54 protein-coding genes and 2 pseudogenes (1 of these 56 cut by a window edge) are annotated in these 54,931 nt (G+C 72.0%); 36 read left to right on the top strand and 20 right to left on the bottom strand.

Annotation, left to right across the window (positions count from 1 at the left end):
* From ACZ52J_RS04160 to ACZ52J_RS04085, 16 genes are all read left to right on the top strand, one after another.
* A protein-coding gene (locus tag ACZ52J_RS04160) for a phosphotransferase enzyme family protein (RefSeq protein WP_465615672.1) crosses the window boundary here: on the top strand, positions 1-331 show its final stretch. Its footprint begins 554 nt before the window's first position; 331 of the gene's 885 nt are visible here — the last part of the coding sequence; the start codon falls outside the window, past its left edge; the stop codon is at positions 329-331.
* A gap of 542 nt (positions 332-873) precedes the next feature.
* Entirely contained in the window at positions 874-1,893 is a 1,020-nt protein-coding gene (locus ACZ52J_RS04155) for an ABC transporter ATP-binding protein (RefSeq protein WP_465615670.1), read from the top strand.
* 94 nt (positions 1,894-1,987) lie between these two features.
* On the top strand, positions 1,988-2,920 hold the full coding sequence (locus ACZ52J_RS04150; RefSeq protein ID WP_465615668.1) for an ABC transporter permease: 933 nt from the start codon (positions 1,988-1,990) through the stop codon (positions 2,918-2,920).
* On the top strand, positions 2,917-4,251 hold the full coding sequence (locus tag ACZ52J_RS04145) for a YcaO-like family protein (RefSeq protein ID WP_465615666.1): 1,335 nt from the start codon (positions 2,917-2,919) through the stop codon (positions 4,249-4,251). The genes ACZ52J_RS04150 and ACZ52J_RS04145 overlap by 4 nt, the downstream gene beginning before the upstream one ends.
* 359 nt (positions 4,252-4,610) lie before the next feature.
* Positions 4,611-5,189, top strand: coding sequence for a TOMM precursor leader peptide-binding protein (locus ACZ52J_RS04140; RefSeq protein WP_465615664.1), 579 nt, complete (start codon positions 4,611-4,613; stop codon positions 5,187-5,189).
* Entirely contained in the window at positions 5,189-6,886 is a 1,698-nt protein-coding gene (locus tag ACZ52J_RS04135) for a nitroreductase family protein (RefSeq protein WP_465615662.1), read from the top strand. The genes ACZ52J_RS04140 and ACZ52J_RS04135 overlap by 1 nt, the downstream gene beginning before the upstream one ends.
* Positions 6,887-6,888: 2 nt before the next feature.
* Positions 6,889-7,674, top strand: coding sequence for a nitroreductase family protein (locus tag ACZ52J_RS04130; protein WP_465615660.1), 786 nt, complete (start codon positions 6,889-6,891; stop codon positions 7,672-7,674).
* 87 nt (positions 7,675-7,761) lie between these two features.
* A complete protein-coding gene (locus ACZ52J_RS04125; RefSeq protein WP_465615658.1) occupies positions 7,762-7,932 on the top strand; it encodes a thiocillin family RiPP in 171 nt (56 codons plus the stop codon).
* A gap of 38 nt (positions 7,933-7,970) precedes the next feature.
* Positions 7,971-8,150, top strand: coding sequence for a thiocillin family RiPP (locus tag ACZ52J_RS04120; protein ID WP_465615656.1), 180 nt, complete (start codon positions 7,971-7,973; stop codon positions 8,148-8,150).
* Between the two features lie 28 nt (positions 8,151-8,178).
* Positions 8,179-8,352 carry a thiocillin family RiPP gene (locus ACZ52J_RS04115; RefSeq protein ID WP_465615654.1) on the top strand — a complete coding sequence of 58 codons (174 nt, stop codon included), beginning with the start codon at positions 8,179-8,181 and terminating at the stop codon, positions 8,350-8,352.
* A gap of 43 nt (positions 8,353-8,395) precedes the next feature.
* Complete coding sequence (locus tag ACZ52J_RS04110) at positions 8,396-8,581, top strand: thiocillin family RiPP (RefSeq protein WP_465615652.1); 186 nt, start codon at positions 8,396-8,398, stop codon at positions 8,579-8,581.
* A 152-nt stretch (positions 8,582-8,733) separates the two neighbouring features.
* Entirely contained in the window at positions 8,734-9,891 is a 1,158-nt protein-coding gene (locus ACZ52J_RS04105) for a PqqD family peptide modification chaperone (protein WP_465615650.1), read from the top strand.
* The gene (locus ACZ52J_RS04100; protein ID WP_465615648.1) at positions 9,888-12,302 is read left to right on the top strand and encodes a hypothetical protein; all 2,415 of its coding nucleotides are present in this window, start codon (positions 9,888-9,890) and stop codon (positions 12,300-12,302) included. Before ACZ52J_RS04105 ends, ACZ52J_RS04100 begins: the two co-directional genes overlap by 4 nt.
* A complete protein-coding gene (locus ACZ52J_RS04095; RefSeq protein WP_465615646.1) occupies positions 12,299-13,225 on the top strand; it encodes a thiopeptide-type bacteriocin biosynthesis protein in 927 nt (308 codons plus the stop codon). The genes ACZ52J_RS04100 and ACZ52J_RS04095 overlap by 4 nt, the downstream gene beginning before the upstream one ends.
* Positions 13,222-13,410 (top strand): hypothetical protein, encoded by a 189-nt coding sequence (locus tag ACZ52J_RS04090; protein WP_465615644.1) that lies wholly within the window; start codon positions 13,222-13,224, stop codon positions 13,408-13,410. Before ACZ52J_RS04095 ends, ACZ52J_RS04090 begins: the two co-directional genes overlap by 4 nt.
* A 214-nt stretch (positions 13,411-13,624) precedes the next feature.
* Complete coding sequence (locus tag ACZ52J_RS04085) at positions 13,625-13,753, top strand: hypothetical protein (RefSeq protein WP_465615642.1); 129 nt, start codon at positions 13,625-13,627, stop codon at positions 13,751-13,753.
* A 93-nt stretch (positions 13,754-13,846) separates the two neighbouring features.
* Here the strand turns inward: ACZ52J_RS04085 and ACZ52J_RS04080 are convergent, their stop codons facing one another.
* The 6 genes from ACZ52J_RS04080 to ACZ52J_RS04055 form a co-directional block, all read right to left on the bottom strand.
* The gene (locus ACZ52J_RS04080) at positions 13,847-14,182 is read right to left on the bottom strand and encodes a hypothetical protein (protein WP_465615640.1); all 336 of its coding nucleotides are present in this window, start codon (positions 14,180-14,182) and stop codon (positions 13,847-13,849) included.
* 192 nt (positions 14,183-14,374) lie between these two features.
* The gene (locus ACZ52J_RS04075; protein WP_465615638.1) at positions 14,375-16,129 is read right to left on the bottom strand and encodes a relaxase/mobilization nuclease domain-containing protein; all 1,755 of its coding nucleotides are present in this window, start codon (positions 16,127-16,129) and stop codon (positions 14,375-14,377) included.
* Positions 16,126-16,674 carry a plasmid mobilization protein gene (locus ACZ52J_RS04070; protein WP_465615636.1) on the bottom strand — a complete coding sequence of 183 codons (549 nt, stop codon included), beginning with the start codon at positions 16,672-16,674 and terminating at the stop codon, positions 16,126-16,128. Before ACZ52J_RS04070 ends, ACZ52J_RS04075 begins: the two co-directional genes overlap by 4 nt.
* A gap of 449 nt (positions 16,675-17,123) precedes the next feature.
* Entirely contained in the window at positions 17,124-18,053 is a 930-nt protein-coding gene (locus ACZ52J_RS04065) for a DUF2637 domain-containing protein (RefSeq protein ID WP_465615634.1), read from the bottom strand.
* A 118-nt stretch (positions 18,054-18,171) separates the two neighbouring features.
* Entirely contained in the window at positions 18,172-18,801 is a 630-nt protein-coding gene (locus ACZ52J_RS04060; protein WP_465615871.1) for an ATP-binding protein, read from the bottom strand.
* A gap of 80 nt (positions 18,802-18,881) precedes the next feature.
* Positions 18,882-19,928, bottom strand: a complete 1,047-nt coding sequence (locus ACZ52J_RS04055) for a hypothetical protein (RefSeq protein WP_465615632.1) — start codon at positions 19,926-19,928, stop codon at positions 18,882-18,884.
* A 419-nt stretch (positions 19,929-20,347) separates the two neighbouring features.
* On the opposite strand from ACZ52J_RS04055, the gene ACZ52J_RS04050 reads away from it, so the two are divergent.
* Both ACZ52J_RS04050 and ACZ52J_RS04045 read left to right on the top strand, forming a co-directional pair.
* Entirely contained in the window at positions 20,348-20,842 is a 495-nt protein-coding gene (locus ACZ52J_RS04050; protein ID WP_465615630.1) for a hypothetical protein, read from the top strand.
* A gap of 592 nt (positions 20,843-21,434) precedes the next feature.
* Positions 21,435-22,274, top strand: a complete 840-nt coding sequence (locus ACZ52J_RS04045; protein ID WP_465615628.1) for a recombination directionality factor — start codon at positions 21,435-21,437, stop codon at positions 22,272-22,274.
* A gap of 66 nt (positions 22,275-22,340) precedes the next feature.
* Here the strand turns inward: ACZ52J_RS04045 and ACZ52J_RS04040 are convergent, their stop codons facing one another.
* The gene (locus tag ACZ52J_RS04040; protein WP_465615626.1) at positions 22,341-24,089 is read right to left on the bottom strand and encodes a recombinase family protein; all 1,749 of its coding nucleotides are present in this window, start codon (positions 24,087-24,089) and stop codon (positions 22,341-22,343) included.
* A 35-nt stretch (positions 24,090-24,124) separates the two neighbouring features.
* Here ACZ52J_RS04040 and ACZ52J_RS04035 point away from each other — a divergent pair.
* A pseudogene (locus ACZ52J_RS04035) lies at positions 24,125-24,859 on the top strand (pirin family protein); the annotation flags it as partial.
* 149 nt (positions 24,860-25,008) lie between these two features.
* On the opposite strand, the gene ACZ52J_RS04030 reads toward ACZ52J_RS04035, so the two are convergent.
* Positions 25,009-25,830: a protein phosphatase 2C domain-containing protein gene (locus ACZ52J_RS04030; RefSeq protein WP_465615624.1), complete on the bottom strand. Its 822-nt coding sequence runs from the start codon at positions 25,828-25,830 to the stop codon at positions 25,009-25,011.
* A gap of 203 nt (positions 25,831-26,033) precedes the next feature.
* On the opposite strand from ACZ52J_RS04030, the gene ACZ52J_RS04025 reads away from it, so the two are divergent.
* The gene (locus ACZ52J_RS04025) at positions 26,034-26,180 is read left to right on the top strand and encodes a hypothetical protein (RefSeq protein ID WP_465615622.1); all 147 of its coding nucleotides are present in this window, start codon (positions 26,034-26,036) and stop codon (positions 26,178-26,180) included.
* A 61-nt stretch (positions 26,181-26,241) separates the two neighbouring features.
* Here the strand turns inward: ACZ52J_RS04025 and ACZ52J_RS04020 are convergent, their stop codons facing one another.
* From ACZ52J_RS04020 to ACZ52J_RS04010, 3 genes are all read right to left on the bottom strand, one after another.
* Positions 26,242-26,865, bottom strand: coding sequence for a TIGR03086 family metal-binding protein (locus ACZ52J_RS04020; protein ID WP_465615620.1), 624 nt, complete (start codon positions 26,863-26,865; stop codon positions 26,242-26,244).
* A 190-nt stretch (positions 26,866-27,055) separates the two neighbouring features.
* On the bottom strand, positions 27,056-28,369 hold the full coding sequence (locus tag ACZ52J_RS04015; RefSeq protein WP_465615618.1) for an amidase: 1,314 nt from the start codon (positions 28,367-28,369) through the stop codon (positions 27,056-27,058).
* 21 nt (positions 28,370-28,390) lie between these two features.
* A complete protein-coding gene (locus ACZ52J_RS04010; RefSeq protein ID WP_360497947.1) occupies positions 28,391-28,621 on the bottom strand; it encodes a hypothetical protein in 231 nt (76 codons plus the stop codon).
* Positions 28,622-28,862: 241 nt separating this feature from the next.
* On the opposite strand from ACZ52J_RS04010, the gene ACZ52J_RS04005 reads away from it, so the two are divergent.
* Entirely contained in the window at positions 28,863-29,786 is a 924-nt protein-coding gene (locus ACZ52J_RS04005) for an LAETG motif-containing sortase-dependent surface protein (RefSeq protein WP_465615616.1), read from the top strand.
* A 73-nt stretch (positions 29,787-29,859) separates the two neighbouring features.
* Here ACZ52J_RS04005 and ACZ52J_RS04000 read toward each other — a convergent pair whose 3' ends face one another.
* Positions 29,860-30,495 (bottom strand): ATP-binding protein, encoded by a 636-nt coding sequence (locus ACZ52J_RS04000; RefSeq protein WP_465615614.1) that lies wholly within the window; start codon positions 30,493-30,495, stop codon positions 29,860-29,862.
* Positions 30,496-30,725: 230 nt separating this feature from the next.
* Here ACZ52J_RS04000 and ACZ52J_RS03995 point away from each other — a divergent pair, with 230 nt between their 5' ends.
* From ACZ52J_RS03995 to ACZ52J_RS03945, 11 genes are all read left to right on the top strand, one after another.
* Positions 30,726-31,562, top strand: coding sequence for a hypothetical protein (locus ACZ52J_RS03995; protein WP_465615612.1), 837 nt, complete (start codon positions 30,726-30,728; stop codon positions 31,560-31,562).
* A 200-nt stretch (positions 31,563-31,762) separates the two neighbouring features.
* The gene (locus tag ACZ52J_RS03990; protein WP_465615610.1) at positions 31,763-32,518 is read left to right on the top strand and encodes a YcnI family copper-binding membrane protein; all 756 of its coding nucleotides are present in this window, start codon (positions 31,763-31,765) and stop codon (positions 32,516-32,518) included.
* A 111-nt stretch (positions 32,519-32,629) separates the two neighbouring features.
* Entirely contained in the window at positions 32,630-33,307 is a 678-nt protein-coding gene (locus tag ACZ52J_RS03985) for an SCO family protein (protein ID WP_465615608.1), read from the top strand.
* On the top strand, positions 33,304-33,798 hold the full coding sequence (locus ACZ52J_RS03980; RefSeq protein WP_360497958.1) for a copper chaperone PCu(A)C: 495 nt from the start codon (positions 33,304-33,306) through the stop codon (positions 33,796-33,798). The genes ACZ52J_RS03985 and ACZ52J_RS03980 overlap by 4 nt, the downstream gene beginning before the upstream one ends.
* A 13-nt stretch (positions 33,799-33,811) precedes the next feature.
* Positions 33,812-35,818, top strand: coding sequence for a copper resistance CopC/CopD family protein (locus ACZ52J_RS03975; RefSeq protein ID WP_465615606.1), 2,007 nt, complete (start codon positions 33,812-33,814; stop codon positions 35,816-35,818).
* A 5-nt stretch (positions 35,819-35,823) separates the two neighbouring features.
* Positions 35,824-37,152 (top strand): iron uptake transporter deferrochelatase/peroxidase subunit, encoded by a 1,329-nt coding sequence (gene efeB / locus ACZ52J_RS03970; RefSeq protein WP_465615604.1) that lies wholly within the window; start codon positions 35,824-35,826, stop codon positions 37,150-37,152.
* Positions 37,153-37,305: 153 nt separating this feature from the next.
* Positions 37,306-38,241 (top strand): prephenate dehydratase, encoded by a 936-nt coding sequence (pheA, locus tag ACZ52J_RS03965; RefSeq protein WP_360497964.1) that lies wholly within the window; start codon positions 37,306-37,308, stop codon positions 38,239-38,241.
* 517 nt (positions 38,242-38,758) lie between these two features.
* Positions 38,759-40,033 carry a serine--tRNA ligase gene (gene serS, locus ACZ52J_RS03960; RefSeq protein WP_360497966.1) on the top strand — a complete coding sequence of 425 codons (1,275 nt, stop codon included), beginning with the start codon at positions 38,759-38,761 and terminating at the stop codon, positions 40,031-40,033.
* 77 nt (positions 40,034-40,110) lie between these two features.
* Positions 40,111-40,968, top strand: a complete 858-nt coding sequence (locus tag ACZ52J_RS03955) for an HAD family hydrolase (protein WP_465615601.1) — start codon at positions 40,111-40,113, stop codon at positions 40,966-40,968.
* A gap of 198 nt (positions 40,969-41,166) precedes the next feature.
* Complete coding sequence (locus ACZ52J_RS03950) at positions 41,167-41,898, top strand: FadR/GntR family transcriptional regulator (RefSeq protein WP_360497970.1); 732 nt, start codon at positions 41,167-41,169, stop codon at positions 41,896-41,898.
* A 66-nt stretch (positions 41,899-41,964) separates the two neighbouring features.
* Positions 41,965-43,203, top strand: coding sequence for a CynX/NimT family MFS transporter (locus tag ACZ52J_RS03945; RefSeq protein ID WP_465615598.1), 1,239 nt, complete (start codon positions 41,965-41,967; stop codon positions 43,201-43,203).
* Positions 43,204-43,369: 166 nt separating this feature from the next.
* Here the strand turns inward: ACZ52J_RS03945 and ACZ52J_RS03940 are convergent, their stop codons facing one another.
* From ACZ52J_RS03940 to ACZ52J_RS03910, 7 genes are all read right to left on the bottom strand, one after another.
* Positions 43,370-44,086, bottom strand: a complete 717-nt coding sequence (locus ACZ52J_RS03940) for an ABC transporter permease (RefSeq protein WP_465615596.1) — start codon at positions 44,084-44,086, stop codon at positions 43,370-43,372.
* 94 nt (positions 44,087-44,180) lie between these two features.
* On the bottom strand, positions 44,181-45,098 hold the full coding sequence (locus ACZ52J_RS03935) for an ABC transporter ATP-binding protein (protein WP_360497976.1): 918 nt from the start codon (positions 45,096-45,098) through the stop codon (positions 44,181-44,183).
* Positions 45,099-45,107: 9 nt separating this feature from the next.
* Positions 45,108-46,007 carry an ABC transporter permease gene (locus ACZ52J_RS03930; RefSeq protein ID WP_465615594.1) on the bottom strand — a complete coding sequence of 300 codons (900 nt, stop codon included), beginning with the start codon at positions 46,005-46,007 and terminating at the stop codon, positions 45,108-45,110.
* Complete coding sequence (locus tag ACZ52J_RS03925; protein WP_465615592.1) at positions 45,991-47,046, bottom strand: ABC transporter ATP-binding protein; 1,056 nt, start codon at positions 47,044-47,046, stop codon at positions 45,991-45,993. The genes ACZ52J_RS03930 and ACZ52J_RS03925 overlap by 17 nt, the downstream gene beginning before the upstream one ends.
* Positions 47,047-47,212: 166 nt before the next feature.
* Complete coding sequence (locus ACZ52J_RS03920) at positions 47,213-47,818, bottom strand: hypothetical protein (protein WP_465615590.1); 606 nt, start codon at positions 47,816-47,818, stop codon at positions 47,213-47,215.
* A 161-nt stretch (positions 47,819-47,979) separates the two neighbouring features.
* Positions 47,980-48,867: an LLM class flavin-dependent oxidoreductase gene (locus ACZ52J_RS03915; protein WP_360497984.1), complete on the bottom strand. Its 888-nt coding sequence runs from the start codon at positions 48,865-48,867 to the stop codon at positions 47,980-47,982.
* Positions 48,868-48,991: 124 nt separating this feature from the next.
* Complete coding sequence (locus tag ACZ52J_RS03910; protein WP_465615588.1) at positions 48,992-49,903, bottom strand: serine/threonine-protein kinase; 912 nt, start codon at positions 49,901-49,903, stop codon at positions 48,992-48,994.
* 87 nt (positions 49,904-49,990) lie between these two features.
* On the opposite strand from ACZ52J_RS03910, the gene ACZ52J_RS03905 reads away from it, so the two are divergent.
* The 3 genes from ACZ52J_RS03905 (at position 49,991) to ACZ52J_RS03895 (ending at position 52,204) form a co-directional block, all read left to right on the top strand.
* Complete coding sequence (locus ACZ52J_RS03905) at positions 49,991-50,536, top strand: RNA polymerase sigma factor (protein ID WP_465615586.1); 546 nt, start codon at positions 49,991-49,993, stop codon at positions 50,534-50,536.
* Positions 50,533-51,411: a hypothetical protein gene (locus tag ACZ52J_RS03900; protein WP_465615584.1), complete on the top strand. Its 879-nt coding sequence runs from the start codon at positions 50,533-50,535 to the stop codon at positions 51,409-51,411. Before ACZ52J_RS03905 ends, ACZ52J_RS03900 begins: the two co-directional genes overlap by 4 nt.
* 94 nt (positions 51,412-51,505) lie before the next feature.
* Positions 51,506-52,204 carry a hypothetical protein gene (locus ACZ52J_RS03895; protein ID WP_465615582.1) on the top strand — a complete coding sequence of 233 codons (699 nt, stop codon included), beginning with the start codon at positions 51,506-51,508 and terminating at the stop codon, positions 52,202-52,204.
* Positions 52,205-52,251: 47 nt separating this feature from the next.
* On the opposite strand, the pseudogene ACZ52J_RS03890 reads toward ACZ52J_RS03895, so the two are convergent.
* Positions 52,252-52,557: pseudogene (locus ACZ52J_RS03890) on the bottom strand (hypothetical protein); the annotation flags it as partial.
* A 27-nt stretch (positions 52,558-52,584) separates the two neighbouring features.
* Between ACZ52J_RS03890 and ACZ52J_RS03885 the strand changes: the two are divergent.
* Positions 52,585-54,931: S53 family peptidase (locus ACZ52J_RS03885; RefSeq protein ID WP_465615580.1), on the top strand; the 2,347-nt coding region annotated here is incomplete at its 3' end.

Below are 54,931 nucleotides of genomic sequence, written 5' to 3'. Positions count from 1 at the left end.
CACCCCAACCACCACGTACCTGCTCGACTTCGAGCGGACCTCTCTGGGGCCTCCCGACTGGGACCTCACCGCCACTGCTGTCGGCTACGACAGCTTCGGCTCGGTTTCGGACAGCGAGTACGCCGCCTTCTGCGAGGCGTACGGGACCGACGTGATGACCTGGGCCGGCTACCCGGTGCTCCGGAGCATCCGCGAACTCCGTGTTACCTGCTTCGCTCTCCAGCACGCGGCAGCCGATCCTGCCCGCCATCGGACGGAAGCCCACTACCGCCTCGGCTGCCTGCAAGGAGTGGCCGGTCCGCGCCCGTGGGGCTGGACCGTCGTCAGCTGACACTGTGAGCAGGCGCCACACCCGCCAACGACCACTGCGCCGCCGCCCCGGCACCGAACGCTCGACCAGCTGGAGCACCAGAAGGGTCGCGTGAGCGACGTGCGAAGCTGCCGCTCACGCGTGTGGCGCCTGGTGCGCCTGCGCCGTGGCACAGGGTCAGGCGATCTCCATCAGCCACCCACCACAGCCAACCGCCAGTCGACGACTGGTCGGCCAACGCCGGTGATCAAATTAAGGGGATTCAAGGATTCCGATCGCCGATAATCACAAAATGGACAGAGTGCGACTCTCCATCAGTAACATGGCACAGGTGGACGATTCTTCAACTGCACCACGACTCAAAGTTCGAAAAACTTGCACCACGTTCGCATCCTATGCAAGCATCAGTGCGGACACGGCCGGTCGGGCGAGCGCGCATCGGGCGCCAAACGAGCAGCCAAGGTTCCGCTTAAAGATATACAGAGAATGATCTAGGGATCAGTCGCACGGCAACTCCAAGACCCAAGCCCTAGATGATCTTCAGGAATTCCGGGGGGAATTCGATGTCGTCGAACAGCGTGACGTCCGCCGATCGTTCGGGCGCGTCCGATCAGCCGACTGAGGCTCGACCGACCGTGCGCATCGACGGGTTGCGGAAGAGCTACGACGGCAAGGAAGCGGTCCGTGGAATCTCGCTGGAGATCGGTGTCAACGAGGTCTTCGGGCTGATCGGACCGAACGGCGCTGGCAAGACGACCACCCTGGAGTGCCTGGTGGGGCTTCGCAGGCCGACTGCCGGGCTGATCCGCGTCCTCGGACTCGACCCGGCCGACCGGAGCCTGGATCTGCGGACCCAGGTCGCGGTGCAGCCCCAGGAGGGCACCCTGTTCCCGCAACTCAAAGTGCGGGAGACCGTCGAGCTGTGGGCCTCCTTCTATTCCCAGCCGATGGACGTCGACGAGGTTCTCAACGATGTCGGACTGGTGGAGCAGGCGGATCAAAAGGTCAAAGCGCTGTCCGGCGGGCAGCGACGCAGGCTGCTGTTGGCGGTCAGCATCGTCGGGCGACCGAAGCTGCTCGTCCTGGACGAGCCCGCCGCCGGCCTCGACCCGCAGGCACGTGAGCTCCTGTGGGACGTGATCCGGACACACCGGCGAGCCGGCGGGTCCGTCCTGCTGACGACCCACGACATGAACGAAGCCGCCCAGCTCTGTGACCGGGTGGCCGTGCTGGTGGCAGGCAAGGTGGTCGCCTCAGGCTCCCCCGCGGAACTCGTCCGCGAACTCGGCGGCCTCAGCACGATCTCGTTCGCCACAGACTCACCCACCTCGCTGGCTGCCGTCCGCAGACTTCCGGGCGTTTCCTCCGTGCAGACAGAGTCCCGCGGTGGGCGTCTCGCGGTGCAGGTGAGCACCAGACAGGGCGATATCGTCCTCAAGCATGTCGCTTCCACTCCCGAACTGAATGCGACCGACCTTTCTGTTGCACACGGGGGGCTGGACGAGGTATTCAGGAACCTGGTTGCCTCGGCTTCCAAGGACACCGGAAGCAATCACACGGGCGGAGCGGATGAATCCTCGTAAGTCAACGTTCTCCCATTTGGTCAGGACGAACTCCAGGGAGCTTTTCCGCGACGGGAAAACCGCATTCTTCGTCCTTGCTTTCCCACTGTTCTTCATGGCGATGTTCCTCGGCATGGGATTCGTCACGAGCGGCGGTTCCTACCACGTCGCGGTGGCTCCGGGACCGGGCCAGCATCAGGTGGCCGACCGGCTCAACCATGTCAAGGGCCTCACCGTGAAGGAGCTGGATCAAGCGCTGCCGGGCCAGCCCCGCGCGCTCGGCGGCTACGATGCGGTCGTCCAGCCTGAGGAGAGCCGACCGGTCGTCACGGTCGACGCCGGCAAGTTCGGAGTGGTGCGCGGGATGCGCAACGCGCTCGACAAGGACGCCAGTGCGGCAGCCCGTTCGGTCTTCCGCACGCCGGATGGGGGAGTGCCGTTCGATCCGGTGAAGGCGTCCCTGCCCACCGTGCTATTCATCGCGCTGATGTCGGCCGCCTTCTTCGGCACGGCCACGCCGCTGATCGGTCTCCGCCAGCGCGGTACTCTGCGGATGCTCGGCACCACCCCCCTGGAGCGACGGACCTTCATCCTCGCCCAGGCTCCGGTTCGCCTCGGGCTCGTCATGGCCCAGGTCGTCGTGGTCGGGGTGATCGCGGCGATCTGCGGGTACCTCGCGCCGGGGGACGCGCTTCCCGTACTCGTCAGCGGCCTGCTGGGCGCCCTGATGCTGTTCGGCTTCGGCTACCTGGTCGCCGCCAGGATGCGCAACGCGGAAGTGGCCAACGGTCTGCTGGCCCTGCTGATGCCGGTGACCATGCTGCTCAGCGGACTGTTCCTGCCGATGGAACTGATGCCCGGCCCGCTGCGCGCGGTGTCCCAGGCGTTCCCGACGACCTACCTGGTGGACGCGCTGAGCCACGCCTTCACGGGCGCGCCGTCACTGCACGGCATCGCCGTGGACTGGCTGGTACTGGCGGGCTCGGCCGTTCTCCTCGCACTACTCGCTGCTCGACTCTTCAGCTGGGACCAGGGGGAAGAAAGATGACCGCGATACCGTCGCCCACCTTACTCGGTGGGCTGCTGAACCTTGACGAACTCGTCAGCCCCTACGGGCTGGTGAACGGAGTCCACCGCCTGCCCAACCACCCGGGCGAGCCCCGGTTCCCGATCTTCAGCGCCTCCCTCGGGGACATCGCGCGTGTCGTCCCGAACGTCGCCGACGCGGTCGGAAGTCGTGGTGCACGCGGTCAGATGGACGGCGCCGGCGGCGGGTTGGATCCTGAGCGAGCGGCCCGGCTGTGCGTCGCGGAGGCGCTGGAGCGCTACTCCACCTGCGCGGCACCCGAGGACCAGCTCATCTGGGCGACCGCTCGCGAGCTCGGTGACGAAGCGCTTCCGCTGCGCACCTTCCCGCGATGTTCCCCCGCCGAGCTCGCGCACCCCAGGGCGATGGCCGTGGATCTCGACGAGGACGCGCCCATGCGGTGGGCACGGGGCTGGTCGTTGACCGAGCGCCGCCCCCAGTGGGTTCCCGCCGTCCACGTGTGGATGCACCTGGCCTCCCAGTCCCGCGGAGAGCGCCACTGGAACCCGATCTCCACCGGCTGCGCGACCCACACGGACCTGGCGCAGGCCATGGTCAACGCCATCTGCGAGGTGGTGGAGCGGGACGCGATCTCCCTGACGTGGTACCAGAAACTCGCGCTGCCGCGCATCGAGTTCGACGAGGTGCCCGACTCCCTGGCTCCCTACCTGGAACGCTCACGGCGCAGTCAGGTGGAGACGGTGTTCTTCGACGCCACCACCGACCTGGGTCTGCCGGTCGTCTACTCCGTCGATCTCAGCCCGGACAACCAGGTTCTGGGACAGCTGGTGATGTGCAACGCCGGGCTCGACCCTGCGGACTCCATCGCCAAGATCACCCGGGAGTCGGCCTCGTCTCGGATCGCGATGCAGGTCGGACGTGACCTGCCGGAGTCCTTCGACGACTACCTCAACGTCTATCACGGTGCGGCGTACATGGGCCGGCCCGAACGGCTCGGTGACTTCGACTTCCTGCTGAAGGGCGAGCACCGACGCAAGTTCAGCGAGCTGCCCACGCTGGCGACCGGCTCGTCCGCCGGGGATCTCCAGGTGCTGCTGGAGTGGCTGCACAAGGCCGGCTGCCACGTGGTGGCCGTGGAGTGCACCACCGACGAAGCACGGGACGCGGGCTTCCGGGTGGTCCGGGTGCTCATCCCGGAGCTCATGCCGCTCTCGTTCACCTACCGGGCCCGCTACCTGGCCCACCCTCGCCTGTACCAGGCACCGGCCCGGATGGGCCACCCCGTGCTGTCGGTGGACGAGATCAACCCGCTTCCGCAGCCGTTCGCGTAGAAGCACTCTGCCCCACAGGGGGCTGACCGCCCGTTGACTGGTGTCCACTCCCCAGACGGGCGGCCTCCCGGAACCGGACGCTGAGCCGCCTGCTCCCCGCCCGCCATCTCGGGCGAACGATGCCCTGGGCGGCCCTCGCAGGCACTGCCCACCGACTCCCGACGCCTCTGGTGCGTCAGGACGGTCATGCCCGTGCACGGCTTCCGGCGTGAGATTCAGCCCCTGCCCAACTGCTCTTCCCGCTGACCGATCGACGAGACGGTCCAGAAGACGAGGAACCAATGGAACCGGTGCACCTGATCGCTGTGGGCGACTTCGGGACCGCTGTCGCCGAGCGCCTGATGCAAGTACGAGGACGCATGCCACTGAGCGTCGAAGGTGAGGGCCAGTGGCCCGTCACCGCTTCGGCCGCGTGGCCGCAGGCGAGGTTGCGGGTGCTCCTCTCCTGGCGGGAGACGCCGAGGCTCGCCGAGACCATCGACGTACGCTCCGTCGCCTGGGGCACCCCCTGGCTGCCGGTGGTGCTGGACCATCCCCGACTGCGGGTCGGCCCGGTCGTGGTGCCCGGGAGCGGCCCCTGCTACCGCTGCTTCCGCAAGCGCCGTGCCCAGCACGAGCCGGACAGTGCCATCACCGACGCCCTGCACGCCCACTACGACGCGGCTCCGGCCGCGGGCCCCGCCGGCTTCCTGCCGCAGCACGTGGGTCTGGCGGCCGCTCTGGTCGAGGCGGAGCTGCAGCGGTTCGACGACGGGACGCTCGCCGAGAGTGCGGGCACCGTGCGTCACTACCACCTGCTCGAGCACCAGGCCTCGGCCGCCCGGGTGGTGGCCGTGCACGGCTGCGACCGCTGCCGCGACACGAAGCCGGTATCGACCTGGAGCCAGCTCGCCGACGACCTGACGGCGCTGCTCCCGGTCCTGGACGAAGGACGATGATGGCTGGTCAACTCGTCTCGGCGGAAGACATGCGCCGAGCCGTCGCGGGTGATCCGCAGTTCCGTTGTCCCCGGCTGCCCGCCCTGGTCCGGGGGCTGGTGCGACTCGACATGCCCGACGGGATCCTCATCGAAGGCGCCCCGAGCAGGCAGATCCTGCGTGGAGCCGCCACCCGCGACCTCGTCCCCGCCATCCTTCCGCTGCTCGACGGCACCCTGGACGCAGAGGGAATCGCCGAACGCACCGGCCTGCCCCAGCCGCACGTGGAGCGGGTCATCGCGCTGCTCTACACCTGCGGGCTGCTGGAGGAGGGTGAGAACGGCGTCACAGCCGCTCCGGACTCCCCCGCGGCCGCGTTCTGGTCGCGCGGCCTGGACTCCACCCGGGTCAACAGCTCGACCTCCGAAGTCCTGGCCCGCCTGGCCGGGGCTCAGATCGGCGTGGCCGGTGAGGGAGAGCTCGCGAGGCTGATCCTGGAGGAGCTGACCGCTGCGGGGATGACCGCGCTCGGGCCCGTAGCCGGCGTGACCTCGTCCTCGGACCGCCGGCACGATCTCGTGCTGGCCGCGATCGAGGAAGGGGCCGAGGCTCCGGTCGGACTGGCCGAGGAGTGCGCTCGGGCGGCCGTGCCGTTCCTGCCCGTCCGCCTCAGCGGCGGCACGGTGGAGCTGGGCCCCTACATCGACCACGAGTTCACCGCGAGCTTCGCCGACGCTGAACGTCAGCGCCTGGCCGCCCCCGTGGCCGACGACACCACCGGCCTCTCCACGCAACTCCGAAAGCAGCTCGCCGCGTCCCTGGTCGCCGCGCAGACTGCTGCACTGGTCGCCCGGGTCGGCTCCGTTCCCGTGTTGCGCGGCCTGATGCGGGTCGACCTCGGCAGCTGGGAGCAGAGCCTCCACGTGATGGCCCCCATCCCCGCTCCGCCGGGACCGAAGGTCACCACGACCGCGGCCGGCGTGCCGTTGGCAGTCGTCTTCGAGAGCTCGGTGGCCTTCACACCGCGACGCCTGCTCAACCCGCGAGCCCACCAGGTCCACTACAAGCCGGGCAACCTGGCCCTCCAGCACGAGTCCAAGCGCTGGCCCAGCGCAAGGGAGTTGGAGCTGGCGGGCCGCACCGCCACCGTCCCCGCTCACCTGACGGGCCCCGATTCCCTCGGCGACGTACTCGGCACCGGGACCGTCCCGCTGGATCAGCTGGCGGCTGTGCTGCAGCGCGGCGCCGGGCTCCGCCCCGGCGGTGACTCCGAGCGCAAGGTCCAGCGTTGGGCCCCGACGGGTGGAAACCTGGGATCGGTGCAGCTCCATGTGCTCGCCCGCCGGGTGACGGATCTCCAACCCGGGTTGTGGGGGTACGTCGGTAGCAGTCACCGGCTGGCCCGGCTCGGGGACGCTCTCGACCTAGGGCACCCGACGTCCGCCGCCGCCGTCGCCCCTGCGGTGATCGTGCTGACCGGTGCGCTGTCGCGGGTGGCCTCCAAGTACTACGGATTCGGCTGGCGCGTGATCCATCTGGACGCCGGCGCCGCCATCGCCCAACTCACCTACACCGCCCGTGCTTTCGGACTGTCGGCTCGACCGCTCGACCGGTGGGACGACGGCCGTCTGGCCGACCTGTTCGATCTCGACCTCGACAACGAGCCCGTAACCGGGGTGCTGCTGATCGGCGCCGGCCTCAACCACGAGGAGGAGTGACCATGCGTACCGACGCCCGAACTGCCGTTGACCCGGCGATCCTGGACGACGCGCTGAGGCTTCCCGACCATGCGCAGGCCCTGGGGCTGCTGCGGACACACAGTCGGCTGGACGAGGAAGACGTTCAGGCAGGCCCTCGTACGCCTTCTCCCGGACTCTTCCGCGCTCTCGACGCCGGCCTCGACACACCGACGCGGGTGGCGGTCACTCCAGCGCCCTCGCCGCTGTCGCCCCTGGAGCAGTTGCAGCGCGGACGGCTGTCCGAGCGGTTCTACGCGGACCGTCCGGTCGATGCCGAGGTGATCGCCGCCGTCGTGGCCGCCGCAGGCCGGTTCGACCAGGCGTCCTGGCCCGACCACGAGGCCGGCGCCGGGCTCCAACTCCTGGTCGCGGCACGCGCGGTCAGCGGACTGCGTCCCGCCATCCACCTGGCCGACCCGCAGACGGGCACTTTCACCGAGATCGGGGAGCTGCCGGTCGGGGACGCCGCCGCTGACCTCGTCCTCCAGGTCGAGTTCGCCCAGGCGCCGGCGATCCTCATGGTCTGCGGGCCGCTCGCCTCCTCCCTCGACCGGCACGGTGAACACGGCCACCGGCTGCTGCTCAGCCGCGCCGGCGCCGCCGCCTACGCCGGTTGGCTGACCGCTCTGGACCACGGCCTGGTGGGGAGCATCTTCGCCGGATTCCTCGCGGCCGCGCTGCGCCCGCTGGTGCCCGTCGACGGCTACCACACGAGCCAGTTACTGGCACTGGCCGTCGGTCACCCGCTGGACGGCACCGGGGCCTGACCCCTGCTGTCCACCCATACTTCCCCGTCCCGGCCGGGGCGGGGAGCACCTGGGACGACGCCCGTCCCACAACCTAAGGAGCTCCTCATGGAGAACCTCCAGGATCTGGACCTCTTCGCCGAGGACCTGGCCCTCCCCGTGGACGCCCTCCCGAGCGAGGCCGCCCTCGGCTCCTTCTCCAGCGTCAGCTCGCTGGACTGCTTCACCTGCCCGATCTCGACCGCGTCGTCCAACGGCACGGTCAGCTCCGCCGGCTGATCCAGCCGACGGCAACTCCGATCCGCTAGGAGAACCACATGGATGCCATCGACGTCCTGGACCTCTTCGCCGAGGAAGGCGAGGGCCTGTCCCTGACCGCCGAACCGCTGGCGAGCGACTCCCTGCTCGGCTCCTGGGGCTCGTTCGGGACCCTCACCAGTGCCTCCTGCCCGGCGTCCACCGCCGGCAGCAGCAGCAGCGCCTCCAGCGCCGGCTGAACACCTCCATCACGAAAGGGGAACCGCCATGAACCAGGACACCATCGACCTGTTCGCCGAGGACCTCACCGACGGACTCTCGGTCGAGGAACTGAACGACGCCACGCTGCTCGGCACGTGGACCTCCAGCACCACCGTGGGTTCCGCGTCCTGCCCGGCCTCGACGGCCTCCTCGTCGTCGTCGGCCTCCAGCATCGGCTGACCATCAACCACGTTCGTTGCACCACCCAGGAAGGAGAACGACCATGAAGATCGACCTCGTCGAGCAGCAGCACGACGTCTGGGCGATCGACCTGTCCGCCGAGGACATGTCGGTCGAGGCCCTCGACAGCGCCACCCTGCTCGGTACCACGGGCTGCTTCGCGTGCGGCGCTTGCGCGTCCTGCCCGGCCTCGTCGGCGTCCACCGCCGGCACCATCTCGTCGGCCTGACCCTCGCGGTCCACCGACTCGTCGGCGGGCTGATCCCTTAGACCCACCGACAGAGCCGCGCCGCCGGTTCGGCGATGGACAAGATCGCCGAACCGGCGGCGCGAGCCGTTCGGTGCCCAGGGCACCAGCCCAAGTATCACAGGAGGGCGAGCATGCGGCTCCAAACCGCTCGAAAGACCCCCGACCCGGGCGAAGGTCCGGGCGGGGCGGAGGACCTGAGCTGGATCGAGACCGAGCCCCTGTCGCTGCGGGAAACCGTCGAGCAGTTGGAGGGCGCTGACGGCCGCCCGATGCTCTTCGACGTCGCGACCGGGCGCTACGTAGCCATCTCCAAGGCCGGAACGGCCGTCCTGAGCCTCCTCGACGGCCAGGCGACCGGACGGGAGCTCATCCGGCGAGTCGTCGAAGTCGCGCCCGGCGACTCCGCCAAGGTCGAGCAGACCGTGGCCAGGTTCCTCAGTGAACTCCGACAGGTGGGCGTCCTGACCGCCGAACCGCCGCCGGACCACCGCAGGCGGATCCTGAACAAGTCGCTGCGCCGCCGTACCCCCCGCTGGCCACTGACCAGGTCGGCGCACAAGCTGCTCGAACCGCTGGCCGCTCGGCTGCGCGCCGTCCCCGTCCGGCTCTTGCTCGGACTGCTCTTCACCGGCCTCGCAGCAGCAGCCGTGTGCGCGGGAGTCGCCCTCAGCCGACACCCGTTCGGGATGCACTACTCGACCTGGCTCTGGCCCGCCATGGGCATCATGGTGGTGCAGATCGCGGTCCACGAAACCGGACACGCTCTGGTCTGCCAGTACCTGGGCGTGCCTGTGCGCGAAGCCGGGATCACGCTGATGCTGTTCGTGATGCCGGTCGCCTACGTCGACCGCACCGACGCCTACCGGGTCAGGAGCCGTGGCGCCCGGGCACTGATCGCCCTGGCCGGCCCGCTCAGCGACGTCTTCTGGGCCGGGGCGAGCGGACTGGTGCTGCTGACCACGCACGGAACCGCCGCCGAGATCGCCGCAGCCCTGTTGCAGATGCAGGTCCTGCTGATGATCGTCAACCTCAACCCGCTGCTACCGTCCGACGGCTACCACGCACTCGAATCGGCCATCGGAGCCGTCAACCTGCGGGGCCGCTCGTTCGGCTACCTCACGCACCTGGTCACGCGAACCGAACTGCCCAGCCACCTGAGCACGGTGGGATTCCGACGCCGCGCCGGCTACCTCGCCTTCGGTCTGGTCTGCTTCGGCTACGGCCTCGTCATGGCCGTTCTCATCCTGGCCTCCTGGTGGCGCCTGCTCTCGTCGGTGATCGGCTCATGATCGTGGCTCCCCTCACCCTCCACCGCGTGAACGGCCTGCCGGTGGAGGCCCTGGACGTCGAACTCCCCCGCACCTGCGCCCTCCTCACGGAGATCGCCACCATCCAGCACCAGCTGGGCGAATCAGCGGTACAACTCGGAGACACCCTCTACAAGTTGGTGCCTCTCCTCGACGACGATCCGGCGCTGCGCCGCAGCACCCTCGCGCTGCGCCGCTCACTGCACAGCGGCAAGCCCCCCGTGCTCTCCTCCGAACACCGCACCGAGCTGAGTCACCGGCTCGAAGCCGAAGCCGAGTTACTCACCAGGCACCTGGACGGTCTCAGTCGGGTGGATTCCCTCCGCAACGCGGCAGCAACGGCCTACGCGGAGGAGACCGAAGCCGCCGGCCGGCGACTGCGCGAGCTTCTCGACCACCCCGCGTTCTCGCGCGGCCTGGCCCATGCCAGCCCCGACCTCTTGCGCCACCTCCGCCCAGCCGACCTACGGCCTGGCACCAAGGCGGCCAGGGGGGTGCTCGCGTACGCATCCCGCGCCGCGACCAAGACGAGCCCGTTCTCGCGCTTCACCGCCCTCGCGCTGGACGGCGCCGGCGCCGACGCGACCAGTAGGGTCAGCGTGGCCCAACAGCACATCAGGTCCTGGATCGACCAGTTGGCCCGGGACGAGGAGTGCGCACCGGCCTTCCAGGTCGAGCCGAACCGCTCGGCCCGCACCGTCGAGGGGCGCCCGAGGCTGCTGACGCCCGCCGTCCGGTCCGGGACCGCGCTGGCCTGGCGAGCCGACACGGTGGTGGATGCGGTCCTCTACCGCGACACCCTCGAAGCCCTCGCCTCCTGGCCACGGATGCCCGTGCGGGATTTCCTCGCCCGGCTGGGCGGAGATGACCCGTTCGCCCACTACCTCCGCCTGCTGGACACCCAGTTGATCCGCGTGGTCCTGCCATGGGCCTACGGTGACGCCGAGCCCCTGCCCGCCCTGGCAGCCTGCTTGGGCACAGCTGCCACCCAAGCAGCAACCGCAGCAGCGGCCAAGGCACTCGAAGTTCACCAGCGCGCGAAGGGTCTCGGCCTCCTGGACGGCCACGGCCGGCTGGCGGAGATGGCAGAGCTCAGGCTCGGCGACAAGCCGCTCTCGGTGTACGAGGACGCGGTGTCGGACGTCGCCGTCGACTTCCCCACCGAGTACGTCCACGAGGACCTGCGCAAGCTCGCGGAGCTCACGAGGCCCCACATCTTCCGCAGCCACCTCTACGACTGGATGTCGGCCGAGTTCGTCTCCCGCTACGGCGTCGGCGGACACTGCCCGGACGCCTACCTGTTCCTGATGGAGCTCGCGGCGCGCCCTGACTTCGGCCAGCAGTTCGGCGCCGCTCTGATCGCCGACCGGGCCTGCTTCGGCGCCCCCACGGACCGGGCCTGGCTGCCGGTCTCGGCCAGCAGCGCACCGCCCGCCACCACCGTTCTGTACCAACTCGGCGCAGTCGACGGGGGCCGCGTGGGTAAGGGCGACTACCGGATGGTCGTCAACCAGTTCAACCCGGGCCTCGGCGGCCTGGTCGCACGCTTCCGTCGGCTGCTCGACCCGACCGACGACGGCCCGGGGCTCTCCGGACAGCTGCGCGACTGGGTCGAGACCGCGTTCCCGGACGCCCAGCCCCACGAGGTCTCGCTGTGCGCGGACCTCAACAGCATGCAGCTGGACACCGCCGGCCTCCTACCGCCGTTCAACTGGCCAGGCGAGCCCGCCAACGCCCAATCGCCCAACGGGCTGGACCAGTTGCAACTGCACCACGAGCCGGACAAGAACACGCTGCTGCTGACCGATCGGGATGGGAATCCCGTGGGCCCGGTCTACCTCGGTGTAGTCCCCGCGCACCTGATGTCAGGACCGGTCCGTCTCCTGCTCTGCCTGGCCGACCCATGGGTGAACGGCGCCATCCATCTCAGCTGCAACCACAGCCCGCTGGAGACCTTGGCACCCCCCGGCGAGCAGATCGAGGAGGAACCCGCCAGGACCCACGGCCGCCTGGTGTTGCGCCGCCGTACCTGGCGACTGGCGCCGAACCTGCTGCCCGTGCCGCAGAAGGGGGAGGACCCGTACGGATTCTTCGCCCGGATGGATTCCTGGCGCCGCGTCCACCGACTGCCGGACGAGGTGTTCCTCACCCTGGAGAACGGCGGCCCGATGAGCGACTACTCCGGTCGCAAGCCCTCCTGGCTCTCCTTCCGCAGTGCCCACGCCGTCATCGCCACTGCGGGCAACCCCCGCCTGGTGAACGCCACTGCCATCCGCCTGTCGGAAGCCGCCCCCGCTGGGGACGGCCACTGGGTCGAGGACGCCGAAGGGCAGCACCGCGCCGCCGAACATGTCTCGCTCCTCCGCTGGGAGCGTCCTGGAGGGAGCGTATGACCGCCACCGAAGGCGCACCGCTCCGTACCTGGCCGAACGGCCTCCCGGACTGGTGGTACGCACGCCTGTATCCGGGCGGCCTGGAGCGCATGGACCTGGCGGTGCAGACACTTATGCCCGAGCTGGTGCCCATGCTCACGGACGGTGGAGCCCAACGCTGGTTCTTCATCCGGTACACCGACTGGACCGGCGGCCCGCACCTACGGCTGCGCGTCCGTGGCGGCCGACGCCTTCTCGACCAGCTCCAGCGCAAGCTGCCGGACCTGGCCAGATCATGCGGGCAGATCGCGGCGCAGGCCTGCGAGCCCTACACCTCGCTCGTGCCTTTCGACGACAGCCTGTTCAAGGGCCGGAACGCCGGGGCCGACACGGCCCTGTACGAGCCCGAACTCGACAAGTACGGCGGCCCCCTCGGGGTGGAAGCGGCCGAGGCCCTGTTCGAGCGGTCCAGTGAGCTGGCCTTGAGGGCCAACTTCCTGGCCAAGGACTCCGACCGAGCCGCCTTGGCCGTCCTCCTGATGCGCGCCTCCGTGACGGTGGTCCAGCAGAACCACGGCACCCGGCCCGGCAGCCCGAGTCCGGCGGACTACTGGGAGCGGCACCTCTACTGGTGGACACGTGACGCCGGCGCCGAAGCGGAGCGACTCCGCGACGGGCTACGACGGCAGGCCGGGAGGGAGCAGGCCGTCCAGCGCTCCCTGGAGCACCTGTCAACGGACCCCTGGGCGCTCGCCCAGCTCTACGACTGGTCCGCTGCAGTGACCTCGTATCTCCGGCAGACGGTCGACGCGTCTGTACCGCGCACACCGGGGCACCTGATTTTCCATCAGAACCACATGATGGCGAACCGTCTGGGCATCCTTCCGAGGGAGGAAGCACTGCTCGGCATCATCGCCGCGAAGCACCAAGGAGGCTCTTCATGAACCACGAGAGCAAGCGAGCCGGAGGACTGCTGCTGGCATGCACGTTGCTGGTGCTGGCCGCAGGAGCCATCGGAACCGCAGTGGTTCTGCACACGGTGCCGACCACACTCCTGCTCACAGCGGCAGCAGGCTGCCTCATCGCAGGCGGCGTACGACTCCTGGGCCGGGTGGGCAGGATGCGCTGATTCGCGCCGCAGCATGACTGCCTGCAGAGCCCTCCATACGCGCAGGTGCTCCTGGCTCCGCGGTTGGATCCGCCTCCATTGGGCGGCTCCAACCGCGGCGTACGAGAACTGCGCCCCAGTTGGGACTACCAGTTGTCCCAATGTTCGATGGGTCGAGCTTCGAATGTCCGAAGCTGTCGGCGCATCAAGCCACCGTCCCTCAACCGTCACTGCCTTGCGGACGCTGAAGTCGGACGTGATCGTCGGCGTCGACGCTGCCGTCGTCGCTCAGCTCGACAGCGCCGGGATGCCGTGGCGTACCAACGGCCGCCACGCCGTGATCCAGGTCGACCTCCGCCGGTAGTCGAAGCGCCGTCCGTGAGCCCCGCTGTCCTCGCTCGTTCGGACGTGACGCGGCAAGCGTCGGAGGTGAACAGCGGCAGGTGCGGCGTGGACCTCAGTCCAGGTTCCAGGTCGTTCCGGCGAGGAGGCCGTCGAAGGCGAGAGCTCTCATGGCGGTGTCGAAGTCGTCCCACTCGTACTCGGGTTCGACGTAGTGCAGGTCGAAGTCGGCCCGGGTGAGGTCGGGCTCGCGCCATTCGTGGGCGCAGCGGCAGCGGACGAAGATCTGGTCGTGGACGGCGAGGAGGAGCCAGTCGCGGCGGGCGCCGCAGCCGGTGCAGGTGATGGTGATGCCGCGCGGGTTGAGCTCGGCGGGATGCGGGACGGCGCGGATGACGGCACGCGCGGGTTCGGGGGCGGGGTTGTAGAAGTCGTGGTCGTAGTCGGTCATGCGGTCCCTTCGGGTCGGCAGCGGGGCAGCACGGGACCATACGACGTGCACTGCCGGAATGGATCCCTCCCGGCGAGAAGGACATCGAATCGACACCGTCGCCGTGCTGCAGGGTAGTTGTGGCGCTCCGGCCACGCCGGGGGCGGTATTGGTGGGCGGGACGGAGGCTCCGTTCCCGCCCACCTGGGTTGGTCAGCGCGTCCGGCGTACCTGGTCGGGTGCGACCGGCGCTGGCGGTGTGATGACCGGGGTAGACGGTGTGCCGGTGGTGCGGTTGGTCGTGCGGGCGCGGGCTGCCCTGGTGCGCAGTTCGTCGGGGGTGGCGGCCGGTGTGGGGGTGGGGAGGTTGGCGTCGCGGCGGATGCGCCAGGTGAGGACGGCGGCGGCCGAGTCGGCGGTGGCGAGTTCGCGCCGTCCGGCGGCGTGGGCGAGTAGGGCGTTGGGGTCGTGGCCTGCTGCTTCGGCGTCGGCGAGGGTGGCGGCGAGCGCCGCCCAACCGTCCTCGGCGAGTACCCGGGTGGCCTGGTCGGCTGGCAGCGTGCGGCGCAGTGCTGCTTCCTGCCGGTCCCGGAGGGCTTCGGGCAGGCGCCGGCCTTCGAGGTCCAGGTGGGCGAGGGGCTTGGCGGCGTGCCGGGTGTAGGCGTCGCGCAGGTGGTGGGCGGCGTCCCGCGCGGCGGCGGCCTGGTGGCGGTGGCCTTGGGCGGCGTGCCACTTGGCGATGATGATCGCGAGCAGCACGAGGCTGGACAGGATCGTGGCGGCGGCCGTGCCTTCCTCGCCGCTCCGGCTGTCGGTGGGGCCGGCGTAGAGGAGTTCGCGGGCGGCCGAGCGCATCGCCCGTACCTCCGTGCGGGCGGCTCGAGTGCGGGCGATCGCGGCGTATTCCAGGGCTCGGGCGGCCTGGTTGATCTCCTTCCGTGACAGGACGGGGCTGGTGATCGCGAGGGTGTCGAGGATCTCGATGGTGCCGCTGACCACCGCGGCGACCTGACCGGGTTGGGGCTCGTCGTCGATGACGGTGGTGGTGTGGTCGACGGTGGTGCTGGCGCGGTAGCGGACCGTGTCCGGTTGCCCTTGCCCGACCGGGCGGTGGGGTGCGGGCTGGTCGACACCGGTGGCGAAGCGCTCGTGGATCTTGGGCAGGGTGAGGTCGGCGGCCAGCTTGCTGCCGGAGAACCACACCGGGCCGCCCGGATCGCCGCTGGGCAGGGCGAACTTGTAGCCCTTGGCATCGCCGGAGGGCAGGCGGCGGACCTCGAACTCGATGCCCTGTGCGGTGAGGCGGGCAAGGAACTCCTCCTCGCCCGCCGCGCCTGCGAGGGCCCGGCGCACACCGGTCCGCAGCCGGGCCCGCCCGGTCTCCTCCTGGCCGAGGCGCTCGGCCTTGCGCAGCTCGGGGCTCTTGGCGCGCTTGGGGATACCGGCCCGGTACTCGGGTGTTCGGGTGCCGGACCAGTCCTTGAGCCCGTACTCCCGCTCGATCTCGGTGAGTTCGGTCTCCGTCCGGTACTGGTCGCCCCGCAGGCGGGCCTGGGTGAGGTCGGCGCGGATCACGGTGGCGAGGATGTGGATGTGGTTGTCCCCGTGGTGGACGGCGACCCACCGGCAGCCGTCCGGATCGCCGTCGGGGGCAATGCCGGCGGCGGCCACGACCCGGCGGGCGATCGCGCCCCACTCCTCGTCGCTCAGGTTCCGGTCGGTGGGGTCGGCACGGACCATGCGGTGGTAGACGTGCTTCTTGACCGGATGGCCGTAGCGCACGACGTGCAGGTCCAAGGCATCGCGCAGCTGGGCCAGGGTGGCCTCGGAGTCGCGGCCGGGGTCGGGGGCGAAGCCGTCCCAGGAGGCCACCAGGTGCGGGTCGGTGTGCTCGTTGCGTCGGCCCGGCCCGTACAGGTAGTCCAGCGCCTTGAACGTGTTCTTGCCGGAGCGGGCGGTGGTGATCACCGGCGTGCGGCCTTTGCCACCCGCATCGCCGAAGCGTCCACCTCGGCCACCGCCCTGCGGATCTCGACCACTACCTCCTTGGCTTTGACCAGGGTGGCCTGCGCCGGGCCGTGCTCGATGCCGATTTCGGCGTTGAGCTGGAAGGCAATCTGGTTGACGTTGACACCGACCCGGGCGACCTGGAACCGCGCGGCATCCAGCGCCTGCACGGCCTGATCCAGTTGCTCGTCACGGGTCACCACGTCGGCGCCGCCGGCGGTCAGGGCCTGGCGCTCCAGGTAGTCGGCCACGTTCAGGCCGGCTGCCTGCGCGAGCCGCTTGATCTGCGCTTCGCGCTCCTCGGTGCAGCGAAAGCCGAGCTTCTTCGTCTTGGGGTTGTCGTTGTCACGTCGGCGGCGCTTGGGACGGCGGACGCTGACGCGCTCAGCAGGGACAGCAGCTCGGGCGGGCGTGGACGGCTCGACGGCGGGCGTCTTCTCCTGCTTCGCCGCGCCCTCGCGGTGAAGCTCCGGTGCTGCCGCCCTCGGCAGCACCGGCTCGTCCACGCCCTCCTGGGCGGGGGCGTCCGCGTACGTGGGCCCGTAGGGGCCCCGTACGCACTCGCTTGCTCCGCTGTTGTCGTGGAGGTGGTCAACTCCGTTGCGGTCATGGGAGCTTACGGGCTTCCCGAGCAGGCTGTGCAGGGTTCGCCGGACGGCGTTCACGCGTGTCGTTCCTCGGTTGCGGCTGGCGATTCGGGCTGGTGAGCTTGTGGGTGGGCAGTGTCCGGGTGGTTGCCGGTTTGGCCATGCCGGAATTCGCAGGTATGGGCGGTGCGTCAGGCGCGGCCTTCCCGGGACCGAACGCCACATGGGACTGGTGTCCGCGGTGCGAGTCGAGTCCGGCCGGGCGCACTGACCGGGCGGCGGTGGCCTTCTGCCGAGTGCGGCTCTGGGTCGGCAGAAGTCGATGTCCGGCTGACCGACAGGGCCGGTCAGCCGGACACCAGGGCCGGTCAGCCGGCCTCGGGGTGCGGAGGGTTCTGTTCGTCGGCTTGCTCCTCGCGGAGCTTTCGCATCAGCTCGGTGAGGCGGGTACTGCCGAGCGGAAGGCCAGCGTCGCGCACGGCCTGTTCGACGATCGCGCGGGTGAGACGCCCCTCGGCAGCGACCGCCGCGCGCCCCACCTCCAGCAGCCGCTCCATCCGCGCGCCCGGCGGACGCCCGATCGGCTTGTTCTCCGCCCCGCCAGCGCCTCCGGCGGCCTCAGCCCGGGTGTCCGGGGCATTGGCCGGTCGGTCGTCGACTTCTGCCGATTCGGGATCGGGCAGCGCGTCGCGCCACTCGGCGGGCAGAAGTCCGGCGGCGGACAGGAGCGTCAGGAGCGCGTTCTCGCCGCGCCCCTCCGCCCGTTCCGGCCGGAGCTCCGGTTCAGGGTCGGCAGAAGTCGCGGTGCGCGGAACGGCGTTCTGCTCAGCGGGAGCGCTCGCGGTGTCGTGGCCGTGGCGGGCGATCAGGATGTAAAGGTGAACGGCGCCGCCGAGGGCGAGCGGGGCGAGGGTGGACAGGACACCGACGACCGTGTCGGTCAGCCTCAGCCCGCTGCCGGTGGAAGTCAGTTGGTTGAGGCGGACAGCGTGCAGGGCATTGGCCCAGACACTGGTCGCGGTCGCTCCGGCGAAGAGCGTCCAGGCGTAGGCGCGGGCGGGCCATCGGGCCTCGCGCAGGACGAGCAGGGCTCGGACGCCGTAGGCGATGAAGCCGTCGATGATGATCGGGAAGAGGTAGGTGAGGGGGCCGCGCACGTGGGTCGCGCCGGCCATCTGCCGCAGCGCGTCGTAGGAGAGGACGAAGCCGAGGACGCCGAGCAGAGCGACGGCGAGGCGGTCCCAGAGGGTGGCCCGAGCAGGCGGGGTCTGGGCAGGGGGTATCGCGATGGTGGTCAAGGGTGGTGCTCCAGGGGCGGCCTCGCCGCAGGCGGGCGTGGCGAAGCGGCGAGGCGGTGGTGGGGTGAAGTTCGGGTAGGTCGGCGCACCGGCTGGGTGCGCTGGGCACTGGCGCCGGTCAGGCGGCGGTTCGCCTGCGGCGGTCGGTGCCGGTGAGGATGGCGCGTTCGCACATCTCGGCGAGGCGGGAGGCGGTGCGGTCACCGAGGGCGTTCTTGATATCGCCGGGCGCCAGGTTGGTGGTGAAGATCGTCGGGAGCAGGTGCTCGTAGCGGTGGTCGACCAGCCGCAGCGTGAGCTCCTCGGTCCACTCGGACGCCTTGGCGGCGCCGAGGTCGTCGAGGACCAGCAGCGAGCAGGTCATGAGGTCGCGCATCTCCCGCTCGGTGTCGCTGCCCTGGCGGGGCCGCTGGGAGGCGTACAGCTCGGTGGCGGTGAGCTTGGTCCAGCGCAGACGCACACCGGCCTTCAGCAGGCTGCGGATCGCCCCGTACGCCTGGTGGGTCTTGCCCGAGCCGGTGGGCCCGGCGATCAGGAGCGAGGGCCCCTGGGCGATGCCCAGGGTGCTCCCGGGGCCGGGTCGGCAGGCCAGCGTGACCTGCTGGACCCAGGTCGTGACCTCCGGGTGGTCGGCTTCGGCGAGGCGGTAGCGCGGCGGGATGCGGCGGTCGGCGAGCTCCAGCGCGGTGGAGGGCCGGTCGATGTCGGCCAGGGGCCGGTCGGGGTCGATGCCCTTGGCGGCCAGCATCCGCTCCAGGCGCAGGACAGCGCCGGAGGCCGGCTGCGGCTCGCGACGCTCGTCCGCGCGGCGGGGGTTGGGCAGGCTGGTCACAGGTCCCCCTCGTAGTAGTCGCGGGCGTCGGCCGGGTTGGCGAAGGGCCGGTACGGGGACCGGGCAGCGCTCTGCCCGGCGCGGGACGCCCCGGCGGGCTGGGCGTTGATCGCCTCGTGGACCATGCTCGGCAGCACGCTCGGACTCATCGGCTTCGCCGCGTACAGCCGCAGCCCGGCACGGATGTCGTCGTCGCCGGTGCCGCCGTCGAGCAGCTCCTTGATGACGTTGCCGAGATGCCCCCGCACGTGGCCCGGTACCGGCTTCGGGCAGCCGGCGACGTACTCGGCCACCAGGGCGCCCGCGTTCACCGACGCCTTGCCGGTGGGCGCGGCGACCAGGACCGGGCCGTCCCGGTCAGGTGCTGCCGATGAGGGTGCCGGGGTGGGCGCGGCGGCGCCGCCCCCTTTAGGGGTAGATCCATGGTCCAAGGTCCATGGTCCAGGCACGACGTTCTCCGGAGTCCTCCGGAGGGATTCCGGAGAAGCCGTCTGACCTGCACTTTCGCTCGGAGCTGTCGCATCGGGCACCGGCAGGGCTCCAGCGGGGGTGGGATCGGGGTCGGCGGAGAAGGGCCGTTGGGCGGGGACGGTCTCCGCGAGGACCGTGAGCGGTTCCGGAAGGCTCCGGAAGTTCTCCGGAGCCGGGCGCGCGCAGCCCTGGCCCTTGGCCTTGCACTTGCCGCACCAGCCCGCGGGCTCGTGGACGGGGCAGGAGGGCAGGCGCGAGCGGGTGGGGTGGGAGATCTTCTGGTGCTCGTGCCACTTGGTGACGTGCAGGTACTGGCGGCCGTCGCAGCCTGTGTACCGGCAGATGAGGCCGGTCTCGGCGAGTTGGCGAAGCTCGTCCTCGGTGTCGAGTGCGGTGTGCTCGGGCCGCAGTGACCACAGGGCGCCGTTGAGGACGGCCGCGTTGTCGCGGTGGCGTCCCTCGTCGTCGGCCTGGGTGAGCAGGCACAGGAACGTGCGCTCGGCGGTCAGGGACACCGAAGCGAGGTCCTCCGAGACGGGGTACTCGGGCTTGATGGTGCGGATGCGCGCCATGGCCCACCACCCCGCCTTCGGGGAGGAGGCGTGCGGAGTAGGTGCGCCGCACAGTGGCGACGCCGTACGCTGGAACACGTTGGTCCTTCCTCGGTGCGCACATGGGCTGCAACCCTGCACCGTGGTCGATCGTCGTGGATGGGCGGTTTTGGGACCTTTCAGGCCCTCGGTGTTGATAGCACCGGGGGCCTTCGGCCTTTTCGGGGTGAGCGCAGCAACGCGCCGCGATGCGGTTTGGCTTGACATGCGCTTCACCGTGCATCACTATGGCGCCCTGGCGGCCGTTATGCAAGTCGCCTCAGGATTAGATGCGAGGTGAATTGATGCCCGGGACGAACGAGCCCACGGACGACAGGACTGGCGGGCCGGAAGAGGAGCTGCCGGGAAGCGAGCCTGCAGGCCCGGAGGCCCCCGCTGGCATGAGCGAGGAGAACGCGGCCGAGCGCGTCCGAATGGAGCGCGAGCGCCGCGGCTGGAGCACCGGTGAGCTGGCCAAGCGCATGGCCGAGGCCGGCTATCCGATCAACCAGTCCTCGGTCTGGCGCATCGAGAGCGGCGAGCCGCGCCGACGGATCAACCTCGACGAGGCGATCGGTTTCGCCAAGGTCTTCGACCTGCCCCTTGAGGACCTCCTTGGCCCGCCGACCTCTCCCGAAGAGAAGATCATGCAGGAACTCGCCGACCACGTGGTCCAGGGCTACCGGCTGGCCGCGCAGGGCGCCGAGTTCACGACCAAGGCTTTGGCAGCCGCCGAGAAGTACTGCCAGGACTTCCCCCACAACCGCAAACGGCTGCGCGGGAAGATCGCGATCGGCCTCTCCTTCGAGTACCGCAGATACGCGCCCACGCCGCTGGTGCAGGAATTCCTGCGGGGCGGCAAGATGCCGTCCGAGCCGGTCCACGCCGACGAGTAGCCCGGCGGGGTCAGTCACCCAGGCCACGTCGACCGTTCGCCAGGACCGCTCGAGATCGTCTTTGGAAAACGGCCGGGGCCGCTCCTACCGTGTTCGCGAGCCCGACCAGCCATTTAGCGCGGCCGGGATCCAGAGCTAACGTCACACCCCACGCGGTCACCAACCGCGCAATGCCCATCCACGACGTCGACCACGGTGCAGGGTTGCAGCCCGCCAGCCACCGAGGAGGGAACCGCATGCTGCCGCAGCAACACCCAGCCGCAGGCTGCGGCTTCTGCCTGGCAACCACCGCGCGGTTCGTCGCGGACTCCGTCGCCACTGCCCCCAGTACCTCCCCCAGACCCATCTGACGGGTCTGTCCCCAGCTGCCGTCCGCAGCCCGCAGGCCACCTGCGCTGGACACCGACGCAGCTTCTCCGCCGTACCGCCGCGACAGATCGTGGCCGGTCCGGCTCCCGCGATCTCGATGCTGACATCCGATCGCCGCCTTCTCGCTCCCAGTCGGGAGCCGCCCATCCCCCAACCGCCCATCCACGATGTCGCCATGCGGTAGCCCGGGTTGCAGCCCGCCGGCCACCGCAAGAGGAGTCGCATGCCCCAGCTGTCTCTCCGTGCTGCACAGCCGGACGCCTGCTCTGCGGCCACCTACCTGAAGGCCATTCAGGCCCCAGCGACGGCGGCTCGGTCAGCACTGGCCACTACCAGCTTCCCCCGTTCCAGCCGCGCGATCGACGGCTCGCTCACAGCGCTGCGTGAGCGGGAGTCCGCCGGTGGCAAGGACACGCGCAAGCGGGTCGACCCCTCGGTGGCGCTGGCGATCTTCGCGCCCAGCGACGCAGTCGTGGGCCGCTTCCACACCGGCCGCCGAATCGACAACCGCCCTGAGTCGCTGCCCAACTGGCGGGTCTCCACCACCACCCCGGAGACTGCTGCCGCGATCTCCCAACTCCTCGGCGGCGCAACGGCCGACGACTGGACCCAGGGGGTAGTGACCGGTTCACCTGCGGTTCGTGTCGTCCTCGACGGCGCGGACTCCGTCACGACGGAGCTTCGGCTGTGGGGGCCGAAGGGACTCGTCCACCACTGTGACGGCGTCCTGTTCCTCTCGCCGACCGAGGTTCAGGGGACTCCGTGTGGCTGCCCCGAGTCCTCCGAGGAACGGGCGGCGCTGGCGAAGAAGCTGCGGGCTCCACAGCCTGCGACCACCGTGGTCTTCCGACTGGCGGGGCGCTACGACCTCGGACGGTTCGAGTTCAGTTCGCCCTCTCGGCTCCTCGCCGACGCAGCGGTCAAGACCCGCACCCAGCTCGCCGGTATCGCGGGGGAAGCGCTCTGTGAACTGGCACTTGAGCTCGTCACGGTCACGGTGGGCGGTGGCGTCGAGGTCTCGTACCGAAAGCCGACGCTGACGGTCCTCGGCCCCTGGAGCTAGCGGCCCGTATCGCAGAGGCGGCCCCGGACATCCTTGTCCGGGGCCGCTTTCACATGTCGGTGCCCGTCACAGCACGCGCTGTCCCCCGCCGTCGTCGTCCGCCTCCCGGCGCTTGGCGAACTCGATCTTCACCCGCTGGTGCACCGGCAAGCGGCCCCCGCGCTCCGGGGCCTTGAACACCGTGATCCGGTCCACGAACAGCTTGACGAACTTCCTGCGCTCGGCGAGGGGGGCACTCTCCCACCACGAACCCGGGCCGATGGGGTCGGCCGCCGGGTCCTCGGGCAACCACTCGGCGATGGGGATCACCGGTGTCGCCGCCTCCTCCAGTACGGCGATCCTCGCCTCGGCCGCCTCCAGGAGGTGCAGGAGCGCGGCCTCTTCCGTGACGAACCTCCGCCGGCCGATGTCTCCTCGGAAGCCGCCCGCCTTGCGGTCGTCGTAGAGCTCCTCAAGCGCCCTCACCGCATCAGCACGCTCCGCGACGAGCGTCGCGCGTTCCCGCGAACGCTCTGGCGACTCGGTGGCGACACCGAACCTGCGCGTCGCCTCGGCGAGAACCGCCAGGGCCTCGTGGTCGTCCTCGACCTCCCTCAGCAGCTCGAAGATGCTCCGCGCCACGTGGTCGTCCAGTGCTGCCTGGCTGACCGTGCACTCTCCCGCATGCTGGCCGGGCAGCATCTTCCGCCGGCGGCACCGGTACGACCGCTTGACCGCCTTGGCGCTGTCGGCATGGGAGGTCTTCACCGATCCGCACTCGCAGTACAGGACCTCCATCGCGGACAGCAGCGACTCGCCCCGCGAGAGCCCCTTCCCGCGGCCTCGCGCGTCAAGCCACTCCTGCAGTTCGTACCACTCCACGGGCGGGATGATCGCCTCGTAGATCTGGAGCGGAAGCATCGTCTCGGGGTCGCGGAGGATGCGGTAACTCTCCACCGTGCTCGTGGCTTTGCCGTTCTCGCCGACCTTGTAGACGGGTACGGCGGCGAACCCGGCTATCCGTGGGTCCCTGAGGATGCGCTTGAGGGTCTTGGTGTCCCAGGCGCTGTCCTTCGTCTTCTTGCCGTAGGTCGCACCGCGCGTGGGCACGATGACCTCGTTGTTCATGCTGTTGACGATCCCGCCCAGCGAACCGGGGTGGCGGCGCCGCTTGGGGTCGTACACCTCGTCCTTGTGCTTCTTGATCGTCGCCCAGATGTCACGGATGACCCCTGGCTCGTTGGTGGCGTGCACCAGGGTCTGGATGACGATCGGTCGGCCGTCCGCCGTGAGCCTGGTCTCGGCCTTCAACTCGAAGCCGTACGGCGCTTTGCCGCCGATGTACCCGCCCAGTTGGAGTGCCGTGGCCTTGGCGCCCCGGACGGCGACGCTCTTGTTCTTGCTCTCGTTGTGGGCCTGATCCAGCCGCATGAACATGTGGATCAGGTCCACCAGGTTGCCCTTGCGGAACTCGCCCTCGGTGACACTGACGATGGTGACGCCGAGGTTCAGCAGCTCGACGACGACCGGGATCGCGTCGAGCGGGTCGAGGCGCGAGAGGCGGCTGACGTAGTAGACGACCAGCAGGTTGATCCGGCCTGCCCGGCAGTCCTGCAGCAGCTTCTCGAACTGCGGCCGCTCGACTCCGGTGAACGCCGAGATGCCGAGGTCCTCGTAGTAGGCAACCGACTTGGCGTTGCGGCGCTTGGCCTCAGCCGTACCCAGCTCGCGCTGGGTCGTGGTGGAGGCTTCACTGGCGTTCTCGCGCGCGTCGGACTGGCGCGCGTAGACGCCCGCGTGGACGTCCAAGCCGGTGATCACTGCTGGTGCTGACATGAGTGCTGATGTTACTACTCCCCTAACTGACATAACCCAAGGGCACCCCCTGGCACCCGCACCGCGGCTTCGAGACCGTCACCTACATCATCGACGGAACCTTCGTGCACCAGGACTCGCACGGCGGCGGCGGCGTCATCACCGACGGCGACACCCAGTGGATGACGGCCGGCTCCGGCCTGCTGCACATCGAGACCCCGCCGGAGTCGCTGGTGATGTCCGGCGGCCTCTTCCACGGCCTCCAGCTGTGGGTGAACCTGCCCGCCTCGGACAAGATGATCGCCCCGAAGTACCAGGACATCCGCGGCGGCAGCGTCAAGCTCCTCAGCACCGAGGACGGCGGCGCCCTGCTCCGGGTGATCGCCGGCGAGCTCGACGGCCACCAGGGACCCGGTGCCACCCACACGCCGATCACCATGATCCACGCCTCGGTGAGCCCCGGCGCCCAGGTCACCCTGCCCTGGCGCTCCGACTTCAACGCCCTCGCCTACGGCCTGGCGGGCAAGGGCTCGGCCGGCCAGGAGCGGCGCCCGTTCCACAGGGGCCAGGCGGTCCTGTTCGGCGACGGCGACTCGATCACCCTGCGCGCCGACGAGAACCAGGACTCCCGCAACCCCAACTTCGAGGTCGTACTGCTCGGCGGCCTGCCGATCCGCGAGCCGGTCGCCTGGTACGGACCGTTCGTGATGAACAGCCACCGCGAACTCCAGCAGGCCATGGAGGACTTCCAGGCCGGCCGCCTCGGCACCGTCCCGGCCTCCGGCAGGTAAGGCGGACAGGTCCGGGCACCGACCCGGAGGGGGCGGCCGCAGGTCTCACCTGCGGCCGCCCCCGCAGTCCTGCCGTTCTGCTGTCCCGGCCGTTCTCCTGTCCCGGCCGTTCCCGCCGTTCTCGCGGCCCGGCCGGCTGCGTGCGGGGTCTACAGCAGCGCGTACACGGCCGAGGCGTCGTCGTGCGTCTTGCCGCGCGGCCAGCGCTCGCAGGCGGCGTCCGCCCGCTCCACCGCGCGGACCTGGGCGATCAGCTCGCCCGGGCCCGACTCGGCGAGCAACCGCAGGGCGTCGCCCCAACTGCCCAGCCCGAAGCGCTCGGTGAAGCGGGAGGCGCCGTCGGTGAGGGCGGCCAGCGCGTGCAGCCGGTCGAGCCGGACGAAGCCGGTCTCGGCGTGCTCGGCGGCACGCGGGCTGGCGGCCGCGATCCACGGGCCGTTGCCCCGGTTGCGGGCGGCACGGACGGCCAGCGCGTACTCCAGGTGCAGCGCGGCCCGCTCGGCCGAGCCGGGGACGGTCGACCAGACCTGGCGGCGCAGCCCCTCCCCGCCGGGGAAGCGCTGGTTGTCCCCGATCACCTTCGGCGGGCCGTCCTTGAACTCCAGGACCAGCAGCGAGTCGCCGAGCACCAGGTACTCCAGCGTCTCGCCGTGTCTGCGGGCCGCGACCACCATCGCGGCGGGCGTGTTGGGATGCGCCAGGTCGCAACGGCCGCCGTGCAGCGCGGCCGTCTCCACGATGGCGTCGGCCAGGCACTCGGTGATCGAGCGGTCCGCCCGGTCGGTGAGCCGGGCGAGCAGGTGCACACCCAACCGACGCACGTACCAGGCCGTCCCGTGCCGGCACCCGGACTCCAGGCCGGCCGGCGAACTCGCGCCGTCCAGCAGGACCAGCGCCTCCGGCGAGGCCGCCGCGAAGTCCTCACTCTCGCGGTCGGGCCGCCGTGCTTCCCCTGCGAGCTGTAGCTGCATCCCGACAGTGTGGACGCCGCCCCCGGCCCGCGCCCAGACCCGTGCGCCGGTGCGGCGCGGGCCCGGGCGCGACGTCCGGTGGCAGCCGGGGCGATTCGGCCATACCGTCGGGAAGTGACCGGACAATTCGGCCAATCGGGGCGGGTCAGGTTTGGGATCACCTTCGGGTGCCCGGGCGGCCCGTGACTGACGAGGAGCGGAAGATGTTCTGGCAGTTCATCGTGTTGCTGGCCGCCTCGCTCGGCTTTCCGACCGCCGCACTGCTCTTCCTGATCGGCGGGCCGCGCTTCCCCGACGAGCAGCGCGACGAAAGCCCCCCAGCCGCCCGTTCCCGAGCCACCCGTTCCTGAGTCACCCGCTGCCGAGCCACCCGCTGCCGAGCCACCCGCTGCCGAGCCACCCGCTGCCGGGCTACCCGTTCCCGAGTTGCCCGTTCCAGGCCGGATCGCGGCCGAGCAGCGCCAGGGCGCGCTCGAACCGGCCCGGCCCGGTTCCCGGTCCCAGGCCCGGGCGGAAGGCCCGGCCGGGCGCCCGGGCCTCCGGGGTGTCCGGAACGGCCTCGGTCACCGCCAGCAGCGCGGCGATCAGCGCCTCGTCGCCGTCCACCGCCGCGACGAGGCCCGCCCCGGTGCCGAGCGTGGCCGCGACGTCCCAGCCGTGCACGAGGGTGTCGAGCAGGTGGAAGCCGACCGCCTGCGCGAGCGGGAACGGGCCGCCGTCGCGGATCTCCGGGAGCCAGAGCGCCCGGTCGGCGGCGGCCGCCTCGCGGAAGGCGGCGCCGAGGTCGAGGCCGGTCCGGCGGAAGGCGCCCGCCGGGTCGGCGCCGAGCGGGGCGTCCGCGAACAGGGCGAGGTCGGGCCCGGCGCCGCGGGCGGCCGCCGCGAACCCCTGGTGCTGGCCGACGCAGTGCTCCAGCAGCTGACGCAGCGTCCAGTCCGCGCACGGGGTGGGCAGGTCCAGGTGCTCGGGCCGTACCGCGTCCACCACGTCGGCGGCCAACTCCATGGACTGTGCGTGTAATTCGACGAGCTTCATACGATGGTGACCTCCAGGTCGGCGGACAGGAATCCGATCACCTGATCAACGACGGCCGGTTCCGCGATAATCCGGCGGTGGCCGAGCCCGCGGGTGACCACCAGGTCGAGCCGCCGTACGAGCGGGCCGACCGCCTCCTGCTGCGCCTGCTGCGCGCCGAGGCCGCCGATCCGGCCGACCCGGCGCTCGCCTAACCCTCCGCCAACACCCGCTCCAGCACGGCGGATCGGAGCAGGAGGCGCTCGTCCTCACCGGCCGCGCCGACCACCTGGAGGCCCAGCGGCAGCCCGTCCCGGGTCCGTCCGGCCGGCAGGCTCAGCGCCGGCCGCCCGAGGAAGCTCCACGGCAGCGACATCACCGCGTCCCCGGTGCTGTGCAGCCCCTCCGGCGCCCCGCCGGTCGCCGAGGGCGCCAGCCACAGGTCCACCCCGGCCGCCGCTCCCGCCCCGTCCACCCGCTCGCGCAGCCGCTCCCGGAACCGCAGCGCGGCCGCCCGGTCCTCGGGCGCGACGCCCTGGCCGACCCGGATGCTCGCCACCGTCTCCGGCCGGTAGAGGCCGCCGAACCGGGCGAACCAGTCGGCGTGGCTGCGGGCCAGCTCGAACCGGTTGACGGCCTGCAACTGCCGCCTCACCTCGGCGAAGTCCGGGAACAGCTCGACCCGGCGCACCCTCAGCCCGGCCCGCGCCAGCCGCTCCAGCTGCTCCTCGAAGGCGCGCAGCGCGCCCGGCTCGGCGTGCTCCAGGTACGTCCCGTCCGGCACCCCGAGAACCGGCTCCGGCCCCGGGCCCCCCTCCACCGGCCGCCAGTCGTCACAGAGCACCGCGGCCGCCAGCTCCGCGCCCGCCAGGTCGGCCGTGAACACCCCCAGGGTGTCGAAGCTCGGCGCGTTCGGGAGCACGCCGTCGATCGGGATCCGCCCGTACGTCGGCCGGAACCCCACCACCCCGCAGTACGCGGCCGGGCGGATCACCGAGCCGACGGTCTGGGTGCCGACCGCGAGCGCCACCAGCCCCGCCGCGACCGCCGCCGCCGAACCGCTGCTGGAGCCGCCCGGGGTGTGCCCCGGGTGGTGCGGGTTGCGGGTCGGGCCCGGGGCGCTCGCGGCGAACTCGGCGGTCACCGTCTTGCCCGCGACCAGCGCCCCCGCCGCGCGCAGCCGGTCCACCACCGCGGCCTGCGGCCCGGCCAGCACCCCGGGCGGCAGCGCCGACCCCCCGTGCGTGGGCAGCCCGTCCACGTGCACGATGTCCTTGACCCCCACCGCCACCCCGTACAGCGGCGGCCGCCCGTCCGGCACCGGGTACCGCGCCGCCAGCTCCCGCGCCTGCGCCCGCAACCGGTCGTGCCGCCCGGGCTCCGGCACGAACGCGTGGATCAGCGGGTCCACCCGCTCGAGCAGCGTGCAGAAGCGGTCGACGTACTCGGGCAGCCCCGGCTCCCCGGCACGCAGCGCGGCGACCTCGCGGGTCAACGACCGCGGCCGGACGGGGGGTTCATCCATACCGGGCACAGTAGACCGGGTCTACGGGTGCTCGGCCGCCAGGTACGGCGCCTCGCGCAGGAAGTACGCCCCGCAGGTGTGGCAGCACAGCTCCGGGGTCCTCCCCCAGTCCACCGCCTCCCGCACCGGCGCCTGCGGATCGAGCTCCCGGCCGCACATGGCCACGCTCTCCTCGCCCCGGACCACGTGCCACAGCCGCACGCCCTCGGCCGCGCCGCCGGCGCCGTACTCGGCTCGCATCTGGTGCATCATGCCCCCCATCGTCCGACCCCCTCCCAGCCCCGGCAACCGGAGCCTCCGCCAGGCCTTTCGTGCCGCCACCGGGGAACCCGCCGAGGCTCTCCGCCGCCGGCCGCAGGACCGTCCGGCCCCTGGGCGAAATCCGGCCACCATGGCCGGATAAGGTGCGCGGGCGCGACCAGCGCCGATGGCCCTGCCGAAGCCCGAAGTCGCCTGATTTCAGACATATTTCACCGAACTGGAAGCCCTCACCGTGCGCTCTTCCCGCCTTCTGGCCACGTCCACGCTGGTGGCGCTCTCGCTCGGCGCCACGATCGGCGCCGCCACCGCCGGCGCTGTCGGAGTCGCCCCGACCCCGAGCGCCGCCGCGACCGCCCCGGCCACCCCCTCGGGCCCGCCGAGCACCGCCGCGACCACCCCGGCCCCGCCGGCCACCGGCAAGCCGACGAACCTCCCGACCCTGCCGGCCCCCACGCCGACCGCCGACAACCGCTGCCACGGCGGCGTCTACCAGAGCTCCCTGCTCAAGGTCACCGGCACCGGCCTGTACGGCACCACCCTGGTCAAGGGCGGCCCGGCCGCCGAGATGACCATGACCTGGGAGAACAAGAGCGGCGTCGACCTGCCGGTCATCCACAACAGCCTCTACGTCACCGACGAGTTCGACGGGGCCGCTCCGGTCCAGTGGAGCACCGAGTTCTTCGACGTCCAGCTGGACACCGGCTCCGGCTGGAAGCCCGCCAAGCTCGACGACCGGGCCCTCCGGGTGGCCGACTTCAAACTGGCCAAGGGCGAGAAGGTCACCTACAAGGTCCGGATAGCCGCGACCGCCAAGGCCCCGGTCGGAAAGTACGGCGCGAACTACGAGGCCGGCTCGGACGCCTTCGACAACGACAAGGTGCCCACCCCGGCCAACAACAAGCCGCAGACCTGCACGCAGTTCCTCGACGACTACCTGGGCGAGTTCCGCGTCGCCGCGACCGGCGGCGCCACCACGGCCGCCACCACCCCGGCCGTCGCCGTCTCCGCCTCGCCCTCGGCGGGCGGCCCGCACCTGGCCGAGACCGGCGCCGGCTCCGACACCCTGCCGATCGCCCTCGGCGGCGCGGCCGTCCTCGCCGCCGGCGCCGGCACCCTGTTCGTCCTGCGCCGCCGCAAGGCCGGTGCCCACGGCTGATCCCACCCCGACTCACCCCCGAGGGGCGCGGCCACCCAGGTCCGCGCCCCTCGGCGTCTCCCCGGCCGCACCCTCAGGACGCCCGCAGCAGCGCGCCGTCCTGCCACTTGAGGATCTTGTCGAAGCTCACGATCGCCCCCCGCAGGGGGTGGTTGCGGAGTTGTACGTGGTCGGTGAGGGCGTGGATGAGGAAGAGGCCGCGGCCGGATTCGGCGGTGAGGTCGGGGAGGGTGTCGAGGTCGACCGGGCGGAGGGTGGGGGGCGTGGGGCCGCAGGGGAGGACGTGGGTGTCGTACGGGTGGTAGTCGCGGCGGGGGCGGTGGCCGGTGAGGACGCGGGCCGGGACGGTGGCGCGGCCGCGGCGGGAGCGGTGGGGCCCGCGGCCGGTGGCGGCCGGGCGGGTCGGGGCGGCGGCAGCGGGGCGCCGGACCGGCGGGGCGGCGGGGGCGGGCAGGCCGGGGCCAGAGTCGGTGACCTCGATCCGCAGTCGGTCGCCGCTGATCGAGGCGGTGACCTGGAAGCCGTCGTCGGGCCGCCCGGTGGCGCCGTGCTCGACGGCGTTGGCGCAGGCCTCGCTGAGGGCGACGCCGAGGTCGTCGGCGATCTGCGGGTCGACGCCCGCCGTCGCCATGGCACCGAGCAGGATGCGCCGGGCCAGCGGGACGCTGGCCGGGTCGCGCTTGAGGTGCAGAGTCCACCAGATGTCCACGGGAGGTCCCTCCTGGCTGCGGCTCCACATACAACTAGGTATCTCCGGGCGATTCGGCGGTGAACCGTGCACGGGGGCCGCTACCGCCCGTTCGGCGGATGGACTGGGGGACGGGGTCTGTGCGCCGCGGCGCACACGGGGTCCTGCACGCCGCCGCCGAAAGGGGCATTCGTAGGGATTTCCCACCCTGCCCGTGTCGCCGGCGTACGCAATGAGAGGATGGCCCGGCCATGCCTGCCCTCGCTGCCGCCCCGTTCCCGGGCGCCCCCGGACCGGCCCAGCCGGCGGGGTCCGCCGCCTGGGACCTGCGGCTTGCCCGGGCCGTCCCGTTCGCGCTTTTCTGCACGCTGATAGCGGCCGCCGGGCACGCCGTGGCCGGTGGCGGGAACGTTCCGCCGACCGCGCTGGCAGCGGGTTTCGTCGCGGTGCTGGCGCTCGCGGCGGCCTGCGGTGGACGGGAGCGTTCGCTGGCCGGCATCGCCGGGGCGCTGGCCGCGGGCCAACTCGGACTGCACTTCCTCTTCCACAGCCTCGGTGGCCACGGCTTCACCGCCATGTCCGGTATGTCCGGCATGCACCACGGCGGCTCCGGTCCGCTGACCGTTCCGCAGGTGGCCGGCCGGCTGATCTGCAACGAGGCCCACCCGGGCACGCTGCTCGGCCTGCCCGGCGGCCCGTCCCCGGAGCAGCTGGTCTCCTCGGCGGGCCTGGACCCGCACGCGTTCGCCGCCGCGCCGTGGTGGCAGGGCGGCGTGTTCGGCATGACGCCGTCGATGCTGGCCGGGCACCTGGTCGCCGCGCTGGTGGCGGGCTGGTGGCTGCGGCGGGGCGAGGCGGCGCTGTGGCGGTTGCTGCGGGTGGCCGCGTCGGCGGCGCGGGAGCACTGGGCGGCGCCGCTGCGGTCGGTGTTCGCGCTGGTGGCCGCGGTGCTGCGGGGTCTGTTCGGGGTGGCCGGTCCGGTCCGCCGGTTCGGGGTCCGGGGCGGGGAGCGTCCGCTTCCGGCGGGTGCCGTGCTGCGGCACAGCGTGGTGCGACGTGGACCGCCGTGCGGGGCCTTCGCGTACTGATCCGCGTCTTCCGGCGGCCTGCGGGCCGTGCCGGGTCGCGGTGTGCGCACCGTCCGGGCCGTTTCCCGACCACCGGGTCCGGCCCCGAGGCTCTGCCCCACACGTCCCCACGCGCGGCACCACCGAGGTACCGCCGAGGCGCGGTTCAGTCCGTCGCCCGGTCCCGGCCTGCCGCCCAGCTCCGATCGGAGACCCGCATCATGCGTTCCCTTCCCGCCCGTCGTCTCGCCGCCGTCGCCCTGACCGCCGCCGCCTCCGTGGTGGCGCTGGCCGGTCCGGCCTTCGCGCACGTCACCGTGAACCCGGGTTCGGCCGCCCAGGGTGGCTACACGGCCGTCGACTTCCGGGTGCCGAACGAGAGCGACACCGCGAGCACCGTGAAGCTGGAGGTCAACCTCCCGCTGGACCACCCGCTGGCGTCGGTCCGGACCCTGCCGCTGCCGGGCTGGACCGCCACCCTGGAGAAGTCCAAGCTCGACAAGCCGATCAAGGTGCACGGCAGCGACGTCAACGAGGCCGTCTCCAAGATCACCTGGACCGCCGACGCCGGCACCAAGGTCTCCCCCGGGCAGTTCCAGGAGTTCCGGGTCTCGCTCGGCCCGCTGCCGACCGACGCCGACAGCATGGTCTTCAAGGCCCTGCAGACCTACGACAACGGCGATGTCGTCCGCTGGATCGACGAGTCCAAGGACGGCCAGCCCGAGCCGGCCCACCCGGCCCCGGTCCTGAAGCTCACCAAGGCCGCCGCGGGCGGGGACGACCACGGCGTCACCGCCTCCCCGGCCGCCGACGCCCACGGCGGCAGCTCGGACCACGCCGCCGCCTCCGACGGCGGCAGCAAGAGCAGCGACTCCACCGCCCGCACCCTCGGTGTGGTCGGCATCGTGGTCGGCGTGATCGGCACCGCCGTCGGCGTGCTCGGCCTGCGCCGCAAGAACGGCGGCTCCGCCTCCTGACCCCCGCGCCGACGGGGCCGTACCCAGGCCGTACGGCCGCACCCCCGCCGTGCCCGCACCCCGGGTCCGGCCCCGTCGGCGGTCCACCGCGCACGATCGGATCACGCACGCATGCCCCGCACCGCCCGTACCGCCCGCACCACCCGCCTGGCCGGCGCGGCCGCCCTCGCGCTGGCCGCCGCCCTGACGCTGTCCGCCTGCGGCTCCTCCGGCGGTGACTCCACCGCCGCGAAGGTCACCCAGCAGAAGGAGGACACCCCGTACCAGGGCACCAAGCTGGCGAAGAACTTCGAGAAGCCGGACCTCCAGCTGACCGACACCTCCGGCCGGCCGTACGACCTGCGGCAGCAGACCAACGGCAAGGCCACCCTGCTGTTCTTCGGCTACACCAGCTGCCCGGACGTCTGCCCGACCACCATGGGCGACATCGGCGTCGCGATGAAGGCGCTCTCCCCGGAGGACCGGCAGAAGGTCAACGTCGTCTTCGTCTCCACCGACCCGCAGCGCGACACCCCCAAGGTGCTGCGCACCTGGCTGGACTCGATGGGCAGCGACTTCATAGGCCTCACCGGCGACCTGGCCAAGGTGAAGACCGCCGCCAAGTCGCTCGGCATCATGATCGAGGACCCGGTGGTCAACGCGGACGGCACGGTCACCTCCACCCACGGCGCGCAGGTGCTGGCCTTCCTCCCCTCGGACGACAAGGCGCACGTGCTCTACATGAGCGGCACCGAGGAGAAGACCTACGAGCACGACCTGCCGTTGCTCGCCAAGGGGGTCGCGGCGTGACGACGGGGACCCGCCGCTTCCGCCGGACCGCCCTGCTGGGCGCCGTCGTCGCGACCGCCCTCGGCGGCGGCGCCATCCTGGCCGCCTGCGGGACGGACGGCCAGGACGGGGCCGGCGGCGGGCCGGCCAGGCTCAGCGTCGCCGACTCCTACATCCCGCTGCCGCCGGCCGGCGGCATGGCGGCCGGCTACCTGACCGTCCGCAACGACGGCGGGCAGGACCAGCTGGTCAAGGTGACCAGCCCGGGCGCCGAGTCGGTCACCATGCACCGCTCGACCCCGTCGAGCATGGAACAGGTCGACACCCTGGACGTGCCCGCCCACGGCGCGCTGCAGTTCGCCCGCGGCGGCACCCACCTCATGATCATGGGCTGGCAGAAGGCCCCCACCCTGGGCGACGAGGTCGAACTCGACCTCACCTTCGCCAAGTCCGGCACCATCTCGGTCAAGGTGCCGGTCAAGGAGCTCACCTACCGCCCCGGCCAGAGTTAAGGGGACCGCCACCATGCAGTCGGCCGGCCTGGAGAAGGCCTCGCACCGCCGGATCGCCGGGGTGCTCGGAGTGCTCGGCGCGTTGCTCGCGCTGATGCTCGCGGGCGCCGGACCGGCCTCCGCGCACGCCACCCTGGATTCCACCGACCCCCGGCAGAACTCGGTGGTCGCCACCGCCCCGCCGGAGGTCACCCTGACCTTCAGCGAGTCCGTGTCGCTCTCCTCCGACTCCGTCCGGGTGCTCGACCCGGCCGGCAAGGCCGTGGACACCGGCAACCCCGCGCACGCCGACGGCAAGGGCAACACCGCCCGGGTCGGGCTGAAGGGCGGGCTCGCCAACGGCACGTACACGGTGGCCTGGCGGGCGGTCTCGGAGGACTCGCACCCGGTCGGCGGGGCGTTCACCTTCTCCATCGGCGCCCCCTCGGACACCTCGGTGTCGGCCACCGCGCTGCAGGGCGCCAAGGCCGACGACGTGGTCGCCGCCCTCTACGGCACCGGGCGCACGGTCGCGTACGCCGCGTTCGCGCTCCTGGCCGGCGTCGCCGCCTTCGTGCTGATCTGCTGGCCGGCCGGCACCGCCCGGCGCCCGGTGCAGCGGCTGCTGATGACCGGCTGGACGACACTGCTGGTCTCCACCGTCGCGGTGCTGATGCTGCGCGGCCCGTACGAGCGCGGCTCGGGCGTCGGGCAGGCCTTCGACCTGTCGCTGGTACGCGCCACGCTCGACGAGCGGATCGGCACCGCGCTGGCCGCCCGGCTGCTGCTGCTCGCGGCGGGCGGGGTGTTCCTGTCGCTGCTGGTCGGCCAGCTGGGGCAGCCGCCACGGCCGCTCCCCGCGAAGCCCGCCGAGGACAGCGGCGGCGACGAGGGCGAGGACGCCGAGGCCGCCGAACTGCGCGAGCTGGAGCAGCGGGCCGCCGAACGGCCGCAGCGGGAGACCCGGCTCGGCCTCGGCGTGGCCGGGCTGCTGCTGGCGGTCGCCCTCTCGGCCACCTGGGTCGGCGCCGACCACGCCTCGGTGGGCATCCAGGTCTGGCTGGCGCTGCCGCTCGGCATCCTGCACCTGATCGCGATGGCGCTCTGGCTGGGCGGGCTGGCCGCGCTGCTGGTCGCGCTGCGCGAGGGCGTGGGCGCCGAGGTGGTCGACCGCTTCTCCAGGATCGCCTTCGGCTCGGTGGCCGTCCTCGCCGCGACCGGGATCTACCAGTCCTGGCGGGGACTCGGCAGCTGGGGCGCGCTGACCGGCACCGCGTACGGGCGGCTGCTGCTGGTGAAGAGCGGCTGCGTGGTCGTGATGATCGGCGTCGCCTGGATGTCCCGTTCCTGGCTGGCCCGGCTGCGGTCGGCCCCGGCCGAGGCGGCCGAGGTCGAACAGGCCGAGGTGCCGGAGCCGGTCGGCGCCACGGCGCACGGCGAGGACCCGGTCCGCCGGGCCCAGCTGGCCCGCCAGCAGGCCGCCCGCCAGAACGCCGGACGCGAACGCGGACTGACCCCGACCCGGGCCGGACTGCGCCGCTCGGTGCTGGTCGAGGCCCTGGTCGCGGTCGCGGTGCTGGTGGTCACCACCATGCTCACCAACTCGCCGCCCGGACGGGTCGCGAGCGAGATCACGGCCGGAACCGCCGCGCCGGCCGCCGGCGGGGCCGTGGCCGCGCCGCAGACCGAGCCGGGCCGCACCGTCGAGCTCAAGCTCCCGTACGACACCAAGGGCCGGACTCCGAACGCCAAGGGCACCGCGACCGTCACCCTCAACCCGGCCCGGACCGGCCCGAACGAGGTGAAGCTCGCGCTGGACGGCGCGGACGGGCAGCCGGTGGACGTCCCCGAGGTGCAGCTCGCCTTCACCCTGCCGGACCGCGACCTCGGCCCACTGCCGGTCGCGCTCACCCCGGAAGGCACCGGCCGCTGGAGCGGTACCGCGCAACTGCCGCTGGCGGGCACCTGGGTGGTGTCGGTGCAGATCCGCTCCTCCGACATCGACCAGACCACGCCGACCCAGCAGTTCAAGATCGGCTGACGGCGATGGACGACGTGACGACGACGGAGCAGGCCTCGGCAGGGCAGGACCCGGCGGAGCAAGCCTCGGCAGGGCAGGACCCGGCGGGCCGTACGGGTTTCACCCGGCGGGCGCTGCTCGGCACCGCCGGCGCCGGGCTGCTGGTCGGCGCGGGCACGGGCGTCGCCGGGGCGGTCGCCCTGGAGGGCACCGACCACCCCGCGGGTGCGGCACCCGCGGGCGGCGCGCTCGGCGCGGCCCGGGTGCCGTTCCGCGGCGAGCACCAGGCCGGGATCCTCGAACCGCAGCAGGCCCGGGTCCAGCTGGCCGCCTTCGACCTGGCCGAGGGGGCGGGCCGGGACGGGCTGCGCGCCCTGCTGCAGCGCTGGACGAAGGCGGCCGAGCGGCTGACCGCCGGGGAGCCGGCCGAGGAGTTCGACAACCAGATCGCCCTGGACGCCGGGCCCTGCTCGCTCACCCTCACCGTCGGCTTCGGCGCGGCGCTCTTCGACAAGGCCGGGCTCGCCGACCGCCGACCGCCCGGGCTCGAACCGCTGCCCGCCTTCCCCGGCGACGCGCTCGACCCGGCCCGCGGCGACGGCGACCTGTTCGTCCAGATCGGCGCCGACGACGCACTGGTGGCGGTGCACGCCCTGCGGGTACTGCAGCGACTGGCGGCCGGTACGGCGGCGCTGCGCTGGCAGTCGGCCGGCTTCGCCCGGACCCCCGGGGCCGCCGCACGGCCGGTGACCGGCCGCAACCTGATGGGCCAGGTCGACGGCACCAACAACCCGAAGCCGGGCGAGGACGGCTTCGCCGCCAAGGTGTTCTGCACCGCCGACGGCGACCGGCAGGGCTGGTCGGCCGGCGGCTCGTACCTGGTGTTCCGGCGGATCCGGATGCTGCTGGACCACTGGGAGGCGCTCCCGGTGGACCGGCAGGAGCGGGTGATCGGCCGGCGCAAGGCGGACGGCGCCCCGCTCGGCTCGCCCGCCGGAGCCGACGAGCACACCCCGGTCGACCTGTCCGCGCAGGGCCCGGACGGCGCCCTGTCGATCCCCGCCGACGCGCACATCCGGGTCGCCGCCCCGGCGGCCAACGGCGGGGCGGCCATGCTGCGGCGCGGCTTCTCGTACCACGACGGGCTGCTGCCGGACGGCTCGCCGGACGCCGGGCTGCTCTTCCTCGCCTTCCAGGCCGACCCGCGCCAGGGCTTCACCCCGGTGCAGCGCAAGCTCTCCCGGGGCGACGGCCTCTCCCGCTTCCTACGGCACGAGGCGAGCGGCCTGTACGCGGTGCCGCCGGCCGCGCCGGACGGGGGCTACCTCGGTCAGCAGCTGCTGGAAGAGGGGTAGCCGCAGGCCGCTGCCCGGGGCACCCGGCCCAGGCGCCCGAGGCCCTTAGCACAGGCGGTCCCGGCCATTGGAACGCTTTCCTGCCGGGACCGCGGAATCGTTAGGGTGACTGTTTCGGCACCACCCTGCAGCACCGAGTCCCACGGAGGCGTCATGTCGGCCACCCGCTACACCTACCTCGGCCCGGCCGGCACCTTCACCGAGGCGGCGCTGCACACCCTGCCCGAGGCGGGGACGCGGGAGCTGGTGCCGCTGTCCTCGGTAGCGCTGGCGCTGGACGCGGTGCGCGTCGGGGAGGCCGCGGGGGCGTTCGTGCCGATCGAGAACTCGGTGGAGGGCGCGGTCACCGCGACCAACGACGAACTGGCTTCCGGCGCACCGCTGATGATCTACCGCGAGGTGCTGTTGCCGATCTCCTTCGCGCTGCTGGTACGGCCGGGCACCGAGCTGTCCGGGGTCAAGACGGTGACCAGCCACCCGGTGGCCCAGCCGCAGGTGCGCCGCTGGCTGGCGGCCAACCTGCCGGAGGCGACCTGGGAGTCGGCCGCCTCCAACGCGGACGGCGCCCGGCTGGTCTCCGAGGGCCGCTACGACGGGGCGTTCGCGGGCGAGTTCGCGGCGCCGATCTACGGGCTGGACCCGCTGGTCAAGGACATCGCGGACGCCAAGAGCGCGGCCACCCGGTTCGTCCTGGTGGGCCGCCCGGGCCGGGTCTCCTCGCCGACCGGCGCGGACAAGACCTCGATGGTGGTCTGGCTGCCGGACGACCACCCGGGCGCGCTGCTGGAGCTGCTGCAGGAGTTCGCGGTGCGCGGGGTCAACCTGATGCGGATCGAGTCCCGGCCGACCGGCGAGGGCCTGGGCAACTACTGCTTCCTGATCGACTGCGAGGGCCACCTGTCCGAGCGCCGGGTGGGCGAGGCGATCATGGGGCTCAAGCGGATCTGCCCGCAGGTGCGGTACCTCGGCTCCTATCCGCGCGCCGACCGGCAGGTCTCCACCCACCGGCGGCCGGGGACCTCGGACGAGGATTTCACCTCGGCAGCGGACTGGCTCTCCCGTGCGCTCGACGGGCGCGGGGACATCTGAGACATCTGAGCGACACCTGTTGTCTTTCTGACCTTTTCCGACCGTTTTGGATCGGGCCGATCAGGCGGGGCGGGCGACCGTCCCCGTCATCCACAGGGCGGTCCGGCACCGGGGGCCACTGTCCACAGGCCTCTCCGCTGTCCACAGCCGGAAGTTATCCACAGGCCTGGGGATGAGTCGACAAACCGGTATAGCCATTGCCCAGAACTGGTCGGATCATCGGTTTGCGCCACAGAGATGACTAATCGGACCAGAGTCACCTGGTTGCCAGCAAATCACCCGTCTGAGTGCTTCAATTCCCTCACTCGAGAAGGTCGAATGAGGTTTGAAACATCAATTCCCTGGTTCGACCGCGCGGAGGGTGATCTTCCTCTTCGATCCACAGCCCCGGCCCCAGCCCTGTGGATAACCCGCCTACGGCGAGTTCCCCACAGAAGTTATCCACAGGATCGGGCCGGTTATCCCCAGGGAAAAACCGGTACCGGTGGAGGAACGCCCGCCCGGTACGCTTGGGCCTGTGATTGACCTTCGCCTGCTCCGTGAGGACCCTGACCGAGTGCGCGCCTCGCAGCGCGTCCGTGGCGAGGACGTCGACCTGGTCGACGCCCTCCTCTCCGCCGACGAACGGCGCCGGTCCTCGGGCAGCCGCTTCGACGAACTGCGCAGCGAGCAGCGAGTGCTCGGCAAGCAGGTCGCCCAGGCCAAGGGCGACGAGAAAACCGCCCTGCTGCAGCGCACCAAGGACCTGGCCGCCGCGGTCAAGGCCGCGGACGCCGAGCAGAGTGCCGCCAAGGAGGAGGCCGACCGCCTGCTCCGCTCGCTGGCGAACCTCATCGACCCGGCCGCTCCGGTCGGCGGCGAGGAGGACTTCGTCACCCTCGAGGAGATCGGCACCCCGCGCGACTTCGCCGCCGAGGGCTTCGAGCCGCGCGACCACGTCGAACTCGGCCAGATCCTGGGCGCGATCGACACCGAGCGCGGCGCCAAGGTCGCCGGCGCCCGCTCCTACTACCTGACCGGCGTCGGCGCGCTGCTGGAGCTCGCCCTGGTCAACATGGCGATCGCCCAGGCCACCGCGGCCGGCTTCACCCCGATGATCACCCCGACCCTGGTCCGCCCGGCCGCCATGGACGGCACCGGCTTCCTCGGCCAGGCCGCCGAGAACGTGTACCACCTCGCCGAGGACGACCGGTACCTGGTCGGCACCAGCGAGGTCCCGCTCGCGGCGTACCACATGGACGAGATCCTCGACGCCGAGAAGCTGCCGCTGCGCTACGCCGGCTACTCGTCCTGCTTCCGCCGCGAGGCCGGCACCTACGGCAAGGACACCCGCGGCATCATCCGCGTCCACCAGTTCGAGAAGGTGGAGATGTTCGTCTACACCACGCCGGAGGACGCGGAGAACGAGCACCGCCGCCTGCTCCAGTGGGAGAAGGACTTCCTCAACGCGCTGGAGCTGCCGTACCGGGTCATCGACGTCGCCTCCGGCGACCTCGGAGCCTCGGCCGCGCGCAAGTTCGACATCGAGGCCTGGATCCCCACCCAGGGCAAGTACCGCGAGGTCACCTCGACCTCCAACACCACCGAGTACCAGGCCCGCCGCCTGTCGATCCGGATGCGCGAAGAGGGCAAGACCCGCCCGCTCGCCACCCTGAACGGCACCCTGGTCGCGATCCCGCGCACCATCGTGGCGATCCTCGAGAACCACCAGCAGGCCGACGGATCCGTCGTCGTGCCCGAGGCGCTGCGGCCGTTCCTCGGCGGGCGGACCGTCCTCGAGCCGGTCAAGTAACCACTCGCATCACCCGCACCACCGCGCAGCATCCGCTCCACCCGCTCCACCCGCAACTCCCGGGAGACGACCGGCCCATGAGCACCACCAGCCCCAGCCCCGTCTCCCCGGCAGGCACCCGGGACGGTGGCGGCCTGCCCTACCGGCTGGTCGCCACCGACCTCGACGGCACCCTGCTGACCAGCGAGGAAACCGTCTCCGAGCGCACCCGCGCCGCCCTGGCCACGGCCACCGGCGCGGGCGCGCTGCACATCGTCGTCACCGGCCGCTCGGCCGTCTGGGCCCGTCCGGTCTTCGACGAGATCGGCTACACCGGGATAGCCGTCTGCGGCCAGGGCGCCCAGGTCTACGACGCCGGCGCGCACAAGCTGCTCACCTCGCTCACCCTGGACCGCCGGCTCGCCGCGCTCGCCATCGAGAAGATCGAGGCCGAGACCGGCCCGCTCGCCGTCGCCGCCAACCAGGACGGCCTCGACGGCCAGGTGCTGGCCGGCCCCGGCTACGAACTGCTGATCGGCTCCGACCTGCCCGTCGTCCGGGTCAACCGCGACGGACTGCTCGCCTCCCCGGTCAGCAAGCTCTACATCCAGCACCACGCGCTCACCGACGACGCCCTCGCCGAAGCCGCCCGCCGCGCCGCCGGCGACCTGGTCGGCGTCGTGATGGCCGGCCCCGGCGTGGTCGAACTGCTCCCGCTGGGCCTGTCCAAGGCCACCGGCCTGGCCGTCGCCGCCCGCCGCCTGGGCCTGCGCGCCGCCGACACCATCGCCTTCGGCGACATGCCCAACGACGTCCCGATGTTCGGCTGGGCCGCCTACGGCGTGGCCATGGCCAACGCCCACGAAGAGCTCCTCGCCGTCGCCGACGCCGTCACCACCAGCAACGACGAGGACGGCGTCGCGGCCGTCCTGGAGCGCCTCTACCCGGCCCGCTGACCCCGCCCGCCGACCCCGCGCCCGCCGAGCCGGCCCGCTGACCCCGCCCGCTGACCGGGCGCCGGAGAGGGTGCGGCGTGTCGCCGGTCGGGCGTTCACGCACTGTTCCCCACTAGTTGTAGGATGACCGGGCAAGCAGTTGTAGGATGACCCACGACTGGTGAAGGCGCGTGTTGCGGTGGCGAAGGGAGGTCCGGAATGAGCGGCGACGGCAGTGGCCTGCAGGCAGCCGGACGGCGATCCCTGGTGGACACCGCGATCGACCAGCTGCGCGAGCAACTGGCCGGCGGGGTCTGGCCGGTGGGGTCGCGGATTCCCACCGAGCACGAGCTGGCCGAACGGCTGCAGGTCGGGCGGAACACCGTGCGGGAGGCGATCCGGGTGCTGGTGCACGCCGGGATGCTGGTCTCCCGGCAGGGCGAGGGGACGTTCGTCCGCTCGACCAGCGACCCGGCGGCCGTCCTGCGCGGCGTCCAGCGTTCGGGCATCCGGGACGTCCTGGAGGTCCGCGCGGCGCTGGAGGCCGAGGGCGCCCGGCTGGCCGCGCTGCGGCACACCCCCGAGGACATCCGGCGGATGCGGGCCGCGCTGGCCCGTGAGGCCGAGGTGTTCGCGGCGCACCCCGAGCGGGCGAGCCGCGAGGCCACCGTCGAGCACGACCTGGAGTTCCACACCGCCGTCGTCGAGGCCGCGCACAACCCCGCGCTGGCCGAGGTGTACCGCTACTTCGGCGCCTCCGTACGCGAGGCGATGACCTCCGCCTTCGGCGACCACGACATGCCCGAGGCGGTCGTGGCGACCCACGAGGCGCTGGTCGACGCGATCGAGAGCGGTGACCCGGACCGGGCCGAGGCGGCGTGTCGTGCGCTGCTCGCCGGCCCGACCGCGGCCGTCGAGCAGCTGCTCGCGGCCATCGCGGCCCGGAAGTAGGACGGCGCGAGCCTCCTCCCCCTTCCCGCCCGCATCCACGCACATCCGAGAGAGAACAGCACACCCATGGCCGTCACCCGTGCCCAGCAGCCGGTTGCCACCACCCCTGCCCCGCTCCCCGTCCGCGCCCGGCTGGCCCATCCGCTCCTGCTGCTGACCGGCATCCTGCTGGTCGCGCTGAACATGCGGGCCTGCCTGGCCGCGATCTCCCCGATGGTCAACGAGATCCAGCGGACCTTCGGACTCTCCGCGACCGCGAGCGGCCTGATCACCACCGTGCCGGTGCTGTTCCAGGGCGTCGGCGCCCCGCTCACCCCCCGGCTCACCCGCCGGTTCGGCGCCGAGCGGGTGGTGCTGGGCGCGGTGCTGGTGCTGGGCGCGGGCGTGCTGCTGCGGGTGCTGCCCTCGGTGGCGGCGCTGTACGCGGGCTGCGTGGTGATCGGCGTGGCCATCGCGGTGCTGAACGTGTCGATGCCGGGCCTGGTCAAGCGGGAGTTCCCGGACCGCGCGGCGACCATGACCGGCGTCTACTCGACCACCATGCTGGTCGGCGCGACCCTCGCCGCCGGCACCTCCGTCCCGCTGGAGCACGTGCTCGGCGGCGGCTGGCGGGCCTCGCTCGGCGCGTGGTCGCTGCTCGCGCTGGTCGCGGCGGTGGCGTGGCTGCCGCAGGTGCTGCGCAGCCGTCAGGAGCGGGGCGCGGTGGACGCGGCGGCGGTGCCGGGCAAGGCGATCGAGGGCATCTGGAAGTCCCCGCTGGCCTGGCAGATCAGCCTGTTCATGGGCATCTCGTCGCTGCTGGTCTACACCCTGGTGGCCTGGATGCCGACCATCCTGGCCGACCACGGCATGGACCGCGGCCAGGCCGGCCTGGTCTTCGCCTTCTCCAACCTGGTGCAGGTGGCCGGTGCCTTCCTGGTGCCGCTGATGGCCGGCCGGATGACCAACCAGCGCGCCCTGGCGGTGACCATGGCCGCGCTGAACGGGCTGGGCATCGCGATGCTGCTGGTCGCGCCGGTCTCCGCGGCGTGGCTGTCGGCGACGGTCCTCGGCGTGGCCCAGGGCGGTTCGCTGGGCCTGGGCCTGGCGTTCATCGTGCTGCGCACCGGCAACGCGGCCGGTGCCGCCCAGCTGGGCGGGATGTCGCAGGCGATCGGCTACCTGGTCGCGGCAATCGGCCCGGTCGGCGCGGGCGCGCTGCACCAGCTCACCGGCGGCTGGGAGACCACCCTGGTGCTGATGCTGGTGCTGGTCGCGGTGGTCGGCGCGGCCGGCTGGGGCGCGGGCCGCAACCGTACGCTCTGAGGCTCTCCGCACGGCGCTCCGGACCACCCGACGGTGGACCGGGGCGCCGTTCGGCTTCTGCCGTACGGTTCACGGCCGGGCCGCGTGCCGCCCTACGGCTCGTGGCTCTACGGCTCGCGGCCCTACGGCTCGCGGCCCTACGGCTCGCGGCTCTACGGCTCGCGGCTCACTCCTCGCCGGCCAGGGTCAGTCCGGCCAGCTTCACCGAGGCCAGCACCGTCGCCCCGACGGTGACCACCAGCAGCAGCGGGACGGCCGCCCCGAGGGAGACGTCGGCGCCGATCGCGGTGTCCCCGGCGACCGCCTCGGCCACCGCCCGGCCCCACTGCTGGACGCTCAGCGTCCGGGCGCCCTCGACGTAGTTGCCGACCACCGACTCCCAGATCAGGGCGTAGGCCAGTCCGGCGACCACCGCGTGCCGGGTGACCACGCCGAGCAGCAGGAACAGGGCGCTGTACGCGGCGCCGGCGACCAGGACCGCCACGGTGTAGCCGAGCACCATGCCGTCCCGGGTGCCGTACAGCAGCAGCCCGGACAGCAGGGTCGGGACGACCGAGAACAGCCAGGTGACGCCGGTCGCGACGGCCAGCTTGGTGGTGATGATCCGCCAGCGGGGCAGCGGCTTGGCGAGCAGGTAGACGATCGAGCCGTCGTCGATCTCGGTGGCGATGGCCCCGGTGCCGACCACCAGGCCGAGGATCGGGACCAGGGTGCCGAGGCCGAGCTGGCCGAGGATCTTGACGGTCAGGCCGTGTGCGTCGGCGCTCGACCCGCTCGCGATGGCGGAGATGAGCAGCAGCAGCGCGGGGACCGCCAGCAGCAGGAGGCCGCGGCGGCGGCCCAGCAGCCCGCGCAGGGTGAGCCTGGCGACGGTGGGGTTCATGGTCGGTCGGCCCCTTCCTGGGCAACGGCGGTCACAACGGCGGTCAGGGCGGTCAGGGCGGTCAGGGCGGCGGTCCCCGGGGTCACGGCGGCGCTCACGCGGAGACCAGGTACGAGAAGACGCTCTCCAGCGACTCGTCGGCCGGGGAGACGGTGTACAGCCGGATGCCGGCCTCCCGGGCGACCCTGGGCAGCAGGGTGGTGAAGCCCTGGAAGTTGACCGCCTCGATCCGCAGGGCCCGCTCCCGCTCGTCCACCTCGATGCCGGTGGTGGAGCCGTCGGCGATCAGCGCGGCGGCGAGCCGGCGGTCGTCGCTGGAGCGGACCAGGTAGCGGTGGGGGCGGTCGGTCATCAGTCGGCGGATCTTGCGGAAGTCGCCGGAGGCCGCGTGCCGTCCGGCCACCACGACCTCGATGTGCCGGGCCAGTTGTTCGACCTCCTCCAGGATGTGCGAGGAGAACAGCACGGTGCGGCCGTCCGCGCCGAAGCGGCGCAGCAGTTCCATCAGCTGGAGCCGCTGGCGCGGGTCCATGCCGTTGAAGGGCTCGTCGAGCAGCAGCACGGCCGGGTCGTGGACCAGCGCGGAGGCCATCTTGACCCGCTGCTTCATGCCCTTGGAGTACGTCCCGGTGCGACGGTCCTTGGCGTACGCCATCTCCACCAGGTCCAGGGCCCGGCGGGCGGCGGCGCCCGGCTGGGGCAGGCCGTGCAGTTCGGCGTTGGCGAGGACGAACTCCCAGCCGGTCAGGTAGTCGTACATCGACTCCCGCTCGGGAACCAGGCCGATCTGCCGGTACACCTGCTGGTTGCGCCAGATCGGCACGCCGTCCAGGGTGACCGCGCCGCTGGAGGGCGCGAGGAAGCCGCTCATCATGTGGATGAGGGTGGACTTGCCCGCGCCGTTGGGCCCGAGCAGGCCGGTGATGCCGGGGCCGATGACCATGGTGATGTCGTTGACCGCGACCACGTTCCCGAACCAGCGGGAGACCTTGTCGATGCTGATGGTGGCCATGCCGCCCTCTCAAACCTTCTTGTAGCGGCTCAGCAGCAGCCGGTAGGAGCCGACCACCAGGGCCGCGGCCACGAGTGCGAACACCGCCGTGCCGAGCCCGCCCGGGGCGTACCGGCGGTCGAGGCCGGTGCCGAGGTCGAACACCTCGTTGACCAGCGACTCCACCAGGTTGGTGGGCGAGATCAGCGACGTCCACTGCGCGGCGTCGGAGCCGGTCGTGCCCGGGTTGCTGATGCCGACCGCGATCCCGGCCACCGCGGCGCTGATCGCCAGGTAGCCCATGATGGCGGCGACCCCGAAGCCCCGGCGCGGGGTGGCGGCCGCGATCACCAGTGCCACCGAGGTCGGCACCAGGGCGTACAGCACCGCCGCGGCCAGGCCGTAGAGGAAGTGCCCGGTGTTGTACGAGAAGTCCATCCCGCCGAGCAGCGCGCCCAGGTACAGAACCAGCAACGGGGCTGCCATCAGCAGCAGTTGGGCGCAGACCATGGCCGCGAACTTGGCCCGGACGTAGTCGGTGCGGGTGATCGGGCGGGAGAAGTAGAGCGGGACGGTCTGGTACCGCAGGTCCCGGGAGAGCAGCACCGGCGCCTGGGAGGCGAGGAAGACCGAGACCACCAGGTTGAGGCTGGCGAGGTAGCCCGCGTACTCGACCGGCAGTTGGTCGCGCTTCAAGGTGATCGCGAGCGCCACGATGATCACGGCGGGCACCGTGACCACGCCCAGCACCAGCATCGGCAGCACCTTGGACTTGCCGGAGCGGCCGAGGCCGTACGCGGCGCGCAGGCTCTGGGTGAAGAGCGAACGGGTGGCGTAGCCGCGGCCGAGCCGGGGGCCGGTGTAGCCGCGGTAGCCGATGTCGTGGATGACGCCGGTGTCGGCGGGCCTGGTCTCAGGAGGCAGCGACATCGTCCGTCCCTCCCTTGCTCTGCTCGGTGGCCCGGGTGCCGTCGGCCCGGGAGTCGGTGGCCCGGGTGCCGTCGGCCGGGGAGGTGAAGAGTTCGGCGACCCGGTGCCGGCGCTGTTCCAGCCGGACCAGGCCGAGGCCCAGGTCGGCGACGGTGTCGCGGATGGTGTCGTACGTCGACTCGTCGGCCAGCCGGACCAGCACCAGGTGCGAGCCCTCCGGTTGGACGTCGATGCCGGCGGCGGCGAGGCGTTCGCGGAGCGCCGTGCCGGGTTCGAGGGCGTGGTCCTGCGGGTGGTCGGTGACCTCGACCGCGAGGACCGCCGTCGCCTCGGTGAAGGAGGCGGTGGAGGAGGAGCGCAGCAGCTTGCCGCCGTCGATGACGACCAGGTGGTCGCAGGTGCGTTCCAGCTCGCCGAGCAGGTGGGTGGTGACCAGCACCGAGATGCCGAAGTCGGTGTGCACGCGGCGGATCAGCGCCAGCATCTCGTCCCGGCCGGCCGGGTCGAGGCCGTTGGTCGGCTCGTCCAGCAGCACCAGCTTGGGGTCGTGGACCAGGGCCTGGGCGAGCTTGACCCGCTGCTTCATGCCGGTCGAGTACCCGCCCATCGGCCGGTACCGCTCCTCGTGGAGGCCGACGTGCCGCAGGGTGTCCGCGGTGCGCTCACGGGCGGCGGTGGCGGGCAGGCCCGCCATCCGGGCCATGTGCACGACGAACTCGGTGGCGGAGACGTCCGGTGGCAGGCAGTCGTTCTCGGGCATGTAGCCGACCCGCTCGCGGATCTCGGAGCCCCGGGTGGCGATGTCCAGGCCGAGGACCTCGCCGCGGCCGGAGGTCGCCGGGGCGAGCCCGAGCAGGATCTTGATCAGTGTGGACTTGCCCGCCCCGTTGGACCCGACCAGCCCGACCACCCCCGGCTGCACCTCGACGGTGAGCTGGTCGAGGGCGGTGACCCGGGGGAACCTCTTGGTGAGGCCGTCCGTCTTGATGACAGCTGTGGACACGCCTTCAACGTAATGGCCCTGCGCGGCAGGGGTCATGAGCTGGAATGACGAGCCCGTCTGCTGCTGCGGTATGACGCGGGGGCCGATCTCCCCTAGGGGTAGGGGGGATCGGCCCGGGGTCAGCAGCCCGCCGTCAGGGGTGCAGGTCAGGCGGGCGGGGTCAGGCGTGCGGGGTCAGGACCGCCGGATCAGGAGTGCCGGATCAGGAGTGCGGGCGCTCCCACAGCTCGGTGACCTTGCCGGAGGCGTCGAGCGCCAGCTTGTAGTCGCCGGCCGAGCAGGGGTACGAGCCCTTCTCGTTGTGCGGGGTCGCGAGGCACTCGGTGATGTGCTTGACCAGGTCGGCCACGTTGACGTCCTTCGGCGCGGCGATCACCGACCGGAGGTGGCCCTTGGCGGCGGGCGCGAACGCGGCGGTCTTGTCGGCGCCCACCGGGTCGAAGCCGACGTCGTCGACGCCGCAGACGTCCTTGGTCTCCTTGTAGACCAGGTTGGTCGCGGTGGTGCCCTTCACCGGGTAGATCCACTTCTGGCCGGCCGGCAGCGGGTCGTGGGTGCAGAAGCCCTCCTCACTGCCCGGGGTGCCGGACGGCGCGGGCTTCCCGGTGCCGGCCGGGGCGGCGGTGGGCGAGGCGGGAGCCGCGGCGGTCGGGGCGGCGGACGCGGTGTTCGACCCGCTTCCCGCGCCCTGGTCCGACGAGTTGTCCGGTCCGCAGGCGGCCAGGCCGAACGCGGCGGTGGCGACCAGAGCGGTGGCGAGCAGTCTCCTGGATGCAGACATGAAGAAGGAACCCCCGTTGTAACGCATGATCAGATTGAAGGTGCGGCGGACAGACTAGCGCCTCGCCCCGACGCCCTCCGGGGCCCTCCCTCCCCGTCCCGCCCGCCGAAGCGCCCCACCCGGCCCGCCGAAGGGCCCCGTCCGTCCCGCCGGAGCGCCCGGGGCGTCGGGCGCTCCGGCGGGAGGGGTCAACCCAGCTGCGCCAGACCCTCGGTGGCGATCCGCTCGAAGACGGCGAGGTCGTTCTCGAAGATCGAGTCGGGGACCGGCCAGTGGACCACCAGCTCGGTGATGCCCAACTCCCGGTAGGTGCCCGCCCAGTCGACGAAGGCGTCCACGGACGCCAGCGGCTTCTCCGCCGTCGAGCCCTGGAGCAGCACCTTCTCCAGCGTGGCCACGTCCCGGCCGGTCTCCTCGCAGGCCGCCGTGAGCTTCCCGATCTGCTGCGCGATCACCCCGGGCGCCTGCTCGACCGGCACGTCCGCCGGGCCCTTCGGGTCGCCGTACGTGACCCAGCCCTGCCCGTACTCGGCGGCCAGCTTCAGGCCGCGCGGGCCGGTCGCGGCGACGTAGAACGGCACCCGCGGCGTCTGCACGCAGCCGGGGATGTTCCGCGCCTCGACCGCCGAGTAGTAGGTGCCCTCGCGGGTGGTGGCGTCCTCGCGCAGCAACTCGTCCAGCAGCGGCAGGAACTCGCCGAACCGGGCCGCCCGCTCCTTCGGCGACCACGCCTCCTGGCCCATCGCCGTCGCGTCGAATCCCGTGCCGCCGGCCCCGATCCCCAGGGTGAGCCGTCCGCCGGACACGTCGTCCAGCGTGACCAGTTCCTTCGCCAGCGTCACCGGGTGCCGGAAGTTCGGCGAGGTGACGAGGGTCCCGAGCCGCAGCCGCTCGGTGGCGGTGGCCGCTGCCGTCAGGGTCGGGACCGACCCGAACCACGGCTCGTCGCGGAAGGACCGCCAGGACAGATGGTCGTAGGTGTACGCGGCATGGAAGCCGAGGTCCTCGGCCCGACGCCAGATCTTCTGCCCCTCGCTCCACCGGTGGATGGGGAGGATCACCGTGCTCAGTCGCATGGCAACGACCCTACGGCAGCCGTCAGCGGCCGACGCCCTCTGACCGGACGACCTCTTTGCCCCGTGATGAAGCCGGTACGGAGCCCTGGCCTGCGGGATTCGCAACAGTCAGGGCGACGCGGATTCAACGCTGCAGCCAGCTCAGCAGGGTCGTCGCCGTGAACACCGTGCCCGACGCCAGCCAGACCGCGCGCGGGGTCAGCCACCCGGGGCCTTCCAGGGGCTGGGACTGCGGGACCGGCGCCAGCAGCGCGTCTGCGAAGGCCTGGGCGGTCGGCGGTCGGTCCGCCGGCTCGACGGACGTCGCGGCCCGTAGCAGCACGGCGACGTTCGGTGGGAGCTCCGCTCCGGCTGGGAGCGCCGGCAGCGTCGAGGCGGACTGCCGGTCGGTCATCAGGGCTGTGGCGCGTCCGCCCGGGCCGAACGGCTTCTGCCCGGTCAGCAGCTCGTAGGCCACGACGGCCAACGCGTACACGTCGGCCCTCCCGTCGAACCCGCCGGTCTGGAAGGCCTGTTCCGGTGCCATGTACGCGGGCGTGCCCGTGGTCACCGTAAGCCCGGATGCGTCGGCCAGTTGCTTGGCGCTGCCCAGATCCGCCACCAGCACCGCGGCGGGCGCAGGGCCGGCGGCGAGCAGCAGGTTGGACGGCTTGACGTCGCGGTGCACCACGCCCGCCTCGTGCAGGACCTGGACCGCGTAGCTCGCCTCCGCGGCCAGCCGCAGCGCCTCCTGCGGGTCGCACTGCCCGACCCGGTCCGCCAGGGTGCCGCCGCGTACGTAGTCCATGACGAAGTAGGGCCGGTCCTCCTGCACCCCGACGTCGTGCACCCGGACCACCCGCGGGCTGGCGATCCGGCGCAGCAGCCTCGCCTCCGCCAGGAACCGCTCGCGCACATCGGCGTTGGCGGCCCAGTTCTCGGCCAGCACCTTCACCGCGACCTCGGTGTCGAGCTCCGGATCGTAGGCCTTCCAGACCGTCGCGAAGGAGCCGGCTCCGAGCCGGTCCAGGAGGAGGTAACGGCCGAGCTTGCGCATGTGGCAGCATTCTGCCGGAGTCGGGGGGAGCGCGGAACTCCCGTTCGTCGGGTGGCATGCCAGGCGGGACGAAACGGGGGGATCCGGATGTTCGAGGACGGCGAGCTGGAACGGCTCGTGGCGGCTGCTCAGGCAGGGGACCCGGGGTCGATGGAGCACCTGCTGGCCAAGCTGCGGCCGGTGCTGCTGCGCCGCTGCTCGCGCTTCCTGCCCCACCACGCCGACGCGGAGGAGGCCGCGCAGGACGCGCTGCTGTCCATCAGCACGCACCTGGGCGAGTACGGCGGCCGCGGCTCCTTCCTGGGCTGGGTGACGGTGATCGCCTCGAACGCCGCCCGGTCCACCTACCGCTCGATGCGCCGGCGCGCCGAGGACAGCCACGCCGACCTCCCCGAGTCCGTCGACCCGCGCACCACCAGCGTCATCGCCGGGACCCGGCTCGACCTGATGGAGGCGCTGGCCGCGCTGGAGCAGCAACACCCCGCCCTGGTGGAGGCCTTGGTGCTGCGCGACCTGGGCGACCTGACCTACGTCCAGGTGGCCGAGGCGCTGGACGCCCCGTTGGGCACGGTCAAGGACCGTATCCACCAGGCCCGCCGCTTCATGCGCGAGCGCCTGGTCCCGGGTCTGTGAACGGCGGTCCCGCGGCGGGCGGCGGCCACGCCGTCGTCCGGCTCCGGTCCGCCGTCGCCGCCCTGGCGGCAGCCGCCGCGCTCGGGCTGGCGGCCGGCCGATTCGTCCTGCCACCGCCCCCCGGCGCCACCGCGCACCCGGCAGCACGGTCGGGTGCCGCGGTCGGCGGGGCATCCCAGGGCGCGTCCGCTCTCGCGACGCCCGGCGGGTCCGTCCCGACGCCCGAGTCCTCGGCCTCCGGCTCCGGCTCCGGCTCCGCCTCGCCGACCGGTGCGACCGGTGCGACCGGTGCGACCGGGCCGGTGACGACCGCGAACCTTCTGGGACCCGCGGCGTTCGGCCCGGACCTCGGCATCGGGCAGATCCACGTCACCGACCGGTACGGCGACGGGTCTTACGCCAACGCGGCCTGCTCCGGCGAGAAGACCCTCACTCAGACCCTGGGCGGGCCCGGCGCCCACTTCCGCGGGCTGATGACCAGCCCCCGCACCAACCCGGACGACCCCACGCTGGCCGCCGCCGGCGTCGACCAGGTCGCCCGCGAGGTCGCCGCCGATGCCCCGAGCCCTTCCCGGGCGCAGAACTTCACCGAGCGCCTGCTGCTGGAGGAGGTGCCCTGCCAGGAGGAACAGCCAGGGCACTGGATCTACGGAAGGACCACGACGGTGCAACTCGCCCCGGACGTCACCGCGAGCTGGATGGGCACCTACCAGGGATCGCTCAACACCACTGGCAGAGCGCCCGAGGGCAAGGAGCCCTGCGGCGGCATCGCCGTGCTGCGCAGCGGCAACCACTACGGGGTGCTGGAGGTCGATGCCTGCCTGGGCACGGCCGCGATGGATCGCGTCGTCAGGACCGCTCTGTCACAGCTGTGAAACAGCCGGTCAGGGCTCCAACTTTCCCTCCCCCGGCGGCATCTCCCCGGTTGTACGAGGACGCAGCAGGCGTCCCGACCAGCAGGGGGACCAGATGACCGAGAACCAGACCGTCCAGCAGAAGTCCGTTCGCCGCAACCGGATCGCCGCCGCGGCCTGCTTCGCCGCCGCACTGATCACGGCCAGCGTCGTCGGCACCCAGTCGGCCGCCGCCGACGGGGCCGCGCACAACGCACCGCACCGCACCGCGGTCGCCGCCCACCCGGCTGCGGTCGCCGCGCCCGGACTCGGCTCCGCCGACCTCGTCCAGAGCGAGGACTTCCAGCAGGGCCTGAACCCGGTTGGCGCGACCGTTGCGCTGACCGGACGCCAGGCGCTGTCCGCGTGCTCCGGCGAGGAGACGATGCGCGACCTGACCAAGGACAAGGCCACCGCGTACGCGTCCGTGACCTGGACCTTCGACACCGATGGCCGGCTGTTCGAGTCGGCCGCGAGCGCCCCCACCGAGACCGCGGCCGCCACCTGGGAGAAGCAGCTCGTCGCGCTCGTTCAGGACTGCCAGGACGAGCCCGCCGGCCACTGGCACTACGGCGCGGCCCACACCCTGACCGTCACCGGCGGCACCGCCCACTGGTACCCGGCCTACAACGGCGACGGCACCGTCAGCGGCGGGGTCGCGGTCCTGCGCAGCGGCACCAAGGTCGCCGTCGTCGAGCTCACCGGCCGGCCCACCGACGCCCCGGCCCACGTCGAAGGCATCGCCACCGCAGCACTGAACCGCCTCTCCTCCTGAACGGCAGGGCCGCTCCGCCCGCGCCGCCGGGCGGAGCGGGCCCCGAACTCGGTCGCCGTGGCGGCGGCGGTCAGGGTCGGGACCGAGCCGCACCAGGGCGCGTCCCGGAAGGTCCGTCAGGACATGTGGTCGTAGGTGTACGCAGCGTGGAAGCCGAGTTCTTCGGCCCGACGCCGGATCTTCTGCCCCTCGCTCCACCGGTGGTCGGGGAGGACCACCGTGCTCAGTCGCATGCCGACGACCCCACGGGAGGCGAGCCGGGGGCCTCCGCGCGCGGCGAGGGGGGTATTCGGTTGCGGAGGTGTCCGCACGGCCTGATAGAACTCCGGTCGGACCTTCGTTCGAGAGTCCATCGAATCATCAAAATGGGGGGAGCGCGGATGTCCCATCCGACGCCACACGCCCGGCCGGTGTGGACCGCGAGACCACTGTCCCGCACGGCCGTCCTGGCCATAGCCACCGCGGCCCTGGTCACCTACGCGGGCCTGCCGGCCGCCCACGCCGACGCTCCGACGACGCAGCGCGTCGGCACCGTGCCGACCGCCCCGGGGAACGCCACCAAGACCGCCGCACCTGCGGACGACACGCCGGTGCAGCTCAGCGTGCACCTGAAGTCCCGCAACGAGGCCGGCGCCAACGCGCTCGCCGCGGCGGTGAGCGACCAGGCATCGCCGCAGTACCACCACTTCCTGCAGACCGGTGAGTTCGCGCAGCGCTTCGGCGCCGACCCGGCCACCGTCGCCAAGGTCAGCCAGGCCCTCAAGGCCCAGGGCCTGAAGCCCGGCGCGCTCGCGGCCGACGGCCTGACCATCCCGGTCGCCACCACCGTCGCCGAGGCCAAGAAGTCCTTCGACGTGGACCTGGCCGGCTACACGACGCCCGACGGCCGGACCGGCTTCCTCAACACCGCCGCCCCCGCCGTGCGTTCCGACGTGGCCGGGGCGATCACCGGCGTCGTCGGCCTGAACACGCTGGCCCAGGCGCACAGCAGCCACGTGATCGGGGCCACCGGCCAGGGCGGCGCGGGGCTCGCGCACCCGGCCGCGACGCCCGCCGCGACCGGCGGCTACCCGGCGATGTGCACCGGCGCGGCCTCGCAGTTCCCGGGCAAGACGGACGGCAAGGACTACTTCAGCCCGTCCGCGCTCGCCTCGGCCTACGGCCTGAACGGCATGACCGACGGCGGCTTCGGCACGACCGTCGCCGTCTTCGCGCTGGAGGACTACTCGGACGCCGGTCTGAGCACCTTCCAGTCCTGCTACGGCACCAACGCCTCGGTGCAGCGGGTCAAGGTCAACTCGGGTTACCAGGCCCCGCCGACCAACAACGGCGTCGGCGTCGAGACCGCGCTGGACATCGACACCGTCATCGGTCTCGCGCCCCGCGCGAACGTGCTGGTCTACCAGGGTCCGGACGCCTCGCGCGCCACCCAGGTGGACATCCAGAACACCTACCGCCAGATCGTCTCGGACAACCACGCCCAGGTGGTCACCACCAGCTGGGGCGTCTGCGACCAGGTGATGTCGGGCAGCGACCTGTCGGCCGAGCGCGACATCTTCCTCCAGGCCGCGCTGCAGGGCCAGACCGTGGTGGCGGCCTCGGGTGACGACGGCTCCAGCGGCTGCAACTACCTGGCGAACGCCGGCGCGCCGGCTTCCGTCACCAACCTGCTGAGCACCTCCGACCCGGCGAGCCAGCCGCTCGTCACCGGTGTCGGCGGCACCACCCTGAGCAGCAACGGCGGCGCCGTCTCCGAGTCGGTGTGGAACCACAACGGCGGCGCGAGCGGCGGCGGCGTCTCCCGCTGGGCCCTCAGCACCTCCTACCAGGCCGGCTACTACGGCCCGGGCTACACCAACCGGTGCCAGGGCGCGGCCGGCACGACCTGCCGCCAGGTCCCCGACGTGGCCGCCAACGCCGACCCGTCGACCGGCTACGTGGTCGCCACCGGCGCCGGCTCCTGGATGATCATCGGCGGCACCAGCGGCTCCGCTCCGCTCTGGGCCGCCATCACGGCGCACCAGAACAACCCGGGCTGCAGCGGCCGGGTGGGCTTCATCGCCCCGGCGTTCTACTGGGCCGCGAAGAACGGCATCAACGCGCTGCGGGACGTCACCTCCGGCAACAACGACATCGGCATCCAGGGCGGCCTGTACTGGGCCGGGCAGGGCTACGACATGGCCACCGGCCTGGGCACCCCTGACGCCGACAAGGTGATGAAGCTGGTCTGCAACCCGAACGCCGGCTACGACCGGACGATCGAGGTCGTGGAGAACGGCCAGCTGCACGAGGTCTACACCGACGTGACCGGCTGGCACGACGGCGCCGTCCCCGGCGTCACCGGCCTCTCCGCGCTGAGCTTCACCTACAACGCCAACGGCAACCGGGTGATCGAGGCCATCGAGAACGGTGAGCTGCACGAGATCTACACCGACGCCACCGGCTGGCACGACGGTGTGATCCCGGGCCTGTCCGGCATCACCGCGATGAGCTTCGGCTTCAGCCCCTCGGGCGACCGCGTCATCGAGGCCATCAAGGGCGGCGAGCTGCACGAGATCTACAGCGCCTCCGACGGCTGGCACGACGGCGTGATCCCGGGCCTGTCCGGCATCACCACGATGAGCTTCAGCTACAGCCCCTCGGGCGACCGCGTCATCGAGGCCATCAAGGGCGGCGAGCTGCACGAGATCTACAGCGCCTCCGACGGCTGGCACGACGGCGTGATCC

The sequence above is a fragment of the Kitasatospora sp. NPDC034035 genome (genome assembly GCF_055575755.1).
Note: the sequence above shows the minus strand (reverse complement) of the source record. Positions and strands in the feature narration are given on the sequence as shown.

What these genes read in the sequence shown, in the direction of transcription:
- ACZ52J_RS04155 (WP_465615670.1), top strand. Translation starts at nt 874, where the DNA reads ATGTCGTCGAACAGCGTGACGTCCGCCGATCGTTCGGGCGCGTCCGAT.
- ACZ52J_RS04150 (WP_465615668.1), top strand. Translation starts at nt 1,988, where the DNA reads ATGGCGATGTTCCTCGGCATGGGATTCGTCACGAGCGGCGGTTCCTAC.
- ACZ52J_RS04145 (WP_465615666.1), top strand. Translation starts at nt 2,917, where the DNA reads ATGACCGCGATACCGTCGCCCACCTTACTCGGTGGGCTGCTGAACCTT.
- ACZ52J_RS04140 (WP_465615664.1), top strand. Translation starts at nt 4,611, where the DNA reads ATGCCACTGAGCGTCGAAGGTGAGGGCCAGTGGCCCGTCACCGCTTCG.
- ACZ52J_RS04135 (WP_465615662.1), top strand. Translation starts at nt 5,189, where the DNA reads ATGGCTGGTCAACTCGTCTCGGCGGAAGACATGCGCCGAGCCGTCGCG.
- ACZ52J_RS04130 (WP_465615660.1), top strand. Translation starts at nt 6,889, where the DNA reads ATGCGTACCGACGCCCGAACTGCCGTTGACCCGGCGATCCTGGACGAC.
- ACZ52J_RS04125 (WP_465615658.1), top strand. Translation starts at nt 7,762, where the DNA reads ATGGAGAACCTCCAGGATCTGGACCTCTTCGCCGAGGACCTGGCCCTC.
- ACZ52J_RS04120 (WP_465615656.1), top strand. Translation starts at nt 7,971, where the DNA reads ATGGATGCCATCGACGTCCTGGACCTCTTCGCCGAGGAAGGCGAGGGC.
- ACZ52J_RS04115 (WP_465615654.1), top strand. Translation starts at nt 8,179, where the DNA reads ATGAACCAGGACACCATCGACCTGTTCGCCGAGGACCTCACCGACGGA.
- ACZ52J_RS04110 (WP_465615652.1), top strand. Translation starts at nt 8,396, where the DNA reads ATGAAGATCGACCTCGTCGAGCAGCAGCACGACGTCTGGGCGATCGAC.
- ACZ52J_RS04105 (WP_465615650.1), top strand. Translation starts at nt 8,734, where the DNA reads ATGCGGCTCCAAACCGCTCGAAAGACCCCCGACCCGGGCGAAGGTCCG.
- ACZ52J_RS04100 (WP_465615648.1), top strand. Translation starts at nt 9,888, where the DNA reads ATGATCGTGGCTCCCCTCACCCTCCACCGCGTGAACGGCCTGCCGGTG.
- ACZ52J_RS04095 (WP_465615646.1), top strand. Translation starts at nt 12,299, where the DNA reads ATGACCGCCACCGAAGGCGCACCGCTCCGTACCTGGCCGAACGGCCTC.
- ACZ52J_RS04090 (WP_465615644.1), top strand. Translation starts at nt 13,222, where the DNA reads ATGAACCACGAGAGCAAGCGAGCCGGAGGACTGCTGCTGGCATGCACG.
- ACZ52J_RS04080 (WP_465615640.1), bottom strand. Translation starts at nt 14,182, where the DNA reads ATGACCGACTACGACCACGACTTCTACAACCCCGCCCCCGAACCCGCG.
- ACZ52J_RS04060 (WP_465615871.1), bottom strand. Translation starts at nt 18,801, where the DNA reads ATGCTGGCCGCCAAGGGCATCGACCCCGACCGGCCCCTGGCCGACATC.
- ACZ52J_RS04055 (WP_465615632.1), bottom strand. Translation starts at nt 19,928, where the DNA reads ATGGCGCGCATCCGCACCATCAAGCCCGAGTACCCCGTCTCGGAGGAC.
- ACZ52J_RS04050 (WP_465615630.1), top strand. Translation starts at nt 20,348, where the DNA reads ATGAGCGAGGAGAACGCGGCCGAGCGCGTCCGAATGGAGCGCGAGCGC.
- ACZ52J_RS04045 (WP_465615628.1), top strand. Translation starts at nt 21,435, where the DNA reads ATGCCCCAGCTGTCTCTCCGTGCTGCACAGCCGGACGCCTGCTCTGCG.
- ACZ52J_RS04040 (WP_465615626.1), bottom strand. Translation starts at nt 24,089, where the DNA reads ATGTCAGCACCAGCAGTGATCACCGGCTTGGACGTCCACGCGGGCGTC.
- ACZ52J_RS04030 (WP_465615624.1), bottom strand. Translation starts at nt 25,830, where the DNA reads ATGCAGCTACAGCTCGCAGGGGAAGCACGGCGGCCCGACCGCGAGAGT.
- ACZ52J_RS04025 (WP_465615622.1), top strand. Translation starts at nt 26,034, where the DNA reads ATGTTCTGGCAGTTCATCGTGTTGCTGGCCGCCTCGCTCGGCTTTCCG.
- ACZ52J_RS04020 (WP_465615620.1), bottom strand. Translation starts at nt 26,865, where the DNA reads ATGAAGCTCGTCGAATTACACGCACAGTCCATGGAGTTGGCCGCCGAC.
- ACZ52J_RS04015 (WP_465615618.1), bottom strand. Translation starts at nt 28,369, where the DNA reads ATGGATGAACCCCCCGTCCGGCCGCGGTCGTTGACCCGCGAGGTCGCC.
- ACZ52J_RS04010 (WP_360497947.1), bottom strand. Translation starts at nt 28,621, where the DNA reads ATGATGCACCAGATGCGAGCCGAGTACGGCGCCGGCGGCGCGGCCGAG.
- ACZ52J_RS03995 (WP_465615612.1), top strand. Translation starts at nt 30,726, where the DNA reads ATGCCTGCCCTCGCTGCCGCCCCGTTCCCGGGCGCCCCCGGACCGGCC.
- ACZ52J_RS03990 (WP_465615610.1), top strand. Translation starts at nt 31,763, where the DNA reads ATGCGTTCCCTTCCCGCCCGTCGTCTCGCCGCCGTCGCCCTGACCGCC.
- ACZ52J_RS03985 (WP_465615608.1), top strand. Translation starts at nt 32,630, where the DNA reads ATGCCCCGCACCGCCCGTACCGCCCGCACCACCCGCCTGGCCGGCGCG.
- ACZ52J_RS03975 (WP_465615606.1), top strand. Translation starts at nt 33,812, where the DNA reads ATGCAGTCGGCCGGCCTGGAGAAGGCCTCGCACCGCCGGATCGCCGGG.
- efeB (WP_465615604.1), top strand. Translation starts at nt 35,824, where the DNA reads ATGGACGACGTGACGACGACGGAGCAGGCCTCGGCAGGGCAGGACCCG.
- pheA (WP_360497964.1), top strand. Translation starts at nt 37,306, where the DNA reads ATGTCGGCCACCCGCTACACCTACCTCGGCCCGGCCGGCACCTTCACC.
- ACZ52J_RS03955 (WP_465615601.1), top strand. Translation starts at nt 40,111, where the DNA reads ATGAGCACCACCAGCCCCAGCCCCGTCTCCCCGGCAGGCACCCGGGAC.
- ACZ52J_RS03950 (WP_360497970.1), top strand. Translation starts at nt 41,167, where the DNA reads ATGAGCGGCGACGGCAGTGGCCTGCAGGCAGCCGGACGGCGATCCCTG.
- ACZ52J_RS03945 (WP_465615598.1), top strand. Translation starts at nt 41,965, where the DNA reads ATGGCCGTCACCCGTGCCCAGCAGCCGGTTGCCACCACCCCTGCCCCG.
- ACZ52J_RS03940 (WP_465615596.1), bottom strand. Translation starts at nt 44,086, where the DNA reads ATGAACCCCACCGTCGCCAGGCTCACCCTGCGCGGGCTGCTGGGCCGC.
- ACZ52J_RS03935 (WP_360497976.1), bottom strand. Translation starts at nt 45,098, where the DNA reads ATGGCCACCATCAGCATCGACAAGGTCTCCCGCTGGTTCGGGAACGTG.
- ACZ52J_RS03930 (WP_465615594.1), bottom strand. Translation starts at nt 46,007, where the DNA reads ATGTCGCTGCCTCCTGAGACCAGGCCCGCCGACACCGGCGTCATCCAC.
- ACZ52J_RS03925 (WP_465615592.1), bottom strand. Translation starts at nt 47,046, where the DNA reads ATGACCCCTGCCGCGCAGGGCCATTACGTTGAAGGCGTGTCCACAGCT.
- ACZ52J_RS03920 (WP_465615590.1), bottom strand. Translation starts at nt 47,818, where the DNA reads ATGCGTTACAACGGGGGTTCCTTCTTCATGTCTGCATCCAGGAGACTG.
- ACZ52J_RS03915 (WP_360497984.1), bottom strand. Translation starts at nt 48,867, where the DNA reads ATGCGACTGAGCACGGTGATCCTCCCCATCCACCGGTGGAGCGAGGGG.
- ACZ52J_RS03910 (WP_465615588.1), bottom strand. Translation starts at nt 49,903, where the DNA reads ATGCGCAAGCTCGGCCGTTACCTCCTCCTGGACCGGCTCGGAGCCGGC.
- ACZ52J_RS03905 (WP_465615586.1), top strand. Translation starts at nt 49,991, where the DNA reads ATGTTCGAGGACGGCGAGCTGGAACGGCTCGTGGCGGCTGCTCAGGCA.
- ACZ52J_RS03895 (WP_465615582.1), top strand. Translation starts at nt 51,506, where the DNA reads ATGACCGAGAACCAGACCGTCCAGCAGAAGTCCGTTCGCCGCAACCGG.